At 61.8% G+C, this 56964-nt stretch carries 53 protein-coding genes (2 of these 53 only partly in view); 45 read left to right on the forward strand and 8 right to left on the reverse strand.

Going from position 1 to position 56964, the window contains the following annotated elements; translation table 11 throughout:
• The 3 genes from scpB to rluB form a co-directional block, all read left to right on the forward strand.
• Nucleotides 1-585: the 3' portion of an SMC-Scp complex subunit ScpB gene (gene scpB, locus ABCR88_RS08660; protein ID WP_350404426.1), read on the forward strand. Its footprint begins 429 nt before the window's first position; only the last 585 of its 1014 coding nucleotides appear in the window; its start codon lies beyond the left edge, outside the window; the stop codon is at nt 583-585.
• Nucleotides 586-662: 77 nt separating this feature from the next.
• Nucleotides 663-854, forward strand: a complete 192-nt coding sequence (locus ABCR88_RS08665) for a DUF1289 domain-containing protein (protein ID WP_011059938.1) — start codon at nt 663-665, stop codon at nt 852-854.
• 145 nt (nt 855-999) lie between these two features.
• Complete coding sequence (gene rluB / locus ABCR88_RS08670) at nt 1000-2190, forward strand: 23S rRNA pseudouridine(2605) synthase RluB (protein WP_236183589.1); 1191 nt, start codon at nt 1000-1002, stop codon at nt 2188-2190.
• 141 nt (nt 2191-2331) lie between these two features.
• Here rluB and ABCR88_RS08675 read toward each other — a convergent pair whose 3' ends face one another.
• Nucleotides 2332-3297 carry a leucyl aminopeptidase gene (locus ABCR88_RS08675; RefSeq protein WP_236183588.1) on the reverse strand — a complete coding sequence of 322 codons (966 nt, stop codon included), beginning with the start codon at nt 3295-3297 and terminating at the stop codon, nt 2332-2334.
• A 63-nt stretch (nt 3298-3360) separates the two neighbouring features.
• Nucleotides 3361-3498: a hypothetical protein gene (locus ABCR88_RS08680; protein ID WP_011059941.1), complete on the reverse strand. Its 138-nt coding sequence runs from the start codon at nt 3496-3498 to the stop codon at nt 3361-3363.
• Between the two features lie 49 nt (nt 3499-3547).
• Between ABCR88_RS08680 and ABCR88_RS08685 the strand changes: the two genes are divergently transcribed.
• From ABCR88_RS08685 to arfB, 3 genes are all read left to right on the forward strand, one after another.
• Nucleotides 3548-3868, forward strand: coding sequence for a hypothetical protein (locus ABCR88_RS08685; RefSeq protein WP_236183587.1), 321 nt, complete (start codon nt 3548-3550; stop codon nt 3866-3868).
• Nucleotides 3869-4519: 651 nt separating this feature from the next.
• A complete protein-coding gene (locus ABCR88_RS08690; protein WP_011059942.1) occupies nt 4520-5941 on the forward strand; it encodes an amino acid permease in 1422 nt (473 codons plus the stop codon).
• 204 nt (nt 5942-6145) lie between these two features.
• Nucleotides 6146-6559, forward strand: a complete 414-nt coding sequence (gene arfB, locus ABCR88_RS08695; RefSeq protein WP_011059943.1) for an alternative ribosome rescue aminoacyl-tRNA hydrolase ArfB — start codon at nt 6146-6148, stop codon at nt 6557-6559.
• Here arfB and ABCR88_RS08700 read toward each other — a convergent pair.
• The 6 genes from ABCR88_RS08700 to phhA form a co-directional block, all read right to left on the reverse strand.
• A complete protein-coding gene (locus ABCR88_RS08700; RefSeq protein WP_350404429.1) occupies nt 6556-7755 on the reverse strand; it encodes an MFS transporter in 1200 nt (399 codons plus the stop codon). The genes arfB and ABCR88_RS08700 overlap by 4 nt on opposite strands.
• A gap of 116 nt (nt 7756-7871) precedes the next feature.
• On the reverse strand, nt 7872-8054 hold the full coding sequence (locus ABCR88_RS08705) for a hypothetical protein (RefSeq protein ID WP_350404430.1): 183 nt from the start codon (nt 8052-8054) through the stop codon (nt 7872-7874).
• Between the two features lie 83 nt (nt 8055-8137).
• Nucleotides 8138-8269: a hypothetical protein gene (locus tag ABCR88_RS08710; RefSeq protein ID WP_015634613.1), complete on the reverse strand. Its 132-nt coding sequence runs from the start codon at nt 8267-8269 to the stop codon at nt 8138-8140.
• 194 nt (nt 8270-8463) lie between these two features.
• Entirely contained in the window at nt 8464-9654 is a 1191-nt protein-coding gene (locus tag ABCR88_RS08715) for an amino acid aminotransferase (RefSeq protein WP_337153742.1), read from the reverse strand.
• On the reverse strand, nt 9654-10010 hold the full coding sequence (locus tag ABCR88_RS08720) for a 4a-hydroxytetrahydrobiopterin dehydratase (protein WP_007930096.1): 357 nt from the start codon (nt 10008-10010) through the stop codon (nt 9654-9656). The genes ABCR88_RS08715 and ABCR88_RS08720 overlap by 1 nt, the downstream gene beginning before the upstream one ends.
• Nucleotides 10011-10080: 70 nt before the next feature.
• Complete coding sequence (gene phhA / locus ABCR88_RS08725; protein WP_011059947.1) at nt 10081-10872, reverse strand: phenylalanine 4-monooxygenase; 792 nt, start codon at nt 10870-10872, stop codon at nt 10081-10083.
• Nucleotides 10873-11179: 307 nt separating this feature from the next.
• Here phhA and ABCR88_RS08730 point away from each other — a divergent pair, with 307 nt between their 5' ends.
• The 39 genes from ABCR88_RS08730 to fliN all read left to right on the forward strand — a co-directional run.
• Nucleotides 11180-12748: a sigma-54-dependent phenylalanine hydroxylase transcriptional regulator PhhR gene (locus tag ABCR88_RS08730; RefSeq protein WP_041116644.1), complete on the forward strand. Its 1569-nt coding sequence runs from the start codon at nt 11180-11182 to the stop codon at nt 12746-12748.
• 205 nt (nt 12749-12953) lie between these two features.
• The gene (gene flgF, locus ABCR88_RS08735; protein ID WP_041116646.1) at nt 12954-13694 is read left to right on the forward strand and encodes a flagellar basal-body rod protein FlgF; all 741 of its coding nucleotides are present in this window, start codon (nt 12954-12956) and stop codon (nt 13692-13694) included.
• Nucleotides 13695-13739: 45 nt separating this feature from the next.
• Nucleotides 13740-14525 carry a flagellar basal-body rod protein FlgG gene (flgG, locus tag ABCR88_RS08740; RefSeq protein WP_011059950.1) on the forward strand — a complete coding sequence of 262 codons (786 nt, stop codon included), beginning with the start codon at nt 13740-13742 and terminating at the stop codon, nt 14523-14525.
• Nucleotides 14526-14586: 61 nt separating this feature from the next.
• The gene (gene flgH / locus ABCR88_RS08745; RefSeq protein ID WP_011059951.1) at nt 14587-15282 is read left to right on the forward strand and encodes a flagellar basal body L-ring protein FlgH; all 696 of its coding nucleotides are present in this window, start codon (nt 14587-14589) and stop codon (nt 15280-15282) included.
• A 15-nt stretch (nt 15283-15297) separates the two neighbouring features.
• Entirely contained in the window at nt 15298-16407 is a 1110-nt protein-coding gene (locus tag ABCR88_RS08750) for a flagellar basal body P-ring protein FlgI (protein WP_011059952.1), read from the forward strand.
• Nucleotides 16408-16417: 10 nt separating this feature from the next.
• Nucleotides 16418-17680 (forward strand): flagellar assembly peptidoglycan hydrolase FlgJ, encoded by a 1263-nt coding sequence (flgJ, locus tag ABCR88_RS08755; RefSeq protein WP_011059953.1) that lies wholly within the window; start codon nt 16418-16420, stop codon nt 17678-17680.
• 10 nt (nt 17681-17690) lie between these two features.
• Nucleotides 17691-19742, forward strand: a complete 2052-nt coding sequence (gene flgK / locus ABCR88_RS08760) for a flagellar hook-associated protein FlgK (protein WP_041116648.1) — start codon at nt 17691-17693, stop codon at nt 19740-19742.
• Between the two features lie 13 nt (nt 19743-19755).
• Entirely contained in the window at nt 19756-21324 is a 1569-nt protein-coding gene (locus tag ABCR88_RS08765; RefSeq protein WP_011059955.1) for a flagellar hook-associated protein 3, read from the forward strand.
• A gap of 121 nt (nt 21325-21445) precedes the next feature.
• Entirely contained in the window at nt 21446-25018 is a 3573-nt protein-coding gene (locus ABCR88_RS08770; protein ID WP_325985686.1) for a glycosyltransferase, read from the forward strand.
• A 416-nt stretch (nt 25019-25434) separates the two neighbouring features.
• Nucleotides 25435-28368, forward strand: a complete 2934-nt coding sequence (locus tag ABCR88_RS08775) for a TIGR00180 family glycosyltransferase (protein WP_041116653.1) — start codon at nt 25435-25437, stop codon at nt 28366-28368.
• A gap of 10 nt (nt 28369-28378) precedes the next feature.
• Complete coding sequence (pseB, locus tag ABCR88_RS08780; protein WP_041116655.1) at nt 28379-29380, forward strand: UDP-N-acetylglucosamine 4,6-dehydratase (inverting); 1002 nt, start codon at nt 28379-28381, stop codon at nt 29378-29380.
• The gene (pseC, locus tag ABCR88_RS08785) at nt 29377-30540 is read left to right on the forward strand and encodes a UDP-4-amino-4,6-dideoxy-N-acetyl-beta-L-altrosamine transaminase (protein WP_053149722.1); all 1164 of its coding nucleotides are present in this window, start codon (nt 29377-29379) and stop codon (nt 30538-30540) included. Before pseB ends, pseC begins: the two co-directional genes overlap by 4 nt.
• A 4-nt stretch (nt 30541-30544) precedes the next feature.
• Nucleotides 30545-31252 (forward strand): pseudaminic acid cytidylyltransferase, encoded by a 708-nt coding sequence (pseF, locus tag ABCR88_RS08790; protein ID WP_077933583.1) that lies wholly within the window; start codon nt 30545-30547, stop codon nt 31250-31252.
• Nucleotides 31249-32754, forward strand: a complete 1506-nt coding sequence (gene pseG / locus ABCR88_RS08795; RefSeq protein ID WP_325985687.1) for a UDP-2,4-diacetamido-2,4,6-trideoxy-beta-L-altropyranose hydrolase — start codon at nt 31249-31251, stop codon at nt 32752-32754. Before pseF ends, pseG begins: the two co-directional genes overlap by 4 nt.
• Complete coding sequence (pseI, locus tag ABCR88_RS08800; RefSeq protein WP_053149725.1) at nt 32747-33799, forward strand: pseudaminic acid synthase; 1053 nt, start codon at nt 32747-32749, stop codon at nt 33797-33799. The genes pseG and pseI overlap by 8 nt, the downstream gene beginning before the upstream one ends.
• Before the next feature lie 231 nt (nt 33800-34030).
• Nucleotides 34031-34957 carry a ketoacyl-ACP synthase III gene (locus tag ABCR88_RS08805; RefSeq protein ID WP_011059962.1) on the forward strand — a complete coding sequence of 309 codons (927 nt, stop codon included), beginning with the start codon at nt 34031-34033 and terminating at the stop codon, nt 34955-34957.
• Nucleotides 34958-35039: 82 nt separating this feature from the next.
• Nucleotides 35040-36329 (forward strand): 6-hydroxymethylpterin diphosphokinase MptE-like protein, encoded by a 1290-nt coding sequence (locus ABCR88_RS08810; protein ID WP_350023745.1) that lies wholly within the window; start codon nt 35040-35042, stop codon nt 36327-36329.
• On the forward strand, nt 36326-36595 hold the full coding sequence (locus ABCR88_RS08815; RefSeq protein WP_350023746.1) for a hypothetical protein: 270 nt from the start codon (nt 36326-36328) through the stop codon (nt 36593-36595). The genes ABCR88_RS08810 and ABCR88_RS08815 overlap by 4 nt, the downstream gene beginning before the upstream one ends.
• Before the next feature lie 235 nt (nt 36596-36830).
• Complete coding sequence (locus ABCR88_RS08820) at nt 36831-37682, forward strand: flagellin domain-containing protein (RefSeq protein ID WP_011059965.1); 852 nt, start codon at nt 36831-36833, stop codon at nt 37680-37682.
• 73 nt (nt 37683-37755) lie between these two features.
• Nucleotides 37756-38127: a flagellar protein FlaG gene (locus ABCR88_RS08825; RefSeq protein ID WP_015634628.1), complete on the forward strand. Its 372-nt coding sequence runs from the start codon at nt 37756-37758 to the stop codon at nt 38125-38127.
• Nucleotides 38128-38209: 82 nt separating this feature from the next.
• Nucleotides 38210-39664, forward strand: coding sequence for a flagellar filament capping protein FliD (gene fliD / locus ABCR88_RS08830; RefSeq protein ID WP_183000581.1), 1455 nt, complete (start codon nt 38210-38212; stop codon nt 39662-39664).
• A 128-nt stretch (nt 39665-39792) separates the two neighbouring features.
• Nucleotides 39793-40188, forward strand: a complete 396-nt coding sequence (fliS, locus tag ABCR88_RS08835) for a flagellar export chaperone FliS (protein WP_015634629.1) — start codon at nt 39793-39795, stop codon at nt 40186-40188.
• Between the two features lie 11 nt (nt 40189-40199).
• Entirely contained in the window at nt 40200-40496 is a 297-nt protein-coding gene (locus tag ABCR88_RS08840; RefSeq protein WP_011059969.1) for a hypothetical protein, read from the forward strand.
• Nucleotides 40497-40667: 171 nt separating this feature from the next.
• A complete protein-coding gene (locus ABCR88_RS08845; RefSeq protein ID WP_011059970.1) occupies nt 40668-42143 on the forward strand; it encodes a sigma-54 dependent transcriptional regulator in 1476 nt (491 codons plus the stop codon).
• A 128-nt stretch (nt 42144-42271) separates the two neighbouring features.
• Nucleotides 42272-43465, forward strand: coding sequence for an ATP-binding protein (locus ABCR88_RS08850; protein WP_171820690.1), 1194 nt, complete (start codon nt 42272-42274; stop codon nt 43463-43465).
• A gap of 5 nt (nt 43466-43470) precedes the next feature.
• Nucleotides 43471-44877 (forward strand): sigma-54 dependent transcriptional regulator, encoded by a 1407-nt coding sequence (locus tag ABCR88_RS08855; protein ID WP_325985689.1) that lies wholly within the window; start codon nt 43471-43473, stop codon nt 44875-44877.
• A gap of 128 nt (nt 44878-45005) precedes the next feature.
• Entirely contained in the window at nt 45006-45332 is a 327-nt protein-coding gene (fliE, locus tag ABCR88_RS08860; protein ID WP_011059973.1) for a flagellar hook-basal body complex protein FliE, read from the forward strand.
• Nucleotides 45333-45347: 15 nt separating this feature from the next.
• Nucleotides 45348-47135 (forward strand): flagellar basal-body MS-ring/collar protein FliF, encoded by a 1788-nt coding sequence (gene fliF, locus ABCR88_RS08865; protein WP_011059974.1) that lies wholly within the window; start codon nt 45348-45350, stop codon nt 47133-47135.
• Nucleotides 47128-48147 carry a flagellar motor switch protein FliG gene (gene fliG / locus ABCR88_RS08870; protein WP_011059975.1) on the forward strand — a complete coding sequence of 340 codons (1020 nt, stop codon included), beginning with the start codon at nt 47128-47130 and terminating at the stop codon, nt 48145-48147. Before fliF ends, fliG begins: the two co-directional genes overlap by 8 nt.
• A 9-nt stretch (nt 48148-48156) precedes the next feature.
• Nucleotides 48157-49002 carry a flagellar assembly protein FliH gene (gene fliH, locus ABCR88_RS08875; RefSeq protein WP_053149738.1) on the forward strand — a complete coding sequence of 282 codons (846 nt, stop codon included), beginning with the start codon at nt 48157-48159 and terminating at the stop codon, nt 49000-49002.
• Complete coding sequence (gene fliI, locus ABCR88_RS08880; protein WP_041116665.1) at nt 48992-50350, forward strand: flagellar protein export ATPase FliI; 1359 nt, start codon at nt 48992-48994, stop codon at nt 50348-50350. Before fliH ends, fliI begins: the two co-directional genes overlap by 11 nt.
• Before the next feature lie 6 nt (nt 50351-50356).
• Nucleotides 50357-50806, forward strand: coding sequence for a flagellar export protein FliJ (fliJ, locus tag ABCR88_RS08885; protein ID WP_011059978.1), 450 nt, complete (start codon nt 50357-50359; stop codon nt 50804-50806).
• Between the two features lie 87 nt (nt 50807-50893).
• Complete coding sequence (locus ABCR88_RS08890) at nt 50894-51199, forward strand: STAS domain-containing protein (RefSeq protein WP_011059979.1); 306 nt, start codon at nt 50894-50896, stop codon at nt 51197-51199.
• Between the two features lie 5 nt (nt 51200-51204).
• On the forward strand, nt 51205-52911 hold the full coding sequence (locus tag ABCR88_RS08895; protein WP_065363380.1) for a fused response regulator/phosphatase: 1707 nt from the start codon (nt 51205-51207) through the stop codon (nt 52909-52911).
• A gap of 30 nt (nt 52912-52941) precedes the next feature.
• On the forward strand, nt 52942-53286 hold the full coding sequence (locus ABCR88_RS08900; RefSeq protein WP_011059981.1) for an Hpt domain-containing protein: 345 nt from the start codon (nt 52942-52944) through the stop codon (nt 53284-53286).
• A 98-nt stretch (nt 53287-53384) separates the two neighbouring features.
• Entirely contained in the window at nt 53385-54788 is a 1404-nt protein-coding gene (locus tag ABCR88_RS08905) for a flagellar hook-length control protein FliK (protein ID WP_350404437.1), read from the forward strand.
• Between the two features lie 190 nt (nt 54789-54978).
• The gene (gene fliL / locus ABCR88_RS08910) at nt 54979-55479 is read left to right on the forward strand and encodes a flagellar basal body-associated protein FliL (RefSeq protein WP_011059983.1); all 501 of its coding nucleotides are present in this window, start codon (nt 54979-54981) and stop codon (nt 55477-55479) included.
• A 9-nt stretch (nt 55480-55488) separates the two neighbouring features.
• Nucleotides 55489-56457: a flagellar motor switch protein FliM gene (gene fliM, locus ABCR88_RS08915; RefSeq protein ID WP_011059984.1), complete on the forward strand. Its 969-nt coding sequence runs from the start codon at nt 55489-55491 to the stop codon at nt 56455-56457.
• A gap of 55 nt (nt 56458-56512) precedes the next feature.
• Nucleotides 56513-56964: the 5' portion of a flagellar motor switch protein FliN gene (gene fliN / locus ABCR88_RS08920; RefSeq protein ID WP_011059985.1), read on the forward strand. 10 nt of this gene lie beyond the right edge of the window; 452 of the gene's 462 nt are visible here — the first part of the coding sequence; it begins with the start codon at nt 56513-56515; the stop codon falls past the right edge of the window.

Here is a 56964-nt window from a genome sequence, read left to right on the forward strand (position 1 = left end):
GTACCGGGCAAGCCGGCGATGTTCGCCACCACCAAGGCGTTTCTCGATCACTTCAACCTGAAGAACCTCGACGACCTGCCGCCTTTGGCGGAACTGCGGGAGATCGAGGCCGAGCCGGTACTGGAATTCGACGACGCGCCGGTGCCCGAGCACCTGCAACAACTGGCCGATGCCAGCGCCGAGCCGGAGGAACCCAAGGAAGAAACCAGCTTCCATACCCTGCTGCTGGAGCTGGATTCCATGGAGGAGGGGATCAAGACCGACTTCGAAGACTTGCACCGTGATGGTGTGGTGGAGCCGGAGCAGGGAGGGATACAAGAGCCGGTGCCGGATCTCCCGCAGGACGAGGCCCGGACCGAATCTGAGGTCCTCGCCGATGAGCCCGATGAATTCCCGGTCGAACCCGAAGACCGGCCGCCGGTCGAAGCAGAGGATGATGTGCTGGGCGTGGCCGAGGCCCGGGCCAAGTTGCTCGCCGCAGTAGCCGCACTAGAGCCTGCTACGCCGCAGTTGAGCGAGGAAGAGGCCGAAGCCCTGGCCCTGGCCGAAGCCATCGAAAACGAACGCCGCCTGCTGGACGATTGACCTTGTAGTCGTTGGCCGGCTCGGCGCATGGCTGGCGGTTTTTTTCGCCGGCAAGCCGGCTCCTACAGAGGTGATGGATGAGTTCTGCCAAGGATCCCTGCATCAGCGTGTGCAAGTTCAGCGATGACATCTGCATCGGCTGCGGGCGCAGCAAGCGTGAGATCAAGGCCTGGAAGAAGCTCGACAAGGCCGAGCGCCGTCAAGTGCTGGCTGAAGCCGCCATGCGCCTGCTGCAATTGCGCGCCACCGGCCGGCGGAAAAAGTCCTGAGGGGCGACTTATCAACTAGTCTGTGATGCGCAACCGCCGCCATGAGCGTATGATTCGCGACCCTTTGGCGATCCCTTCGCCACAGACCCTGTTTTCCACCCTTCAGGCCGCTCAAGCCTGAAGCGACACACCGGGAGGTGCCCAGATGAGCGATACCGATCAGAACGACCAGGAAATCCGTCCAGCCGGCGAAAAACTGCAGAAAGTCCTCGCCCGCATCGGCGTCGGCTCGCGCCGCGATGTCGAGTCCTGGATCAGCCAGGGCCGGATCAAGGTCAACGGCAAAGAGGCCACCCTGGGTCTGCGCGTCGACCTGCATGACGCCATTTCCATCGATGGCAAGGTGATCAAGCGCGAAGAGGCCGCCGAATCGGTGCGCCGCGTGATCATGTACAACAAGCCCGACGGCGAGATCTGCACCCGCGACGACCCGGAAGGCCGCCCGACTGTGTTCGACAAGCTACCGCGTCCGCGCGAAGGCCGCTGGATCAACATTGGCCGCCTGGACATCAACACCACCGGTCTTTTGATGTTCACCACCGACGGTGAGCTGGCCAACCGCCTGATGCACCCTTCCTACGAGATGGACCGTGAGTACGCGGTGCGTGTGCGTGGCGAGGTCGACGACGAGATGATCGAGCGCCTCAAGGCCGGCGTCATGCTCGAAGACGGCCCGGCCAAGTTCACCGACATTCAGCAGGCGCCCGGTGGCGAAGGTTTCAACCACTGGTACCACTGCGTGGTGATGGAAGGTCGCAACCGTGAAGTGCGCCGCTTGTGGGAATCCCAGGGCCTGGTGGTCAGCCGCCTGAAGCGCGTGCGCTTCGGTCCGGTGTTCCTCAACTCCGACCTGCCCATGGGCCGCTGGCGCGAAATGAGCCAGTACGAAGTCGATGTGCTCAGCGCCGAAGTCGGCCTGACGCCGGTGGCCATGCCGCAGCTCAATGCCAAGTCCAAGGACAAGCTGGAGCGCATGCAGCGCAAATCCTCGCGTCCGGTGGGCAAGAGCGAGCGCGTGCGCACCCTGCGTCCGGCCAATGGCAGCGCGGCCACCCCGCGTGTTTCCCGCGAGCCGCAGATCGAAGGCGAGCGTCCTGGCCGCAAGCCGACTGCCCGTCCGGATGGCGAGCGTGGCTCCCGAGCTCCGCGTCCGGCTACTGGCCGCGGCACTCCGGTGGCCGAACGCCCGGCGGACACCAAGCGTCCGGCCAAGCCGGCGCCCAAGTCCAAGCGCCCAAGCCTGGTGCTGGACAAGGACGCACCGTCCGGCAAGCGCCGTGGCGCCCCGGCCGGTTCCGGCCAGCGTCCCGGTTTTGGTCGCCGCAAGCCGGAGTGATTCCCGGCCTGCCGACAAAAACGCCAACCTCCGGGTTGGCGTTTTTTTTGCCTGCAACTGCGCAGGAGCCGGCTTGCCGGCGAACCGGGCCGCCCGGCTTGCGCAGGCTGATAGCGGCCTTCTGGCCCGCCAGCTCCTACGCTAGAAGGCGAACTGGCCGTCGAACACAGGCTTGTCATCCACCGCCAGCACTCCGGAACTGAAGATCAGGTCCAGGTGATGGCTGCCTTTGGCGCCGCCCCCCAGGCCCAGGTGCAGGCCGCAATGGCGCTCTTCGAAGCCGGAGTTACGCCCGTAGAGGGACCTGATGCCCTCGTTGGTGCCGATTCCCAGTTCCTCTATGCGCCGGTTGGACGGGTTGGCATCCAGGTACTTGTTGAAGTCATTGGCCAGCCCCGGCACCTCGGTGGCCACCCGGCTGATGCTGGAGTTCTCGATCCACAGTTCCAGCGGTGCTTTCAGCACCCCGTACTTGCGGGCGAAAGGGATGGTGCTGAGGAAGGTGCCGAGAAACTTCACATGGCCGTTGATGGCATCGCTGTGGGTGGCGATTTCCCCCGGTGCCAGGTCGTAGTTGCCGACGCCGTTGATGTCGGTCCATTTCTTCACGCTGTTCAAGGGCGCTTCGAAATATGACCCCTGAGGGTCGCTGAAGCTCAGGGTGGTGGCCTGGGACAGGCGGCGGATCAGAGTGGCGTTGAGGTCGGCAATGCGTTGTGGCTCGACGCTGAAGGTGTCGTAGAAGTACTCGCCGTAATCCTTGAACAGCAGGGATTTCTTCCAGTGCTCGGCCATCAGCCCATGCAGCGGCCGCAGGAACTCCGGGCCGTCGGGGCGTGGCTGGGGCAGGGTCGAGGAGTCGTAGAAGAAGATGTACAGGTCACAGTCGATGATGGCCTGGGCAAGGGTCGCCGCCGGCTCCTGGTCCAGGCGCAGGGCGCTGACTGTCAGTGGGGTGGCCTGGCGCGACTGTTCGAGGATGGCGCTGACCATGGCCTGGTACTCGGCGGTGTGGCCGATCACCACCCTGGAGGGCTGGGCGCCGCTCAAGGCCGGATGCCGCTCGAGGTAGTACAGGAAATGGCGGATGGCGCGGGTCTGGTCCATAAAACCTCCCTGGAGGACAAAGGTGACCGGCGCAGGCACCAGGCCTGCACCGGTCCGGGCGCCTTACATCGGCCACATGGCGGTGCCGAATGGCACCACCGCGTCAGCCTGCATCATTTCCACTGCTGCTTCATGGGTGGCGGCTTCGAACCAGTCGTCCAGTTGCAGTTCGGTTTCCAGGTCTTGTTCCAGTGCTTGCATGGTGTCTCTCCTAGATACAGTGCGTGTAAGCAGTCCATTGGCGGAGCAGTTGAACAGCGGAGAACGGGAAGGTTGCTGGGCCGCTCATCCACTCCCGGAACTTGTCGGCTGGCTGAGCCGGCAAGTGGCTGGAAACCTAGTCCAGGGCATTTTGAAGTGCAAAAAAATAATTAGAATATTTTCTGCTGAACTTTATTTTCTATTTTTAGGTGAAATATTTATTCCCAGAAAACAAAAAGCTAAGGCTTTTCCGCTTGTCAGGCGACATGGGTGTCAATTTGCAGTCGGTTCGCCAGTTGATCTGGTTTGGCAATTTATCGTTACGCCTCGTAAAGAAAAAATTACGAAATGCGCCGTGATCCGCCTGTAATCCGCGGCGATGGATGTGCTGTAAGGAAAAGCTGCCGGCAGTTGTTCGGGAAAGCCACCGCCGAGGCTCTAGCCCGCTTGTTCCGGGGCGCCAAGGCAGGTGAGATGCACATCTGCCTGCGTACAGGTGCATAACAAGAAGGAGGCGCAATGAACGCCGTAACCGATTTTCACCCACACCCTTCGATGGGCGATGGCCTTCGCTCATTCATCGACGACCCCACTCGGTCCGTCCACTTTCGCGCCGCCGATGCCGAGCATCGGGCTGGCCCCGCAGGATTCCGGTTACCGGCACGCTGATAAAGCGGTGTCTGGCGGCAGGGAGTCAGGGGTGTACAATGCGCGGCGTTTTAACTGTGACCCAACTGCGTACCCGCGCATTTTGCGCCTGAAACGTGCTTTCCAGACCGCTTGCGAGGCGCTGAAGAGCTCGCTGCAAGGCCAATAAACTCAAGGTTATCCACCTTGTTCACTCCGCCGCGTCACGAGCGTGGTGGGTTCGATTTCGTCACAGATAAAAACAAACAGGTGACGCATGACCGTTAAAAGAACGCTGAACTTCTGGTGCCTGCGCTGGGGTTTGATCCGCGCCGCTTAAGCCTTTACCGGGCGGCAACGTCTGACACACATTACCTTGCGTGAGAGCCTTTTCATGAGTGGACAAAACTCGCATTCGGGCGAGCTGAAACGCGGCCTGAAGAATCGCCATATTCAACTGATCGCCCTGGGCGGCGCGATTGGTACCGGTTTGTTCCTGGGGTCGGCCGGGGTGCTCAAGTCCGCCGGCCCGTCGATGATCCTCGGTTATGCCATCTGCGGTTTCATCGCTTTCATGATCATGCGCCAGCTCGGCGAGATGATCGTCGAGGAGCCGGTGGCCGGCTCCTTCAGCCACTTTGCCCATAAATACTGGGGCGGCTTTGCCGGTTTCCTCTCGGGCTGGAACTGCTGGATCCTCTATATCCTGGTGGGCATGTCGGAGCTGACAGCGGTCGGCAAATATGTGCACTACTGGTGGCCGGACGTCCCGACCTGGGCCTCGGCAGCCGTGTTCTTCGTCATGATCAACGCCATCAACCTGGCCAACGTCAAGGTCTTCGGCGAGGCCGAGTTCTGGTTCGCCATCATCAAGGTGGTCGCCATCGTCGGCATGATCGCCCTGGGCAGCTACCTGCTGGTCAGCGGCCACGGCGGCCCGCAGGCCTCGGTGAGCAACCTGTGGTCCCACGGCGGCTTCTTCCCCAATGGGGTCAGCGGCCTGGTGATGGCCATGGCAATCATCATGTTCTCCTTCGGCGGCCTGGAAATGCTCGGTTTCACTGCAGCGGAAGCCGACAAGCCGAAGACCGTGATCCCCAAGGCGATCAACCAGGTGATCTATCGCATCCTGATTTTCTACATCGGCGCCCTGGTGGTGCTGCTGTCGCTGACGCCGTGGGACACCCTGCTGGTGACCCTGAACGCTTCCGGCGATGCCTACAGCGGCAGCCCGTTCGTCCAGGTGTTCTCGATGCTGGGCAGCAACACCGCGGCGCACATCCTCAACTTCGTGGTCCTGACCGCGGCGCTGTCGGTGTACAACAGCGGCACCTATTGCAACAGTCGCATGCTCCTGGGCATGGCCGAGCAGGGCGATGCGCCCAAGGCCCTGGCCAAGATCGACAAGCGCGGCGTGCCGGTGATGTCGATCCTCGCTTCGGCGCTGGTGACCTTCGTCGCCGTGGTGCTCAACTACCTGATTCCGCAGCACGCCCTGGAGCTGCTGATGTCCCTGGTGGTGGCGACCCTGGTGATCAACTGGGCGATGATCAGCTACTCGCACTTCAAGTTCCGCCAGCACATGGAGCGTACCGGCCAGACCTCGCTGTTCAAGGCGCTGTGGTACCCCTACGGCAACTACGTCTGCCTGGCGTTCGTGGTGTTCATCCTGGGCATCATGCTGATGATTCCGGGCATCCAGATCTCGGTGTACGCGATCCCGGTGTGGGTAGTGTTCATGTGGGTCTGCTACTGCATCAAGAACAAGCGCAGTGCCCAGCACGCGCTGCAGGCAGCCAGTGCTTCGCTGAAGTAAGCGCGGCCCTGGCAACGACTAACCCGGCTCCGGCCGGGTTTTTCATGGCCGTGATTTTTGTCGGGGGCTGAGATCGCTTTCGCCTGCAAGTCGGCTCCTGCGGTGTGCCTGCCCGCTGTAGGGGGCTGGCTTGCCGGCGAAGAGACCCGCAAGAGCGTGGGGAATGGGGGTATCCTATGCGCCCTGAAGACGGATTCCTGTTCCATGCTGGTGATTTCCAACAACGTGCATCTGCCGGATGCCGAGATCGAGCTGACCGCCATCCGTGCCCAGGGCGCCGGTGGGCAGAACGTCAACAAGGTGTCCAGCGCGGTGCACCTGCGCTTCGACATTCCGGCTTCGTCCCTGCCTCCTTTCTACAAGGAGCGCCTGCTGGCGTTGCGCGACAGCCGCATCACCAGTGACGGCGTGATCATCCTCAAGGCCCAGCAGTACCGCACCCAGGAGCAGAACCGCGCCGATGCCCTGGAGCGCCTCACCGAGCTGATTCTCAGCGCCATCAAGGTGGAGAAGAAGCGCCGCCCGACCAAGCCGACCCTGGGTTCGAAGAAGCGCCGCCTGGAGACCAAGGCCAAGCGCGGCAGCATCAAGGCCGGGCGCGGCAAAGTGGACTTCTAGCGCGCCTCGCGTTCCTGGCGCAGCTTGGGCGCCTGGTGGTACAGGTACAGGCTCAGCGCCAGGCCGGTGCAGGCAGCGATGGCGGCGAACAGGAAGATCGAGGCAAAGCCGAAACCGGCAGCAATCGCCCCCGCCAGCGGGCCGGTGATGCCCAGCGACAGGTCGATGAACAGCGAGTAGGCCCCCACTGCCGCGCCGCGGCTGGAGGCTGGCACCAGGTTCACCGCTTCCACCCCCAGGGCCGGGAATACCAGGGAGAAGCCGAAGCCGCTCAGGGCTGCGCCGGCCAGGGCCCAATTGGCATCCGGGGCCAGCCACAGCAGCAACAGGCCGAGGGTTTCCACCGACAGGCAGGCAATCGCCACGCGAAAGCCGCCGAGGCGGTTGATCAGGTTGCCGAACAGCAGTCGCGCGCCGATGAAGCTGGCGCCGAACAGGCTCAGGCACAGTACGGCGTTGTCCCAGTGCCGGGTGGCGTAGTACAGGGTGATGAAGGTGGCGATGGTGCCAAAGCCGATGGAGCCCAGGGCCAGGCCGCAGCCGTGGGGAAATACCTTGCCCAGCACGTGGATGAACGGCAAGCGTTCGCCGGCAACGATCGGCGCGGCGAGTTTCGGCCAGGCCAGCAGCAGGCCGAGCAGCGCCAGCAGGATAATGCTCGCTCCCATGCTCCACAGCCCCAGCCGGCTTACCAGCCACACCCCCAGCGGCGCGCCGATGGCCAGGGCGCCGTAGCTGGCGATGCCGTTCCAGGAAATCACCTTGGCGGTATTCTGCGCCCCGACCCGGCCGATGCCCCAGCCGATGGAGCCCGAGCCCACCAGGCTTTCCGCGCTGCCCAGGACCAGGCGGCCGATCAGCAGGCTGATCAGGCTCAGGGTCGGCAGGTTGTGCAGCCAGGCCGAAAGCAGCATGAACACCCCGCTCAAGCCACAGCCGGCCAGGCCGTACATCACCGCGCGCTTGCTGCCCAGATTGTCGATGATGCGCCCGGCATAGGGCCGGCTGAGCAGGGTGGCCAGGTATTGCACGCTGATCACCAGGCCGGCGATCACCGCGCCAAAGCCCAGCTCGCTGTGCACGTAGCCCGGCAATACTGCCAGCGGAATGCCGATATTCAGGTAGCCGATAAAGGTGAACAGGACGATGGAGACGACGTGCAGCGTGACCGTCAAGGGGCGCTGGGTATCTGGCATGGGAAGGGGACCACTGCGACAGCTCAATAGATAGGCTGCTTATGATACCGATGTGCAGGGAGGGGTTGTGGGGGAAATCGATGTGTTGTTCAGATTTTTACCTGGCCGGAGTCGGTTCAGGCGTCATTGTTGCCCAGCAACCGGGTGGTGACCATGGCGGCCAAGGCGTTTTCCTGGGTGCCGAAGCGGGCCAGCAGAGCGGCCTGTTTTTCTTCGCTGAGGCGATTCCACACGTCGATCATCTGTTCGGCAGTGCCGATCAGCACGCTGGCTTGGGTTTCGCTGAAGGATTCGGTCATGGTGCGGCGGGGCTCGGGAGGAGGGTTTCAGGCGGTGTGGAAAGCGCTTGAGTAGCGCTTTCCACACGGTCTGGTTACAGCTTTCAGTCTTCGCTGTCGGCCTTGCGGCTGTCGGCGGCTTCTTGCACTACAGGCTTGTCGGCACTGGCTTGTGGCGGAGTTGTCTGCTCAGTTTCGTGCAGGCTTGGGAAGGGGAGATTCGGGATCTCATGCATGTCGTTGCTCCTCGCAAAGTCTGTTTTTTAAATCGCTGGGTAGATCCGCGCTTTTAAAAAGCTTGGGCAGGATACAGCACTGGAAATGACAAAAAGATTTTTATCGCGCTTTTTGGGATGAAAGGGATTTCATCGAGTGGTGCGGCTTGCCGTCACAGGCAGCCAGAGGGCTGCCTGTGACGGTGCGCAAGTTGCTATACGACCCGGGCGATGGCTTCAGCCAGCAAGTCCAGGCGGCTGGCGTCGATCCCGGCCACGTTGGCGCGGCCGGAGCTGACCATGTACACGCTGTGGTGGTCACGCAGCTCCTGGACCTGGGCAGGGCTCAGGCCGGTGTAGGAGAACATTCCCCGTTGCACGCCAATATGCGCGAAACGTTCGGCCAGGCCGTAAGGCTGCAAGGCCTCCAGCAGGCCGGCGCGCAGTTGCGCGATCCGCAGGCGCATGGCTTCCACTTCGTCGGCCCAGAGGCTTTTCAGCTCCGGGTCGCCGAGGATGGTGGCGACCACCGCCGCGCCATGATCCGGTGGCGTGGACCACAGGTTACGGGCGATATGGGCCAGTTGGCTGCGCACATCGAGTAGTTTCTCGGCGTCCTGGGTGCAGACGATCAAAGCGCCGGTCCGGTCGCGGTACAGGCCGAAGTTCTTCGAGCAGGAACTGGTGATCAGCACTTCCGGCAGTTCGGCGGCGAACAGCCGCACGGCCCAGGCGTCCTGCTCCAGGCCGTCGCCGAAGCCCTGGTAGGCGAAGTCGATCAGCGGCAGCAGCTTGCGGCTACGTACCACGTCCAGCACGCGTTGCCAGTCGGCGTGGCCGAGGTCGAAGCCGGTGGGGTTGTGGCAGCAGGCGTGCAGCAGCACCACGTCGCCCTTGGGCACCTGGTTCAGGGTCGCCAGCATGGCCTCGACGTCCAGGCGGTTGTCGCTGCCCACATAGGGGTAGTGACTGACCTTGACCCCGGCCGCGGCAAAGATAGTCTCGTGGATCGGCCAGGTCGGGTTGCTCAGCCACACGCCACGGCCCGGCAGGCAGTGGGCGATGAAGTCGGCACTCAGGCGCAGGGCGCCAGTGCCGCCCGGGGTTTGCGTGGCGCCCGCACGCTGGCTGGCGATCAGTTTCGAATCGCTGCCCAGTACCAGTTCATTGATCACCTTGCCGAAGGCCGCGTCGCCATGGCCGCCGATGTAGATCTTGGTGTCCTGGCTGTCCACCAGGCGCTGTTCGGCCAGCTTCACCGAGCGCGGGATCGGCGTCAGGCCCTGGGAGTCCTTGTAGACCCCCACGCCGAGGTCGAACTTGCGCGGGTTGGGATCGTTGGCGTAGGCCCCCATCAGGCCGAGAATCGGGTCGCCGGGAACCCGGCCGATGGCGTCGAAGTGCATTACTTGCGTCCTTCTGCGGTCTTGGCCACTTCATCGGTGCGGGCTGCCATGATGAAGTCGTTGCGGTGCAGGCCCTTGATCGAGTGGCTCCACCAGGTCACGGTGACCTTGCCCCACTCGGTGAGCAGGCCCGGGTGGTGGCCTTCGGCCTCGGAGATCTCGCCCATGGCGTTGGTGAAGGCCAGGGCAAATTTGAAGTTCTTGAACAGGAAGACTTTCTCCAGCTGCATCACGCCATCGCGAACTTCGATGTTCCAGTCAGGGATCTGCTTGATCAGTACCGGCAGTTCTTCGTCGCTGACTTGAGGAGCATCGGCACGGCAGGCTTCGCAATGGGCTTGGTTCAGAGCGGTCATGGTGGGTTCCCAGGATTCAATTCTTGTTGGAAGTTACTATCTTTCGCAGCGGCTCGCGAGTGCGGGCCGCTCAGGCCGCCTTGGGTTTTGGCGGAAACTTGGGGGCGTGCAGGCCCAGCTGCATGCCTTGGTGGACCAGGGCCATGATGTCTTCGTGGGCCAGGTCGAACAGGCGCTTGAGGTTGGGCAGGGTGAAATAGATCGGCTGCAGGATGTCGATGCGATACGGCGTGCGCATGGCTTCCAGCGGGTCGAAGGCCTGGTGTTCCGGCTCTTCGGACAGGCTGTACACGGTCTCCTTGGGCGAGGACAGGATGCCGCCGCCATAGATGCGCCGTCCGGCCGGGGTGTCCACCAGGCCGAACTCGATGGTCATCCAGTACAGGCGCGCCAGGTACACCCGCTCTTCCTTGGTGGCTTGCAGGCCGAGCTTGCCGTAGGTGTGGGTGAACTCGGCGAACCAGGGGTTGGTCAGCAGCGGGCAGTGGCCAAAGATCTCGTGGAAGATGTCCGGCTCTTGCAGGTAGTCGAGTTCTTCGCGGGTGCGAATGAAGGTCGCCACGGGAAAGCGCTTGCTGGCCAGCAGTTCGAAGAAAGTCTGGAAGGGGATCAGCGCTGGTACCCGGGCCACTTGCCAGCCGGTGGTTTCACCCAGGACCTTGTTGATTTCGCCCAGTTGCGGAATACGGTCGTGGGGCAATCCGAGCTTGTCGATGCCGTCCAGGTATTCCTGGCACGCACGACCCTCGATCACTTTCAACTGGCGTGTGATCAGGGTGTTCCACACCGCGTGTTCTTCGGGTGGATAGTCGATAAAACCTTGCGCGTCGGGCTCGCGGGCCACGTACTGCGTCTGCTTCATGCTGCTCTCCTGCCAGGGGATGCGTTCTTGTTATGTGTGACTCCAGTGATACCTGAGGGTGCGACGCTTTGCAGCAGGTGGCCGGTGCGGGTAGAGGGCTGTCGTGCACCCATTTGTAAAGTAAACGTTACGAATCTGGCGGGGTCTCCACCCTGTGGTGGGTTTTCAGGTTTGAGAAAGCGCTTTGCTGTCACATAATCTTGACGATTATCTGCGCCATCCTGCAGAAAGTTTGTAAAGCCCGATGCCATAAGCGTCGGTTTTCGGCGCTTATGCCTTTCACTGTCAGTCCCAGGGCCTTCCTTCTATGCGTATCAAAGTTCACTGCCAGAATCGCATCGGCATCCTGCGCGACATTCTCAACCTGCTGGTGGAATACGGGATCAACGTGGCCCGTGGCGAGGTGGGGGGCGAGCATGGCAATGCCATCTATCTGCACTGCCCGAACCTGATCAACCTGCAATTCCAGGCGCTGCGCCCCAAGTTCGAGTCCATCGCCGGGGTGTTTGGCGTCAAGCGAGTCGGGTTGATGCCTAGCGAGCGCCGGCACATGGAGCTCAATGCGCTGTTGGGGGCCCTGGAGTTCCCGGTGCTGTCCATCGACATGGGCGGCTCCATCGTGGCGGCGAACCGGGCCGCAGCGCAGTTGCTGGGGGTGCGGGTGGACGAGGTGCCGGGCATTCCCCTGTCGCGCTACGCCGAAGACTTCGACTTGCCGGAACTGGTGCGGGCCAACCAGTCGCGGATCAACGGGTTGCGGGTCAAGGTCAGGGGTGATGTGTTCCTGGCGGACATCGCGCCGCTGCAATCGGAACATGACGACAGCGAAGCCATGGCCGGCGCGGTATTGACCTTGCACCGGGCGGATCGCGTTGGCGAGCGCATCTACAACGTGCGCAAGCAGGAGCTGCGGGGCTTCGACAGCATCTTCCAGAGTTCGAAAGTCATGGCGGCGGTGGTGCGTGAGGCGCGGCGCATGGCGCCGCTGGATGCGCCGCTTTTGATCGAGGGCGAGACCGGGACCGGCAAGGAGCTGCTGGCCCGTGCCTGTCACCTGGCCAGCCCGCGCGGGCAGTCGCCGCTGATGGCCCTGAACTGCGCCGGGTTGCCGGAGTCCATGGCCGAGACCGAACTGTTCGGCTACGGCCCCGGCGCCTTCGAGGGGGCTCGGGCAGAGGGCAAGCTGGGGCTGCTGGAGCTGACCGCCGGTGGCACCCTGTTTCTCGACGGGGTAGGGGAGATGAGCCCGCGCTTGCAGGTCAAGCTGCTGCGCTTCCTGCAGGATGGCTGCTTCCGCCGGGTCGGCAGCGATGAAGAGGTGTACCTGGATGTGCGGGTGATCTGCGCGACCCAGGTGGATCTTTCCGAGCTGTGCGCCAGGGGCGAGTTCCGTCAGGACCTCTATCACCGGTTGAATGTGCTGTCCCTGCACATTCCGCCATTGCGCGAATGCCTCGACGGTCTGACCCCCCTGGTGGAGCACTTTCTCGACCAGGCCAGCCGGCAGATCGGTTGCCCGTTGCCGCGTCTGGCGCCGGCGGCCATGGAACGCCTCAGTCACTACCACTGGCCGGGCAATGTGCGGCAACTGGAGAACGTGCTGTTTCAGGCGGTTTCCCTGTGTGATGGCGGTACGGTCAAGACCGAGCACATCCGGCTGCCGGACTATGGTGCGCGCCAGCCGCTTGGCGATTTCTCCCTGGAGGGTGGCCTGGAACAGATTGTCGGGCGCTTTGAAAAGGCCGTGCTCGAGAGTCTGTACGCCGAGCACCCCAGTAGCCGTCAGCTGGGCAAGCGGTTGGGGGTTTCCCACACCACCATCGCCAACAAGCTGCGCGAATACGAGGTCGGCAAGAATGCCGCTGACAATCCCTAGGCTTGTATCCGGGCCGTTACTTGCCGGTAGCGGCATAAGACCGCCGTTTTTCCGTCTTCTGTCAGCGCTGTTTTTTCCTCTGTAATCAGGCAAAGCCTTGCCCCGCCTGGGGATCACCACTGCGTGAAGAAGTTGGTGCGCTTATTGCTTATGGCTTCGCAGTACAGCGGTGGGCGGCAAACGTCCGGCAGACAGAGGAAAGACTGTGGACAAGTACCTTTATGTGGCAATGACCGGCGCCAGCCAGAATGCACTGGCGCAAAAGGCTCATGCCAACAATCTGGCGAACATCTCTACCAATGGTTTTCAGCGCGACCTGGAGCAGGCCCGTGCGATGCCGGTATTTGGTGACAGCTTTCCGGCGCGCGCCTTTGCCATGAGCGAGCGCCCGGCAACGGATTTCAGTGCCGGCTCGATGGTGGAGACCGGTCGTGACCTGGACGTGGCCGTCAGCGGCAACGGCTGGATCGCCGTGCAGAGCCCCGACGGCAGCGAAAGCTATGTGCGTACCGGCAGTTTGAATGTCGACGCCCTGGGTGTGCTGCGCGCCGGCAACGGCATGCCGGTGATGGGCAATGGCGGCCCGATCGCCGTGCCACCCGAGCAGAAGATCGAAGTTGGCCAGGACGGCACCATCAGTATCCGTGCCATGGGCGAGGGCCCGCGAGTCATGGCCGAGGTCGACCGCATCAAGCTGGTCAACCCGGACATCAAGAACCTCACCAAAGGCCTGGATGGCTCGATCAAGACCAAGGACGGCCAGCCGGCACCCGCCGACGCCAACGTCCAGCTGGTCTCGGGTTTCCTTGAGTCGAGCAACGTCAACGCCGTGCAGGAAATGACCGCGGTGCTGGCCCTGTCCCGGCAGTTCGAATTGCACGTGAAGATGATGAACAGCGCCAAAGAAGACGACCAGGCCATGGCTCGGGTCTTGCAGATCAGCTAATTACCAGTATCTAGCGCCGTAAAACAGGCGCGAGAGGAGAAATCAATGCTTCCGGCTCTATGGGTTGCCAAAACCGGTCTGTCCGCCCAGGACACCAACCTGACCGTCATTTCCAACAACCTGGCGAACGTCTCGACCACGGGCTTCAAACGTGATCGCGCCGAGTTCCAGGACCTGCTGTACCAGATCAAGCGTCAGCCGGGGGCCCAGTCCACCCAGGACAGCGAGTTGCCAACCGGCCTGCAGGTCGGTACCGGTGTGCGCATTGTCGGCACCCAGAAGAACTTCACCGCCGGCAGCCTGCAGACCACCGAGCAACCTCTGGACCTGGCCATCAACGGCCGCGGTTTCTTCCAGATCCTGCAGCCCGATGGCACCACGGCCTACACCCGTGACGGTACTTTCCACCTGAACTCCGACGGCCAGATCGTCACCGCCAGCGGTTTTGCCCTGGAGCCTGCGGTTGTCGTGCCCAACGATGCGCAGACCTTCACCGTAGGCCAGGACGGCACCGTGTCCATCACCATTGCCGGCAACCCGGCTTCCCAGGTGATCGGCAACCTGCAAACCGCCGACTTCATCAACCCGGCAGGCCTGCAGGCCCAGGGCAACAACCTGTTCCTGGAAACCGCCGCCAGTGGCGCGCCGCAGATCGGTACCCCGGGCCTCAACGGTTTCGGCACCACGCTGCAGAACACCCTGGAAGCCTCCAACGTCAGCACCGTTGAGGAGATGGTCAATATGATCACCACTCAGCGCGCTTACGAGATGAACTCCAAGGTGATCTCCACCGCGGACCAGATGCTCTCGTTCATTACGCAGAAGCTGTAATCAAGTCTTGAGGTCGCCACGGGTCTGAAGTGGCGCGCCGGCAACATCGTGAGGAAGGGTCATGAATCGGTTTATTTGTGTTCTAGCGCTGAGTGGGAGTGCCGTGCTCGCGGGCTGTGTCGCCCCGCCGCCCAAGCCCAATGACCCTTACTACGCGCCGGTGCTGCCGCGTACGCCGCTGCCTTCCGCGTCCAACAACGGTTCGATCTACCAGGCCGGCTTCGAGCAGAACCTGTACAGCGACCGCAAGGCGTTCCGGGTCGGTGACATCATCACCATCACCCTGAACGAGCGGACCAACGCCAGCAAGGGTGCCAACTCGGCGCTGACCAAGACCAGTTCCAACAGCATTGGCCTGACCTCGCTGTTCGGTGCCGTGCCCAACACCAACAACCCGCTGGGCGACGGCGACCTGACCCTGAATGCCGGCTACAGCGGCAATCGCGCCACCAAGGGCGACAGCAAGGCGGCCCAGAGCAATAGCCTGACCGGTTCGATCACCGTGACCGTGGCCGACGTACTGCCCAACGGCATCATCGCGGTGCGCGGCGAGAAGTGGATGACTCTCAATACCGGCGATGAGCTGGTGCGGATTGCAGGCCTGGTACGGGCGGACGACATCGCCACCGACAACACCGTGTCCTCGACCCGGGTCGCGGATGCACGCATTACCTATTCGGGCACCGGCTCGTTTGCCGATGCCAACCAGCCTGGCTGGTTCGACCGTTTCTTCCTCAGCCCGCTGTTCCCTTTCTAGGTGATGAAAAGACTCATGCTCAATTTCAAGCACCTGATGGCGGCGGCGTTGTTGCTGTCCACTTCCCTTGGCGTCCAGGCCGAGCGGTTGAAGGACATCGCCAGCATTTCCGGCGTGCGTTCCAACCAATTGATCGGCTATGGCCTGGTGGTCGGGCTTAACGGTACCGGCGACCAGACTACCCAGACGCCTTTCACCTTGCAGACCTTCAACAACATGCTGTCGCAGTTCGGCATCAAGGTGCCGGCCGGCTCCGGCAACGTGCAGTTGAAGAACGTCGCGGCGGTGTCGGTGAGTGCCGATCTGCCAGCGTTCGCCAAGCCGGGCCAGCAGGTGGATATCACCGTGTCCTCCATTGGTAACTCCAAGAGCCTGCGCGGCGGCACCTTGCTGCTGACGCCGCTCAAGGGTATCGACGGCAATGTCTACGCCATCGCCCAGGGCAACCTGGTGGTGGGTGGTTTCGATGCCGAAGGACGCGACGGTTCGAAGATCACCGTCAACGTACCGTCGGCCGGGCGGATTCCTGGTGGCGCCTCGGTCGAGCGTGCCGTGCCCAGTGGTTTCAACCAGGGCAACAGCCTGACCCTGAACCTCAACCGTTCGGATTTCACCACCGCCAAGCGCATCGTCGACAAGATCAACGACATGCTCGGCCCAGGCGTGGCCCAAGCCATCGACGGTGGCTCGATCCGGGTGACCGCGCCCCTGGACCCAAGCCAGCGTGTGGACTACCTGTCGATCCTGGAGAACCTGGAGATCGATCCGGGGCAGGCGGTGGCCAAGGTCATCATCAACTCCCGTACCGGCACCATCGTGATTGGCCAGAACGTCAAGGTCTCGCCGGCGGCGGTGACCCATGGCAGCCTGACCGTGACCATTACCGAAGACCCGATCGTCAGCCAGCCCGGCCCTCTGTCCAATGGCCAGACCGCGGTGGTGCCCCGCTCGCGGGTCAATGCTCAGCAGGAAGCCAAGCCGATGTTCAAGTTCGGCCCGGGCACCACTCTGGATGAGATCGTCCGGGCGGTGAACCAGGTGGGCGCGGCGCCAGGCGACTTGATGGCCATCCTTGAAGCCTTGAAACAGGCCGGCGCCTTGCAGGCCGACCTGATCGTGATTTGAGGTGAGCGCCATGGATATTCGTAAGAGCGGACTGATTGGCAGCGGCGATTCCGGGTCTTACTCCGACCTCAACCGCCTGCAGCAACTGAAGGTCGGCGACAAGGACGGCGAAGCCAACGTGCGCAAAGTGGCGCAGGAGTTCGAGTCGCTGTTTCTCAATGAAATGCTCAAGTCCATGCGCAAGGCCACTGACGTCATAGGCCAGGACAACCCGCTCAATACCCCGGCCGCCAAGCAGTACCAGGACATGTATGACCAGCAGTTGGCGGTGTCCCTGTCTCGCGAGGGTGGCGGTATCGGCCTGGCCAATGTGCTGATGCGCCAGATGATGAAGAACAAGCCGGCTCATCCGAATGCGGCCACCACGACTTTGCCGGCCGCGGCGCCGGTGGCGACTCCGACGCCGATCGCTGCCGGTACCACGGCCCAGGATGGTCCGTTGAGCCGGGTCAACGGCCAGCGCCCGATGTGGGCTTCGCGGGCCCACGATCCTTTGCGCACGAGCGTGGCACATAACGACATGGTGCTGCTCAACCAGCGTCGTCTGTCCCTGCCCAGCAAGCTCACCGATCGCCTGTTGACCGGCATCGTGCCGTCGGCCGGTGCCGTCGAGGGCGGCGCACAGAACGCCGCGCCGACCCGCAACAGCCCGGCCGCCGATGCCGTGCTGCGGGGCGAGTGGCGGGTCAATCAGGGCTACGCCGCGTCCCAGGGCAAGATGCGGGTCTATGGCCGGGCCATGGCCCAGCCGCCGCTGGCACCGGCCAAGCGTGCCTTCAGTTCCGCCGACGACTTCGTCGCCACCATGCTGCCGATGGCGCAGCAGGCGGCCCAGCGTATCGGGATCGATCCGCGCTACCTGGTGGCCCAGGCCGCCCTGGAAACCGGCTGGGGCAAATCGGTGATGCGCCAGCAGGATGGCAGCAGCAGCCACAACCTGTTCGGCATCAAGGCCGGCAGCAGTTGGCAGGGTGCACAGGCCCGGGCGATCACCAGCGAGTTCCGCAACGGGCAGATGGTCAAGGAGACGGCGGCGTTCCGTTCCTACGATTCCTATCAGGACAGCTTCCACGATCTGGTGACCTTGTTGCAGAGCAACAATCGCTATCAAGAAGTGCTGAAGGTGGCCGATAAACCAGAACAGTTTGTTCGCGAGTTGCAAAAAGCCGGGTATGCAACGGACCCGGATTACGCAAGCAAGATTTCGCAGATAGCCAAGCAGATGAAGAATTACCAGAACTACGCTGCGGCTGGCGTTTCCACGAATTTATAAGGTCTGAATCATGAGTTTGCTCAATATCGGGATGTCGGGGCTGGCCGCCAGCCAAACGTCGTTGATGACCACGGGTAACAACATTGCCAACGCCGACACCGCCGGGTACTCGCGTCAGCAGACCGTGCAGGGCACCAAGGCCTCCAGCCAGAATGGCAACGTCTTCATCGGCACCGGCACCACCCTGGCGGACGTGCGCCGGGTCTATAACAGCTTCCTCGATGCCCAGTTGCGCACCGCCACCTCGCTCAACAGCGATGCCGCGGCGTTCCAGGGGCAGATCAGCCCGATCGACCAATTGCTGTCGGATAGCGGCACCGGCATGACCGGCGCCCTGACCAAGTTTTTCGCCTCGGTGCAGAACCTCAACGCCAAGCCTACCGACGAGGCTTCCCGGCAGTTGCTGCTCAGCGACACCCAGGCCCTGAGCAACCGTTTCAACTCCGTATCCAGCCAGCTCAACCAGCAGAACACCAATATCAACGGCAACCTGGCGAACATGGCGGACCAGGTCAACAAGCTGGCCAACACCGTGGCCCAGCTCAACCAGAAGATTTCCGAGCTGTCGACCAACGGCAACGGCATGCCCAACGATCTGCTCGATGCGCGTAATGAAACCGTGCGCCAGCTTTCGACCTTCATCGGCGTGCAGGTCTCGGAGCGTGGCTCCAGCGTCGACCTGTACCTGGGCAGCGGCCAGCCGCTGGTCATGGGTAACTCGGCCAATACCCTGGAAGTGGTGCAGGGCAAGAACGACCCGAGCCGCTCCGCGCTGCAGTTGAACCGGGGCTCGAGCAGCATCGATATCACCAACCTCACCACCGGTGGCGAGATCGGCGGCCTGCTGCGCTACCGCAGCGAAGTGCTGGATCCGGCGATGAACGAGCTGGGCCGCGTAGCCCTCGTGGTCGCCGACCAGATGAACAGCCTGATGGCTCAGGGCATCGACAAGAACGGTGATTTCGGCGGCAACCTGTTCAACGACATCAACAGTGCCCGGATGATCAGCCAGCGCAGCATTGGCAGTGCCAGCAACAGCGCAGGCTCGGGCAACTTCGATGTCACCATCAAGGACACCGGCAAGCTGAGCACCAGCGACTACACCGTGACCTTCAGCAGTGCCACCGACTACAGCGTCAAGCGCTCCGATGGCACCGACATGGGCAGCTTCAGCACTACCACCAGCCCGGCACCGGTGATCGATGGCTTCTCGCTGAAACTCAATGGTACGGTCGGTGCCGGTGACAGCTTCAAGATCACCCCGACCCGCAATGCCGCTACCACCATCCAGACCGAAATGACCGACCCCAAGCGCCTGGCCCTCGCGGCTCCGCTGAAGGCCGAGCTGGCTGCCGGGCTCAAGAGCTCCCTGAGCATTTCCGCGCAGCCTTCCTTGAGTGTGCCGATCGACAACTACGACGCCGCAGCCAAGCTTGAGATGCAGACCGCAATCAAGAATTCAGGCCCGGTCAAAGTGGTGTTCAATGCGCCGGCAGGCGGCAGCCAGAGCTACGACTATTTCGATGCCAAGGGCAACAAGATGGGCAGCGGCTCCATCGTTCCCGGGCAGACCAACACCCTCAACCTGCAGATCAACATGCTGGATGCCAGCGGTGCGCCGATCACCGACGGCGGCACGCCACCGGTGACCAAGACGTTCGGCGTGCAGATGACCGTGGCCGGCGCTCCCGCTGCCGGCGACAGCATGAACATCTCGGTGAACGGCGCCGGCTCTTCGGACAACCGCAACGGCCTGGCGCTGGCCGGTTTGCAGAGTAAGCAGACAGTCGATACAGGTTCTGCCAGCAAAGGCATCACCCTGGTGGACGCCTACGGCAAGCTGATCGAGAACGTCGGCGCCAAGGCCAGTCAGGGCAGCCTCGACAGCGCCGCTACCGGCACCATCCTGGCTAACGCCAAGGGCGCCCGGGACTCGCTGTCCGGGGTCAACCTGGATGATGAGACCGGCAACCTGGTCAAGTTCCAGCAGTACTACACAGCGTCGTCGCAGATCATCAAGGCTGCGCAGGAAACCTTCAGCACGCTGATCAACAGCCTTTAAGGAGTCGTAGCCCATGCGCATTTCCACCTCCCAGTTTTACGAGTCCTCGGCTACCAACTACCAGAAGAACTTTTCCAAAGTGGTCCAGAGCAGCGAAGAGGCCAGCAGCCTGGTTCGCGTCAAGACCGCTGCCGACGATCCGGTAGGTGCCGCGCGCCTGCTGCAACTGGGCCAACAGGCTTCGTTGCTGGACCAGTACAAGACCAACACCAACTCGATCAAGGCTTCCCTGGGCCAGACCGAATCGGTGATGACCAGCATCAACAACGTGCTGGCCCGCGCCAAGGAACTGGCCTCCGGTGCCGGTAACGCCGGTTACACCGACGCCGACCGCCAGGCCAATGCTTCGGAACTGGGGCAGATTGAAGAGCAGTTGCTGAGCCTGATGAACTCCCAGGACGAAAACGGCAAGTACATCTTCGGTGGCTCCAAGGATGATGTTCCGCCGTTCAGCCGCAACTCCGATGGCACCTACAGCTACAACGGTGACCAGAGCAGCCTGCAACTGCCGGTCGGCGACACCATGATGATGGCCGCCAACAGCACCGGTTGGGACGTGTTCCAGCAGGCACTGAACACCAGCCGCAGCCAGGTCACCATGACCGCGCCAGCCGTGGATGACGGGCGGATTTCCCTGTCCAACGGCCAAGTGGCCAACAACGGTGCTTACAACAGCCAATTCCGCAGCGGCGAGCCTTACACCGTGTCCTTCGTGTCGGGCACCCAGCTGAAGATCGTCGACGGCAGTGGCAACGATGTGACGGCCGAGGCCAGCAAAGGCGGTGTTTTCGGCACTGCGCCGAACCAGACCGTGAGCTTCCGTGGGGTCGACCTGAGCCTGAACGTCAACCTCAAGTCCGGTGACGACGCCAACGCCGTGCTGCCGGGGCATACCTTCACCCTGGGCTCCAAGCCGGACACCTTCAACGTGGCGCGCTCTCCGGGCAACCCGAGCATGACTCAGGTCTCGAACACCAGCATTACCGATCCGGTGGCCTACAACTCCACCTTCCCCAGTGGTTCGGCGATCCTTAAGTTCACCAGCGCTACCAATTTCGATCTGTACGCTGCGCCACTGACCGCTGATAGCAAGCCGGTGTCCTCGGGCGTGGTCGGGCCGGGCAACGTCGCCACCGCGGCGGGCGTGAGCTTCACCCTGACCGGCGCGCCTTCTCCGGCGGCCAACGATCAGTTCAGTGTGTCGGTCAACACCCACGAGACCCAGAACATACTGGATACCGTGAGCCAGCTGAAAAACGCCTTGAACACGCCAACCGCCGGCAACACCCTGGCGACCCAGAAGCAACTGGCCGACCTCGCCTCGGGGATGGCCAACCTGGCCAGTGGCATCGACCAGCTGTCCATCGGTATCAGTTCGGTGGGTGGTCGTGGTTCGGCCCTGGACACCCAGACCGAAATCAACGAAAGCCTGGCAGCTGCCAACACCAAGACCCGCTCGGCCATCAGCGACTCCGATCCGGCCGAAGTGATGACTCGCCTGACCCTGCAGCAGACCATGCTGCAAGCCTCGCAGCTGGCCTTCAGCAAGATTGCCCAACTGGGTCTGTTCAACAAGGTCTGAGTGCGTGGCGTTCGGGCTGGCGCCCGGACGCCGCGATCTTCGAGCAGCCAGCCGTCTTTTTTAAGCGGTCTTGCAGCCCTGGCATCACTGGCCAGGGCTCGCCGCTCGAGAGTTTCCCGCCGTGAGCCAAGCCCCTCTAGTCAGCATCGTCATTCCCGCCTTCAACCCACGCTTCTTCAGCCAGGCTCTGGAAAGTGCCTTGGCGCAGACCTATCAGCCACTGGAGATCGTTGTTTGCGACGACAGTCCCGGCGATGAAATCCAGCAGGTTGTACAAGGGCTGAGCGAACCCGCGCACCCGGTGCGTTACGTGCGCAACCCGCAACCTCTGGGGTTGCAGAAAAACCTGTTGCGCTGCGTGAAAGAGGCCCGGGGCGAGCTGATCAAGGTGCTTTGCGACGATGACCGGCTGTTTGCGCCGAGCATCGCCCTGCAGGCGCAAGTGCTGATCGAGCACCCTGAGGTCAATCTGGTGTTCGCACTACGGGTGTTCAACGACGAAGGCAACTCCATTCTTCCGCCGCGGATTGAAAACTGCCGCTTTGCGCCGCTCGACGTGCTGCTCAAAGGCGATGACATGCTGGCGATCTTCGAGGGTACGCGGAAAAACTTCCTCGGCAACTTCAGTGCGGCACTGATGCGTCGAGCCGACGTGCTGGAGGTACTGCCAGCCCTGATCCACAAGGGCGCCGGTTTTGTCGCCTTGCTGGACCTGGCGCTGTTCATCTGCCTGATGCGCCGCGGCAATCTGGCGGCCCTGTCCACCGTGTTGAGTTGCGAGCGCCTGTATCAGGGGCGTTTCAGCCGCACGCCGCAAGTGCTCAAGGCCGTTGCCACCGAATGGGAATGGCTATTGCGGATGCTCTCCGAGCGTTCTGGCGAGTCGGCGCCCGCTGCGGGCTGGGTGCGTTACGTTGAACTGGCGCGAGCCGCCGAGCAGCCACGGCCATGGCGTGAGCTGGGGGTGCTCCATGTGCTGGGCAATCGCAGCGCCGTGGTCAACGGTCGGGTAGGGGGCGAGAGTCAAAGCTACGAGGAGTTCTACCAGCAATGGCTGGCGGCACGTTGCCTGTCGGCGGCGGAACAGCGGTTGCTGCCGCAGCGCATCGAAAGCTGGCCGCGGCGGGTGCGGATCGTGCCGATCGTCATGGACCTGGCAGGTGATGGCGCCGCTCTCGAGCGGACTCTGGGCAGCCTGGCCGGCCAGTTGTACCCAGCTGAAACGATCGTGGTGTTGTCCACCGCTGCCGGTACAGCCGGGGAGGCTGTGCTGCGTCAACCCTTGCGGGCCGACTGGGCCGGGCAACTCAACGAACTGATCCCTCGCCTGGATACCTGTGACTGGTTCTATCTGTTGCAGTCGGGTGACCAACTGCGTGACACGGCACTGCTGGTGCTGGCCGAGCGGATCGCCAACACCCCGGCCATGCTCTGCGCCTACAGTGACGAAGGCGCATTGCTTGATGGTCAGTCAACCGAACCGGTGTTCAAGCCCGACTTCAACCTCGATTTGATGCGTGCCTACCCTTATGTCGGGCGCTCGCTGGCCTTTTCCCGCGAGCGTTTCCTGAGCGAGGGAGGCTTCGATTGCGCACGTGGCGAGCTGGCGCCCCAGGATCTGTTGTGGCGGCTGGTGGAAAATGTGGGCCCGCAAACCATCGAGCATATTGCCGATATCCAGATCGAGTCCGAGTTCCCGTTCGCAAAGTGGCTGTCCCGGCCCCAGGTCATCGAAGCCAGTGAGGGGCTGGTCGCTGCGCACTTGCAGCGCATCGGCGTGCAGTACCGGATCCGCCATGATGATTTGCCCTTGCTCAATCGCATCGACTATCAGCACGGTGCGCGGCCGCTGGTGTCGATCATCATCACCTGCGGGGATTCGCTGCCGGCCTTGCAGCGTTGCGTCGAAGGCCTGATCGAGCAGACCGCCTACAACCATTACGAGATCCTGCTGGTGGCTGCCGGCAGTCGCGACCCGGACATGGCTGACTGGCTGGCGGCCATGGGACAGTTGGGGGGCAACATGCTGCGGGTCCTGCCTTATGCCGGCCCCGCCAACCAGGCGGCCTTGACCAACAGCATTGCGGCCCAGGCTCGCGGCGACTACCTGCTGTTGCTCAGCCACGACATACGGATCTGTACCAGCGACTGGCTGGACGAGCTGCTCAACCAGGCCCAGCGTCCGGAGGTGGCTGTCGTGGGGGCGCGCATCCTTGCTACCGATGGCTCCATCCTGCATGCCGGGCAGGTACTGGGCATGTCTGGGCCCGTGGGGTCGCCGTTCATCGGCGAGGCACTGGGTGCCCGTGGTTATATGCAGCGTCTGCAGGTGGTGCAGAACTGGAGTGCGGTCAGCCGCGACTGCCTGATGATCCGCAAGGACGTGTTCGACAGTCTGGGCGGGCTGGATGAACAGAGTTTCGGCGCTGACCTGGGTGAAGCCGACCTGTGCCTGCGCGTCGATCGCGATGGCTACCTGGTTGTCTGGACCCCCCACGCCACCCTGATGCTGGCCCCGGCGGTGGCGCCACCGCAGGCGCCTGAGCAGCAGCAGATGCAGGCGGCTGAACAGGAGCGCTTCTACCGTCAGTGGCTGCCGAAGATCGCTCGCGATCCAGCCTACAATCCGGCCTTGAGCCTCGGGTTCTCCAGTTTCAGCCTGGAACCCAGCCTGCGCAACAACTGGAACCCGTTCTGCTCACGAGCCTTGCCGCTGGTGCTCGGCTTGCCGGTCAACAGCAGCGCGGTCGGGCATTACCGGGTCACCGGGCCACTGCGCGAGCTGGAAGCTGCAGGCAGGGTCATCGCCCGGGTGGCATACGAATCTCCGACCACCGTGGAAATCGAGCGTTTGTCGCCCGATACCATCGTGCTCCAGGGGCGCTACAGCGACGGCGCGGCCAGCGACATTCTGCGAATGAAGAAGTACTCCAGTGCGTTGCGGGTCTTCGAGCTCGATGATTACGTGGTCAGCGCGCCAAAGAAAAACAGCCATGCTCGCAACAAGCCGGCGAACATCGAGCAGATGCTGCGCGACGGCATTGCCCTGTGCGATCGGCTGGTGGTCACCACTCAGCCGCTGGCGGATGTCCTGTCGGACATGCACAGCGATATCAGGGTAGTACCCAATATGCTCGCCCCTGAACCCTGGGCGGGGCTGAGCAGCCGTCGCGGTACATCCAGCAAGCCGCGGGTCGGCTGGGGTGGTGGCACCAGTCACACCGGGGACCTGGAGGTCATAGCCGATGTCGTGCGTGAACTGGCCTCTGAGGTGGAATGGGTGTTCTTCGGCATGTGCCCCGATGCCTTGCGCCCTTATGTGCACGAGTTCCATCCGGCGATTGGCTTGCAGGGTTACCCGCTCAAGCTCGCCAGCCTGAACCTCGACCTGGCTCTGGCACCTCTGGAGTTCCATATTTTCAATGACTGCAAGAGCAACCTGCGGTTGCTGGAGTACGGAGCCTGCGGCTACCCGGTCATTTGCACCGACACTGAGGCCTATCGTGGCTTCCTGCCGTGCACCAGGGTTCGCAGCAACACGACCGAGGAGTGGCTGCAGGCGATCCGCATGCACCTCAGTGACCCTGTTGCCAGCTACCGCATGGGAGATGAATTGCGCGAGGCGGTACGGCGCGACTTCATGCTGGGCCCCGACAACCTGCAGCACTGGATGTGGGGCTGGTTGGCAGACTGAAGAAGCCGCTGCAAAAAAAAGCCACGCCTGCCAAGCGTGGCTTTTTTGTTTCTTGCGTGGCCTCTCGCAGTGGCGGGTGCTGCGCTCTACGCACCGATGGAACTGGCGCGTTTCCTGCAGCCTTGCTGGCAATTGTCATAAAACGAACGCTGTCGATGATCGGGTGTGTCTTCCGGCGCTCATGGGTGTAGCGCACGCGTGCGGGTAGCTTCCGGCTCGCCTGTTGTGGCTGGTGCCTGGAGTCAGGCGTAGCGTTGGCCAGGTGTTGAGCAGTTCTCAAGCCAATTCTTTGGCGCATCCAGGGGCGCAGTTGCGCTCGCGGGATGGATGAGCCGAGAGGGACATGCCGGGATCGGGTTCGTACAACATTAATGATTTGAGGTTCCAGGCGATCAGCCGGATGAGGGAATGGACAGATGTGGGTTCAAACAAAAGCAAACGAGGATGCAGCCCCAATGAGTGAGCGTTTCACTCTGGTGCTATTGACCCATGAGGCCAAGGCGCTGGCACAGCGAGCGCTGCGCTACTACAGCAGCTTTGCCTGTTCCATCCTGGTTCTGGACTCCTCGGAAAAGGCGGACGAGTCTCTGGCTCGCCAATTCCCGAAGGTGGATTACCGCCACGTGCCACAGTTTTCCCGGCAGGACCAGCAGGGCAAGCTGACTTACGGTGTGGGCCTGGTCGACACGCCTTACCTGGCGATTGCCAGCGACACCGACTTTTTGATCGCCGATGGGATTAGCGCCGCGCTTGCTTTCCTTGATGCCCACCCCGATTACGCAGTCTGCCATGGCTATGGCCTGATGTATTCGGCGCGGGTCCTGGAAACCAGCTATTACCTGCGCGATCGCAAGGGGCCCGAAGACTTCGCCGCCGCGAACGGGCGTGAGCGGATCATGAGTTTCATGGGGCATTACCTGAGCCCCTTCAATGCCGTGACCCGCACCGATGTGCTGCGCCAGTGGTACAGCCAGTTGCCACCTGCGGTGAGCGCCGAGTGGCTGGATATCGGTTACGCCTTCTTCCTGTTGGCCACTGCCAAGGCGCGGATCCTGCCGGTTCCGTTCATTGTTCGTGAGGCCAATAGGGAGGCCCTGGAGCGCACCGCCCGCATTCAGGCGTTGCTGAGCAGCAAGGATGCCGGCTCGTTGGCCCAGCATCAGCAATTTGCCGAGTTTCTTGCGACCCTGCCGCACAACTGCGAAGGCCCGGATGCGCAGCAGATGAAGCAGCTGGCGCTGGACAGCTTTGCCGCCTTGGCCGAGTGCCTTGAAAGTGGCCGTTCGCTCAAGGGTGTGATGATCTTTCGCTCCACCTGGAGCGAGGTCGGCAAGGACCCGGTGCGTGCTTTCGGCTCGGAGCAGTTTGTCGAAATGCCGTTCTACAACCAGCCGATGTTCGATCTGTTGACGCAGATCGAGTTTCTTGTGCATGCGATGCCTGCGGGGCGCCTGCAGCTCAATGAGCTGGAGGGGGTGCTGCTCAAGCAGGAGGAATTGCTGCGGGTGCACTCGAATGACACGGCGCGAACCCTTCGCAGCCGGCTGTGGGAAGCCATGGCGCTGAACCTGTTCAACTTCACCGTGGTCAAGCGCCTTGCCGAGTCGATGCGCGATACCGACGAAGTGGAGGTGTTCCGCGAACTGCAGGAGTGGGCGGCCCGCCTCAAGGCGCTGCCGGCCACCGATAGCAGCGCGTTGTTTGCCAATACCCAGTCCGGGCAGTTGTTCAGCTGGCTGGAAGGTCGTGGCCCGAAACCGGGTCAGTTCAAGTCGATCGCCCATCTGCTGGGAAGGCGCGCCGGCGGGCCGCAGTTTCAGATTCTGCTGCTCGACCTCGACGCCGACATGATCAAGTTGCAAGCCACTTTCGATTCCCTGATGGCCAACCACTGCAAGGCATTCAAGCTGGTGGTGCTGACCACCGGCGATCTGCCGGCGATGACCACGGCACAGGACACTGTGCACTTCGTCAAGGTCAGCCAGGGCAACTATATCGAGCGCCTGAATCAGCTGGTGGCGCAGTCCACAGCGCACTGGGTAGTCCTGATGGAGGCGGGTGACCAGCTCACCGCAAGCGGGCTGCTGCGGGCAAGCCTGGAGTTGCTGGGCGCCGAAGGCATCAGGGCCGTGGCGATGGATGAGGTGCAGCGGCAAGCCGATGGCACCTTGCGTCACGTGTTCCGTCCCGGAGTCAATCTGGACCTGCTGCAAAGCGCCCCCAATCTGATGGCGCGCCATTGGCTGTTGCACCGTGAAGTGCTGGTGCAGGCAGGTGGGTTCAACCGCGAGTTTGCTCGGGCCGTCGAGCTGGATCTGGTTCTGCGCCTGATCGAAGACGGCGGTCTGGCCGGCCTGGCTCATCTCGCCGAGCCGCTGCTGATCTGCCAGGCTGCGCCAGCCGGGGAAAATGCCGAGGAGCGCCAGGTACTGAGCCGTCATCTGGCCAATCGTGGGTATCGGGCTCAGGTCAGTTCTGCCCAGCCAGGGACCTACCAGATCGACTATCAACATGCCGAGCGGCCGCTGGTTTCGATCATTCTGCCGAGCCAGGACAACTTCGCCGAGCTGCAACGCTGTCTGGTGAGTGTGCTGCAACGTACCCGCTACCAGCGTTACGAGGTGCTGATTGCCGAGAACCACAGCCAGAACGCCGAACTCGATAGCTGGCTGGCCAGCCTGGAACGCCAGGGGGAGCGGATCCGGGTGTTGCGCAGCGGCCAGCGGGTGAGCACTTCGGCACTGCACAATGCAGCCTGCGCTGAAGCCAAGGGGGAGTACCTGCTGCTGCTTTCGGCCGATGCCGAAGTGGTCAATGCCAACTGGATCGACAGCCTGCTCAACCAGGTACAGCGGCCGGAGATCGGGATTGTCGGCGCCAAGCTGGTGAATGAGCGCGGCATGACCACCCAGGCGGGCCTGATCCTCGGCCTCAATGGCCAGCTGGGCGCAGCCTTCGCCGGAGAGGCCAAGGATGCTCCGGGCTACATGAACAGCCTCTGGGTGGAGAAGAACTACTCGGCGGTTTCCGGCGTCTGCCTGATGATCGCCAAGGCGTTGTTCGAGGCCGTAGGTGGTTTGGACGAGGAGCATTTCGACCAGGCCTTCGCCGATGTCGATCTGTGCCTGAAGGTGGCCGATGCCGGTTATCTCACCGTCCTGACTCCGCAAGCGCAGGTCATGCATCCCGGCACCCTGGCGCAAGATCCACAGGCCTTGGCAGCCCTGAAAGACAAATGGGCGGCGCGCTTTGCGCAGGATACGGCCTACAACCAGAACCTGGCGTTGACTGGCAAGGGCTTTGCCCTGGGGGCCGCGAGCGCGGTGAACTGGAACCAGTTGCTGGGATAAGGAATCAATGATGTTCAATGGCAAATCCATTTTCATTTCCGGTGGCACCGGCTCCTTCGGGCGCAACTTCATTCGACGCCTGCTGGAGCAGTATCAGCCCAAGCGGGTCGTGGTGTTCTCTCGCGATGAGCTCAAGCAGTACGAGATGCAGCAGACCTTCAATGCGCCCTGCATGCGTTACTTCCTCGGCGATGTTCGCGATGCCGAGCGCTTGCGCCAGGCGATGCGGGGTATCGACTATGTGGTGCATGCCGCGGCGCTGAAACAGGTGCCGGCGGCCGAATACAACCCCACGGAGTGCATTCGCACCAACGTCAATGGCGCTGAAAACATCATTGCTGCGGCCATCGACAACGGGGTACAGAAGGTCGTTGCCTTGTCCACCGACAAGGCTGCGAGCCCGATCAACCTGTATGGCGCCACCAAGCTGCTGTCGGACAAGCTGTTCGTGGCGGCGAACAACATCGCGGGTGAGCAGGCCACTCGATTTGCCGTGGTGCGCTATGGCAACGTTGCAGGCTCCCGAGGCTCAGTGGTGCCGTTCTTCAGCCAGCTGATTGCCCAGGGCGCAACGGAGCTGCCCATTACCGATGAGCGCATGACCCGCTTCTGGATCACCCTGGACCACGGGGTGCAATTTGTTCTGGACAGCTTCGCGCGGATGCACGGCGGGGAGATTTTCGTGCCGAAGATTCCGTCGATCCGCATCGTCGATCTGGCCTTGGGGATGGCCGCGCACTTGCCACACAAGCAGGTGGGGATTCGTCCGGGAGAGAAGCTCCATGAGTTGATGGTGCCTCTGGATGATGCGCGCATGACCCTGGAGTTCGACGATCACTACACGATCCAGCCCTCCATCCGCTTTACCAGCGTCAACGTTGATTTTGCCGTGGACGGCAAGGGCGAGCGGGGCGTTTCTGTGGCCGAGGATTTCGAGTATCGCTCCGATACCAATCCGGACTTTCTGTCGGTCGGGCAGATAGCCGAACTGCACACCAGGATCGCACCATGATTCCCTATGGTCGCCAAAGCCTTGACCAGGAAGATATCGACGCCGTGCTGGGGGTCTTGCACTCCGACTGGTTGACCCAGGGGCCAGCAATCGAGTCTTTCGAGCAGGCAATGGCGACCGTCTGCAAGGCGGCCTATGGCGTAGCGGTGTGCAACGCCACTGCCGCCTTGCATATTGCTTGCCTGGCGGCGGGCCTGGGGCCGGGTGATAGGTTATGGACCACTCCTAACACATTCCTCGCGTCGGCCAACTGTGGTCGTTACTGTGGTGCGGATGTGGACTTTGTCGATATCGATCCGCGGACCTGGAACCTCGACGCCGAGGCATTGGCCCTCAAGCTGCAAGCGGCCGAGGCCAACGGGGCACTGCCCAAGGTGGTGATCGCGGTGGCGTTCTCGGGGCAGAGCTGTGATATGCGACGCCTGGCGGAACTGGCCGAGCGTTATGCCTTCACCTTGATCGAGGATGCCTCCCACGCGGTGGGCGCCAGCTATGCGGGGCGTCCGGTTGGCTGTGGAGAATTCGCGGCGATGACGGTGTTCAGCTTTCATCCGGTGAAGATCATCACCAGTGCCGAAGGTGGAATGGTCATGACCAATAGCCCGGAGCTGGCGGATCATCTGCGTCGTCTGCGTAGCCATGGCATGACCCGCGACCCGGCGCAGATGGTGGGCCAGAGCCATGGCCCATGGTATTACCAGCAGGTCGAACTGGGCTTCAACTACCGCATGACCGATCTTCAGGCGGCGCTCGGGCGTTCGCAGTTGAATAAGCTACCGGGCTTTTTACAACGCCGGCGTTATCTTGCAGAGCGTTATCAGCATCTGTTGCAGAGCCTGCCGTTGAGCCTGCCCCAGGCTCAACCTGATGCTCACTCGGCCTGGCACCTGTATGTCGTGCGCTTGCAACTCCAGCACATCAAGCACTCGCACCGTGAGGTCTTCGAGGGGCTGCGCAAGGCTGGGATCGGAGTCAACCTGCATTACATCCCAGTGCACCTGCAACCCTACTACCGGGATCTGGGTTTTGCTGAGGGTGATTTCCCCGAGGCGGAGCGTTATTACGCCCAGGCCGTCAGCTTGCCGATGTATCCCGGGCTGACGGATGACCAGCAGGACTACGTTGTACAGCAATTGCGACATTGGATTCAGGAACTGTAGCGCCATGAGCTCGATCGCGATTATCCCCGCCCGAGGTGGAAGCAAGCGAATTGCGAGGAAGAACCTCAAGCCCTTCGATGGCGTGCCGATGCTCGCCCGTTCTATCGATAAGGCGCTGGGTTCGGGGTTGTTCCAGCGCGTGGTGGTCAGCACCGACGATCCCGAGATCGCCGAGCTGGCCATTGCCTGTGGCGCAGAGGTGCCTTTTGTCCGACCGCAGGCTCTGGCGGATGACTTCACCGGCACTGCGGCGGTGATCGTGCATGCCTTGCAAGCGTTGCGGGAGCTGGGGCAGCAATTCGAATATGCCTGTTGCATCTATGCCACCGCCCCCCTGTTGCAACTGCGTTTTTTGCGCCAGGGGCTGGCGTTGCTGGAGCAGCATCAGGACAGGTCGTTTGCCTTTTCGGTGTGCAGTTTTGGTTTTCCGGTGCAACGGGCGCTGACGCTCGACGAGCAGGGCGCTCTGGGCGCGCTGTATCCGGAGTTCAGTCAGGCCCGTTCCCAGGATTTGCCCGTGGCCTATCAGGATGCGGCGCAGTTCTACTGGGGTAGAAGCCAGGCCTGGCTGGAGGGGGAGGCGTTGTTCTCTTCTCGCAGCTTGCCGGTGATCCTGCCGCGTCACCTGGTGCAGGATATCGACACCGACGAGGATTGGCGGCGGGCGCAATACCTGTACGCCGCGCTCAAGGCCGCAGGAGAGCTGGAGTGAGGGTGCTGATCCGGGCTGACGCCTCGCCGGCGATCGGCAGCGGCCACGTGGCCCGCTGCCTGACCCTGGCTCAGGTGTTGCGCCAGCAGGGGGCCGAAGTTGCATTCGCCTGCCGTCGCCTGCCCGGCAATCGCTTGGCGGCCTTGCAAGCTGAAGGTTTTCCGACCTTTGCACTGCCTGAGTTCTATACCGATGAGAATCCTCGGTTGGGTATCGAAGCACCCTTGCCCTGGCAGGCCGATATCGCGGCACTGCAGGAAGCCCTGGTAGATCAGCCGGCCTTCGACTGGGTGCTGGTGGATCACTACGGCCTTGATCATCAGTGGCAAAGCGCCGCTCGCCGATGGGCGCCGCGGATCGCCGCGATCGATGATCTGGCCAACCGCCGGCATGCCGCAGATCTGTTGCTGGACCAGAACTTCAGTGGTTCGGCCGAGGCGTATGCCGGGTTGTACGGCGCACAGTGCCGGACCTTGTTCGGGCCGCACTTTGCCTTGCTGCGTGAGGAGTTCCGGCGCCCTCCGATCCTGATTCGGCCGCAGGCCCGGCGGCTGCTGGTGAACTTTGGAGGTTTCGATGCTGCCGGCCAGACCCACAAGGCCATGCTGGCGCTGGCGGACCTGCATGAACTGCAGGTGGATTTTGTTGCTGGCAGTGGCAACCCGGATTGGCAGGCCATGCAGATGCTGGCAGCAGACCGGCCGAACTGGCACTTGCACAGTTATGTGAACGACTTCGCCGGGTTGCTGGCCGAAGCAGACCTGTGCCTGGGGGCCGGGGGCGGTACCAGTTGGGAGCGTGCGGTGCTGGGCGTGCCTACGTTGTGCATCACCGTGGCCGGCAATCAGCAGGCCAATGCCCGGCTGTTGGCTGAAGCGGGTGCCCACTTGTACCTGGGACCTTGTGAACAGGTGGAAGTCGGACAACTGCGCGATGCCGTGAAGCTCATGCTGGGCAACCCTGGGCTGCGCCATAGCCTGGCTGCTCGTGCCCGGAAACTGGTCGATGGCCTGGGCTCGCAGCGGGTGGCCGCGGCGCTGTTCGCGGCGGCAGTTCGTCTGCGACCGGCGACCCTTGACGATGCCCGGCTGCTATTTGACGGGCGCAATAGTGATCTGGTCAGGCGCTGGTCGCAGCAGCCCGAGGCCATCGACTGGTGGAACCATGTGCAGTGGCTGGAGGCCTGTCTGAGCGACCCACAGTGTTTGCTGCTGATCGCCGAGTTGCCAGATGGCCCTCTGGGAATGCTGCGTTATGACCGGGAGGGAGGGCTGGCCGAGGTGTCGATCTACCTGTTTGCCGGACGCTTCGGCCTAGGCTGGGGGCAGGTTCTACTGGAGCAGGGGGAGGCCTGCCTGCTGCGCCATTGGCCCGATGTGCAGCGCCTGCGGGCACAGGTCCTGTCGAATAACCAAGTGTCGCTGAGTTTGTTTCGCCGGGCTGGCTATCGCCAAGGCGCCTGCGAATTCACCCGTATGTTGAAGGAACATCTGGATGACTAGTTTCAAGATTGGCTCGCGCTTCGTGGGCGCCGGCCATGGGCCGTTGATCATTGCGGAGATGAGCGGCAACCATAACCAGTCGCTGGATGTGGCCTTGCAGATTGTCGAGGCAGCGGCCAGGGCCGGTGCCCATGCACTGAAGTTGCAGACCTATACCGCCGACACCATGACGCTGGACCTCGCTCAGGGCGAGTTCTTCATCAAGGACCCGGACAGCCTCTGGGCTGGATCATCGCTCTACCAGCTGTACCAACAGGCCCACACACCCTGGGAATGGCATCAGCCGATCTTTGCCCGGGCCAAGGCCCTGGGCATGCTGGCCTTCTCCACGCCATTCGATGAGAGCGCCGTGGATTTCCTGGAAAGCCTCGACGTTCCGGCCTACAAGATCGCCAGTTTTGAAAACACCGACCTGCCGTTGATTCGCCGGGTGGCCGCTACCGGCAAGCCGCTGATCATCTCCACTGGCATGGCCAGCATTGCCGAGCTGGACGAAAGTGTCCGGGCTGCACGACAGGCGGGTTGCCGCGATCTGGTGCTGCTCAAGTGCACCAGCACCTATCCTGCATCACCGACCAACAGCAATCTGCTGACCATTCCTCATCTGCGGGAGTTGTTCGGCTGTGAGGTGGGCTTGTCCGATCACAGCATGGGTGTTGGTGTGTCCGTGGCGGCGGTGGCGTTAGGTGCCACAGTGATCGAGAAACATTTCACCCTGGATCGAGCTGCCGGTGGGGTCGACGCCAGCTTCTCTCTGGAGCCTGCAGAGATGGCCAGCCTGGTGCTGGAAACCGAGCGGGCCTGGCAGGCCATGGGGCGGGTCAGCTATGGCGCCACCCAGGCCGAGAGCAAATCGCTGGTTTACCGCCGGTCGCTGTATGTCACCCAAGACATGCAGGCCGGAGAGCTGTTCAGCGCCGACAACGTGCGGGCCATCCGTCCCGGGCTGGGGCTCGCTCCCAAGCACTATGACGCCCTGCTTGGCCGTCGCGCGCGCCAGGCCCTGAAGCGCGGCACCGCGCTGGACTGGGCATTCGTCGAGTAGCCCTTTGTATGGCAGTTTCGGCAAAATAGCGTGACCTGTGAGTCATAACGTGCATCTTCACTGTATTGTATCGCCCGGGAAGATGGCGCCAGCCCTGTGTGACAGGTCCAGTGATAGCCCTTGGTTCTTCCCGATACCGCCGTGTTTCGGCGCAAGTATCTGTGTTTTTTCGGCAGCCCCTGCTCGGTCATCGCGCGGGGGTATTGAGCTGTTTATTATTGGGAAGCCGTAATGATTGGCATAAAAAGCATTGCGAGCTACGTGCCTGTAGCCGGCGTGGACAATTACGCACAAGGTGCAAAATTCGCCAAGGATGAAGAGTTCATCCTGGGCAAGATCGGTTCGGCCTTCCTGCCGCGCAAAGACGCCGGGCAAGAAACCTCCGATCTGTGTGTCGAAGCAGTCAATGCATTGTTTGCCGCTAACCCGGAACTCAAGCGCGAAGCCATCGATGTGTTGATCGTGGTTACCCAGAACGGTGACGAAGAAGGTTTGCCTCACACTGCGGCGATCGTACAGGACAAGCTGGGCCTGCCCACCACCGTCGCGGCCTTTGATATTTCCCTGGGTTGCTCCGGGTACGTCTACGGCATCTATGCCATCAAGGGGTTCATGGAAGCTGCTGGCCTGAAGAATGGCCTGCTGGTCACCGCTGACCCTTACTCGAAGATTGTCGATCCCGAAGATCGCAATACCACCATGCTGTTCGGTGACGCCGCCACGGCCACCTGGCTGGGCGAGGACGCCACCTGGCAGCTGGGCAAGGCCAAGTTCGGTACCGATGGCTCGGGGGCTCCGCACCTGAAGGTCACCGATGGTGTGTTCTTCATGAACGGCCGCCAGGTGTTCAACTTCGCTCTGCTGAAAGTGCCGGCACACCTGCACGAGTTGCTGGATGAGTCGGGGCTGAAGTCTGACGATATCGATGCCTTCTGCATTCACCAGGGCAGCGCGGCGATCGTCGATGCGGTGGCCCGGCGTTTCGAAGGCAACCCCGACAAGTTCATCAAGGACATGGTGGAGACCGGCAATACCGTGTCCTCCAGCATTCCGCTACTGCTGGAAAAGCACATGTTCGATTCCAGTTGGAAGCGCGTTGCCCTCAGTGGCTTCGGCGTTGGTCTGTCCTGGGGATCGGCCATCATCTACCGCTCCTGAGTTTCAGCTCGCAGCGGCACAGATAGCGCTCAAGGTGTAATCTTGAGCGCTATTTTTTTGCACGAGTGATAAGCGAGGCGGCATGAGCGACAGCTTTGAACACAACGCCCGGGTGATTGGCGAGCGCTGGCCGGCGCTGCTGGCACGGGTGCAGGCTGAGGATGCTGCTGTGCTGCAGGCGGATCTGGTGGAAGGCCTTGGCTCGACACTGAGCATTGGCGGGGTCCAGCTGACCAGTCGCCATGATCGCAGTCGCGAGGCTCAGGTCCAGGCCGCCAGCCTGCCTGAGGCGGCGGTATTGCACCTTTACGGCTGTGGCTTGGGTGACCTGCAAATGGCGTTGCTGCAGCGGCCGGGGCTGGAGCGTCTGTATGTGCACATTCTCAATGGCGCACTGTTCAAGCTGGTGCTGCAAGTGCTGGAACAGCAGGCCTGGCTGGCTGATCCACGGGTCGAGTTGTTGTATGCCGGCGACCTGCCGGAGATTGCATTGCCGTTTTTCGCCCTGCCGGCCGAGCTGGTGCTGGCCGATGACTACAACGCGAAGATCCGCGATCGGTTGATCAGCGAGACTCATCTGTCCTTCAATAATCGTTTGTTTGCCGCAGATACAGCGGATATCGCCGAGCGCCTGGCTGCCATTGAGCCTTGGGTTGGGATGGATCGCGATATTGCCGAGCTGTTTGATCGCCATCCCGGGAGTGAAGTCTTTGTTATCGCTACGGGGCCGAGCCTGGAGCATCACTACGCGGCATTGCGCGCCGTGTCCGGCCAGGCGCAGCGGCCGCTGCTGATCTGTGTCGACACGGCATACCAGCCGCTGCTCAAAGAGGGCATCCGGGTGGACCTGGTGGTGAGTGTCGACCAGCGAATTTCCACCCGGCACCTGCCTGCTCAAGGCAGTGACGGCACCGCTCTGGTGTATATGCCGCTGGCGGACCCGCAGGTACTCGAGGGCTGGCTCGGGCCGCGGTATGTGGCCTATTCCTCCAGCCCGGTGTTCCAGGCATTGCGCCAGCGCATACCCCGGGCAAAGCTGCATGCCGGTGGCAGCGTGATTCATCCGGCCGTGGATCTGGCGGTGAAGATGGGAGGGCGACGGATCACCCTGTTTGGTGCGGACTTCGCGTTCCCCATGAACCGTACCCATGCCGGTTGGCATGACGGCGATCTTGGCCCGCAACTCGGCGCGGCCCGACACTGGGTGCTGGATGGGCATGGGCAGCGAGTCAAGACCCAGCTTAATTTCCGCAGCTACCTGTGCGAACTGGAGCGCTATATCAGCAGTCAGCCTGAGGTGGCGTTTTTCAATACCAGCCGTGATGGCGCGATGATCCTCGGTACCACCTTTCACCCGGATTTTGCTCAATGAATCAGCTAGAGCCTGTGTTTTCCCGAGCCAGAGAAGTCGCCGATCTGTTTCGTCTGGGGCGTGATGTCGAGGCGGTGGGTGTCATGGTTGAGCTGTTCGATCCCATCCAGTCGTTGGTGGATGGAGCTGCGCTGCCTGTCCAGCAGGATTGGGCGAAATTGCTGACCCTGATGCTGGCATGCCAGGAAGGGCAGGACTGGTTGGGATTGGCCGACTATCTGGAGTACGAGCTGCTGGACTGGTTGCAGGTCGAGTTTGGTGGATGAGGGGGCGGCAGGCTGGGCGAGTGTTTTGGATGGGGATTTTCTGGCGTCAGTTTTTCGTTCGGTGTCGGCTTAACCCCTTGTTTTTCAAGGGATGGCCGGGTGATGGCAAATATTTTTGAAAAAGCCCTAAAGCAACTTGCATTACCGACGATAACTATTACGAAGGTTCTCTAGGCCATTACCCGGCGGTTGCCAGGGCCGGAAGCCGCAGTACCCAACCAACGAGGAATTCGTCATGGCTTTAACAGTAAACACTAACGTCACGTCGTTGAACGTTCAGAAAAACCTGAACCGCGCTTCCGACGCTCTGTCGACTTCGATGACTCGCCTGTCTTCCGGCCTGAAGATCAACAGCGCAAAAGACGACGCCGCCGGCCTGCAGATCGCTACCCGCATGACTTCGCAGATCCGTGGTCAGACCATGGCGATCAAAAACGCCAACGACGGTATCTCCATCGCCCAGACCGCTGAAGGCGCGATGCAAGAATCCACCAACATCCTGCAGCGTATGCGTGAACTGGCTGTTCAGTCGCGAAACGACTCCAACGGTACTCAAGACCGCGTTGCTCTGAACAAAGAATTTGCTCAGATGTCGGACGAGCTGACTCGTATCGCCAAGTCGACCAACCTGAACGGCAAGAACCTGATCGACGGTTCCGCTGGCACCATGACCTTCCAGGTTGGTTCCAACACCGGTTCCACCAACCAGATCACCATCACCCTGGACAGCGGCTTCGACGCTGCCACCCTGGGCGTTGACTCCGGTACCATCAACATCACCGGTAACGACAGCACCACTGCCGAGACCAACACCAAGGCCGCGATGGACGCCATCGACAAGGCTCTGGCTACCATCAACTCCAGCCGTGCGGACCTCGGTGCTGCCCAGAACCGTCTGACCAGCACCATCTCCAACCTGCAGAACATCAACGAAAACGCCAGTGCTGCACTGGGTCGCGTACAAGATACCGACTTCGCTGCTGAAACTGCCCAGCTGACCAAGCAGCAAACTCTGCAACAAGCTTCGACCGCAGTTCTGGCCCAGGCCAACCAACTGCCATCCGCTGTACTGAAACTGCTTCAGTAATAGCTGGCTAAGCTTTGGCGGGGGAGTGCGCTGGTCGTGCTCTCTCGCTTTTTTACTTTAAGAGGTGATGGACATGGATATGAGCGTGAAGCTGAACTTGTCTTATCCAGCGGCCAAGCCGGTGACGCCTGTCGCTGACAAGCCCGTGGAGAAGCCTCGAGAGGTCGTTCCTGCAGTTGCCAAAACCGCAGCTCAGGACAGTAAGAAAGAAGCTCGGACCGAGCAGGAAAAGTTGAAAATGGCCGTTCAGGAAATTGAAAAGTTCGTCCAGTCGGTCAAGCGCAATCTAGAGTTCTCGATCGACGAGCCTTCCGGAAAGGTCGTGGTCAAAGTCATTGCCAGTGATTCGGGTGAAGTGGTTCGCCAGATCCCCAATGAAGAAGTGCTGAAACTGGCCAATAGCTTGAATGATGCGAGTAGTCTGTTGTTCAGTGCCAAGGCCTGACAGCTGGCATGAAAATTGTTGCTGGTTACGTTTGAGCGCTGTTGTGGTCAAAAGACTGGCGGCACACTGAAGGGAGAGACACATGGCAAGTCCAATTCTACCGGGTACCGGCTTGGGTTCCGGCCTCGACACCGGTGCTATCGTCAAGGCGTTGGTAGCTGCTGACAAGGCGGCCAAGCAAGGTCAGATCGATCGCGCGACCACCACCAATAGCGCCAGCATTTCTGGTATCGGGACATTGCAGTCGTTGTTGTCGACCTTCCAGAGCACGCTGTCGGTTGCTGGGCTGGGAAGCTCTGTGAATCCCGCCTTTGCCGGTTTCGCTGCGACCTCCAGCGACAGCAAGACCGTAGACGCCACCGCAGACAACTATGCGGTTGCCGGCAAATACTCGGTTACCGTCAAAAATCTTGCAACTTCGTCAAAAGTGGCCAGTGCGGCTTTTAGCGGAGGAAATACCAGTGCCATTCCGAGTGGTACGTTAAACATCACTCAAAATGGCATTAACTACCCGTTGACCGTCGGCGCCAATGCGACGCTGCAATCGGTGCGTGACTCGATCAACGCCGATTCGAAGATGAACATGGCCGGGCTCAGCGCGAACATCGTGACCGACTCGTTCGGATCGCGACTGGTGATCGGCTCCGAAAAGACCGGTGCGGGCACCGACATTTCTGTCAGCGGTATTGCCGGTTTGGAGATCGATGGCACTCAGTCGATGTCGAGTGATACCAATCCGGCTTCCGCCGCCTCATCCGGCAATATCGGTGGGCTGGCCAAGGACGCGGTTTTCAGCGTCGACGGCATGCAACTGACCAGCAAGACCAATACAGTCACGCAGGCCATTTCCGGTCTTAAGCTCAATCTGGTTGCGCCAACCACCACGCCGATCACCGTGACAGTTGCCACAAACACTGAGGGTCTTAAGACCTCGATCCAGAAGTTTGTCGACGCCTATAATGCCGTGGCCAACGGCATTACTACGCTGACCAAGCCTTCCCTGGATGACAGTGGCAACCCGACCATCCCGGCACAGCTCACTGGTGACTCGCTGCCTCGTTCGATTCTGGCGGCTATTCGTGCACCACTGTCCGAAACGGGCGCCGGCGACAAGTTGACAGTGCTGGCGCAGTTGGGGATCACCACCAACCAGAAGACCGGTGCACTGGATTTCGACGACAAGAAATTCACGGCTGCCATGACCGACAAGAAGCTCGGTGGTGAAGTGCAGAAGCTGTTTACCGGTGATGGTACCAACCCGGGTCTGCTGGAACGCATGACTAACGCGATCAAGCCGTTTACCCAGGGTGTGGGTAGCATGACCGAAGGGATCCTGACCACTCGTACCAAGACCCTGGATATCACCAAGAAAAAGCTCAGTGATCAACAGGATGCCCTGGATCGCCGGGTGGCTACCCTGACAGCGGTGCTGACCAAGAAGTACAACGACATGGACACCCTGGTGGGCAAGCTGAAGGCCACTGCCAGCAATATCACGTCGATGTTTGAAGCCTTGACCGCACAGCAAAAAGGCTGATATTCACTCAGCGCCAAAAGCCCGGCAGTGTTTTTCAGCGCTCCGGGCTTTTGTATTTGGCCTAAAGTTTTTTGACGTTGCGTCGATATATTGCTTATACGAACCCTTGAGTTTTGAAGAGGTATTACATGAATCCGATGTTAGCCCTTCGGCAGTACCAGAAGATCGGTGCGCAGGCGCAGACCTCCGAAGCCAGTCCCCATCGTCTGGTGCAGATGCTGATGGAAGGCGGCCTGGATCGTATCGCTCAGGCCAAGGGGGCGATCGAGCGCAAGGATATCGCCAACAAAGGCATATTCATCAGCAAGGCCATCGGCATCATTGGTGGTCTGCGTGAAGGTCTGGACCTGGAAAACTCCCTGGATACCCTGGGGGATCTGGACAGTCTGTATACCTACATGATGAAGCGCCTGGCTGAAGCCAATATCAAGACCGATCCGAAGATTCTCGATGAGGTCGCCGGTCTGCTGCGTACGGTCAAGGATGGCTGGGATGCCATTGCCGCACCGGGTCCGCAGTTTTAAGGAGGAACACCATGAGTGCTGTCCTGCAACGCATTGAAGAAACCCGTGAGGCGCTGGTCGGCGCCCTGGCCGAACGCAACTGGCAAGCCATTGGCGAGCTGGATCTGGCGTGCCGTTCATGCATGGAGGACGTGCTCAGCGAGGCTGAGGTTGACGAGGCGGCACTGCGCGACAATCTGGAGGAGTTGTTGGGGGTCTACCGGCAGCTGCTTGAGGTAGCAACAGGGGAGCGCCAGGCGATAGTCGACGAGATGTCGCAGATCCAGCAAGCACAGAACGCGGCAAAGGTTTACCATTTGTTCGGTTGATGTTGAGTTAATCCCGAACACTGCGCGCCATAAATTTGACTGTGCACGCTTTTTTGACTTAACTAGTGGCTGTTTTCAGATTTCAGGCGTCTATAAGGCAGAAAATGCCTACAAGCGCGTCTAGCTTGCCCCTTATCTGGGCATTGAGTTGACTAGGGAAGTTGCTATTGCATGTGGCGTGAAACCAAAATTCTGCTGATCGATGACGATAGCGTGCGCCGCCGCGACCTGGCGGTGATTTTAAATTTTCTTGGCGAAGAAAATTTACCCTGCGGTAGCCATGACTGGCAGCAGGCTGTCGGCTCTTTGTCGTCAAGTCGCGAAGTAATTTGCGTCCTCATCGGGACCGTAAATGCTCCTGGTGCACTTCTGGGCCTGTTAAAGACACTCTCAACCTGGGATGAGTTCCTTCCAGTGCTGTTGATGGGCGAAAATTCTTCCATTGATCTGCCTGAAGACCAGCGTCGTCGTGTGCTTTCCACCCTGGAAATGCCTCCCAGCTACAGCAAGTTGCTGGACTCCCTGCACCGGGCTCAGGTCTATCGTGAAATGTACGATCAGGCCCGTGAGCGCGGTCGTCACCGTGAACCCAATCTTTTCCGCAGCCTGGTAGGCACCAGTCGCGCCATCCAGCATGTGCGGCAGATGATGCAGCAGGTGGCGGATACCGACGCCAGCGTGCTGATCCTTGGCGAGTCGGGAACAGGCAAGGAAGTGGTAGCGCGCAACCTGCACTATCACTCCAAGCGGCGCGACGCGCCTTTCGTGCCGGTCAATTGCGGCGCCATTCCGGCAGAGCTGCTGGAAAGTGAGCTGTTTGGCCATGAAAAGGGTGCGTTCACCGGTGCTATCACCAGTCGTGCCGGGCGTTTCGAGCTGGCCAATGGCGGCACCCTGTTCCTCGACGAAATTGGCGATATGCCACTGCCGATGCAGGTCAAGTTGTTGCGGGTGCTGCAGGAGCGCACGTTCGAGCGCGTGGGCAGCAACAAGACCCAGGGTGTTGATGTGCGAATCATCGCTGCCACCCATAAGAACCTGGAAAGCATGATCGAGGTAGGCAGTTTCAGGGAGGATCTGTACTACCGCCTCAACGTGTTCCCCATTGAAATGGCGCCGCTGCGTGAGCGAGTGGAAGACATTCCGCTGCTGATGAATGAGCTGATTTCGCGAATGGAGCACGAGAAGCGCGGTTCTATACGCTTCAACTCTGCCGCCATCATGTCGCTGTGCCGGCATGGCTGGCCGGGTAACGTTCGTGAGCTGGCCAACCTGGTGGAGCGCATGGCGATCATGCATCCCTATGGTGTGATTGGCGTCGTCGAGTTGCCGAAGAAGTTCCGCTATGTGGATGACGAAGACGAGCAGTTGGTGGACAGCCTGCGCAGCGATCTGGAAGAGCGCGTAGCGATCAACGGTCACGCGCCAGACTTCGCCGCCACGGCCATGCTGCCGCCGGAAGGCCTGGACCTGAAGGACTACCTCGGCAGCCTGGAGCAAGGGCTGATCCAGCAGGCGCTGGACGACGCCAATGGCATCGTGGCGCGGGCCGCAGAGCGTTTGCGCATCCGTCGCACCACCCTGGTGGAGAAGATGCGCAAGTACGGTATGAGTCGTCGTGAAGGTGATGAACAGGCGGATGATTGACGCCGATTTTTCAAGTCTTTGAAAACTGGGTGGTTTTTTTTAGGCACGGGTATTGCTAAGTCTCTTGCAACGTTCCGTTTAACTGACGGTCAGCCACGCGAGAGTGCACGATGCCCCAAGCCGCCCAGATGTCTCCTGCCCCTGATGCACAGGGGCAATCGTCGTCCGTAGAGCAGGCAAGCCGGCTAGGTCTTGAGCAGGCCTTCGCCTTGTTCAACCAGATGTCGAGCCAACTTACTGACTCCTACAGCATGCTTGAGGCCCGGGTGACCGAGCTCAAGGGCGAGTTGGCGGTGGTCAGCGCCCAGCGCATGCAGGAGCTGGCGGAAAAGGAGCGTTTGGCCAACCGTCTGCAGAACCTGCTGGACCTGTTGCCGGGCGGGGTCATCGTGATTGATGGTCATGGCATCGTCACCGAGGCCAACCCGGCAGCCTGCGAGCTGCTGGGGCTGCCGCTGGAAGGGCAGTTGTGGCGCAACATCATCGCCCGCAGCTTTGCCCCTCGCGAAGACGATGGCCATGAAATTTCCCTGCGCGACGGTCGACGCCTGTCGATTGCCACGCGCTCGCTGGATGCCGAGCCCGGGCAGTTGGTGCTGCTCAATGACTTGACTGAAACCCGTCATCTGCAAGACCAGTTGGCCCGTCATGAGCGTCTGTCCTCCCTGGGCAAGATGGTTGCCTCCCTGGCTCACCAGATCCGCACGCCGTTGTCGGCGGCCCTGCTGTACGCCAGCCATCTCACTGAGCAGGAACTGCCGGTCGCTACCCATCAGCGCTTTGCCGGGCGGCTCAAGGAACGTTTGCACGAGCTGGAACATCAAGTGCGCGACATGCTGGTGTTCGCCCGTGGCGAATTGCCCTTGACCGATCGCCTGACGCCCAAGTCGCTGTTGCAGTCGTTGCAGGCCGCGGCCCTGACCCATGTGCAGGACGTTGCCGTGCGCTGGCAGTGCGATAGCCACCACGGTGAGTTGCTGTGCAATCGCGACACTCTGGTGGGCGCCTTGCTCAATCTGATCGAGAACGCGGTGCAGGCCAGTGCCGGCGCGGCGCGACTCAAGGTGCACCTGTACAGCCGCGGCGACACCTTGCGGCTGTGCATCAGTGACAGTGGCAGTGGTATCGACGCCGCGGTCCTGGAGCGCCTGGGAGAGCCGTTCTTCACCACCAAGCCCAATGGAACCGGGCTGGGCCTGACGGTGGTCAAGGCGGTAGCCCGTGCTCATCAGGGAGAATTGTCGCTGCGCTCGCGTCCTGGGCGCGGTACTTGTGCGCTGGTGACACTGCCTCTGTTCTCCAGCGTGCATGGAGTGGAGTGAAGGTAATGGCAATCAAGGTTCTACTGGTTGAAGACGACCGCTCATTGCGCGAGGCCCTGGCGGATACCCTGCTGCTGGCCGGTCATGACTACAAGGCTGTCGGCAGTGCTGAGGAAGCATTGGAGGCTGTGGCCGCGGAGCCCTTCAGCCTGGTGGTCAGCGACGTCAACATGCCGGGCATGGACGGTCATCAATTGCTTGGCCTGCTGCGAGTCCGCCAGCCACAACTGCCGGTGTTGCTGATGACTGCCCATGGCGCCGTCGAGCGTGCCGTGGACGCCATGCGCCAGGGGGCGGCCGATTATCTGGTCAAGCCTTTCGAACCGCGGGCCCTGCTGGACCTGGTGGCGCGCCATGCCTTGGGCGGCCTGGGTGTTGGCGAGGATGAGGGGCCTGTGGCCTTCGAACCGGCCAGCGCTCAGTTGCTGGAGCTGGCGGCGCGGGTGGCCCGCAGTGATTCCACGGTGCTGATTTCCGGTGAATCCGGCACTGGCAAGGAGGTACTGGCACGCTATATCCATCAGCATTCCCATCGAGTCAATCAGCCGTTTATCGCCATCAACTGCGCGGCCATCCCGGACAACATGCTCGAAGCCACTTTGTTCGGGCACGAAAAGGGCTCTTTCACAGGGGCCATCTCTGCCCAGCCCGGCAAGTTCGAGCAGGCCGATGGCGGCACCATCCTGCTGGACGAGATTTCCGAAATGCCTCTGGGCTTGCAGGCCAAGCTGCTGCGGGTCTTGCAGGAGCGCGAAGTGGAGCGGGTGGGTGCGCGCAAGCCGATCACCCTGGATATCCGCGTGGTCGCCACCACCAACCGCGATCTGGCGGGGGAGGTAGCGGCCGGTCGTTTCCGCGAGGACTTGTATTACCGTTTGTCGGTATTTCCTCTAGCCTGGAAGCCGTTGCGCGAGCGTACCGCCGATATCCTGCCGCTGGCCGAGCGCCTGCTGGCCAAGCACGTCAATAAAATGAAGCACGCGGCGGCCAGGCTATCGGCCAAGGCCCAGGAGTGCCTGCTGGCCTATCCATGGCCAGGCAACGTTAGAGAGCTGGACAACGCATTGCAGCGCGCATTGATCCTGCAGCAGGGGGGCTTGATCCAGCCGGAAGATTTCTGTCTTGCCGGCCCTGTGGCTTGTGCTCCGCTGCCGGCGCTGGCGCCCGTGGTGCAGATGGCGGCGCGTGGCACGGCTGCCGAGGTGGAGGCGCCGGCTCAAGAATCCGGCGGCCTGGGCGATGACCTGCGGCGCCGGGAGTTTCAGATGATCATCGATACCCTGCGCTCCGAGCGCGGGCGACGCAAGGAGGCCGCGGAACGCCTGGGTATCAGCCCGCGGACCTTGCGCTACAAGTTGGCGCAGATGCGCGATGCTGGAATGGACGTCGAGGCCTATTTGTTCGCGACCTGATCTGTGAGAGGCAAGCCCGGGATGGGCTTTTGTCGATAAGGGCCATGGAGCTGGCACCCTTGTTGCTAACACCTCACTAACCGCTGAGTGAGCGTCAAAAAATTGCGGGTCGTCAGAGAGAGTAGACCATGAGCCAAGGTGTTGAATTTAATCGGTTGATGCTGGATATGCGTGCCATGCAGATGGACGCAATGTCGCAGCCTAAATCCGCCGCGGTGGCAGAAGTCAGCGGCAGCAGCTTTGCTGACATGCTTGGCCAGGCCGTGAACAAGGTCAATGACACTCAGCAGGCGTCCAATCAGCTGTCCAGTGCCTTTGAAATTGGCAAGAGCGGTGTCGATCTGACGGACGTGATGATTTCCTCGCAAAAGGCCAGCGTGTCTTTTCAAGCCTTGACCCAGGTTCGCAACAAGCTGGTTCAAGCGTATCAAGACATCATGCAGATGCCGGTTTAAGGACGAGATTGAGTCATGGCAGAAGCAGTCGCCGATAACGTTCCGGCCAAGGCCGCCCCGATCGACGGTAAACCGCCGCTGTTCGGTTTGTCCTTCCTGGAAAACCTGTCCCAGATGACCATGCTGCGTCAGGTCGGCCTGTTGGTGGGCCTGGCCGCCAGCGTGGCGATTGGTTTTGCTGTGGTGCTGTGGTCCCAGCAACCCGATTACCGGCCGCTGTACGGCAGCCTGGCGGGTATGGACGCCAAGCAGGTCATGGATACCCTGGCCTCTGCCGACATTCCTTACACCGTAGAGCCCAATTCCGGCGCCTTGCTGGTCAAGGCCGATGACCTGTCCCGAGCCCGCCTGAAGCTGGCCGCGGCTGGCGTAGCGCCGGGTGACGGCAACGTCGGTTTCGAGATCCTCGATAAAGAGCAGGGCCTGGGTACCAGTCAGTTCATGGAAGCGACCCGTTACCGTCGCGGCCTGGAAGGCGAGCTGGCTCGCACCATCTCCAGCCTGAACAACGTCAAGGGCGCCCGGGTACACCTGGCGATTCCCAAAAGCTCAGTGTTCGTGCGTGATGAACGCAAGCCCAGCGCCTCGGTCCTGGTAGAACTCTACTCCGGCCGTTCCCTGGAGCCCGGCCAGGTCATGGCCATTGTCAACCTGGTGGCGACCAGTGTTCCCGAGCTGAACAAGTCCCAGGTCACCGTGGTCGATCAGAAGGGCAACCTGTTGTCCGACCAGGCGGAAAACTCCGCACTGACCATGGCTGGCAAGCAGTTCGACTACAGCCGCCGCCTGGAAGGCATGCTGACCCAGCGGGTGCACAACATCCTGCAGCCGGTGCTGGGCAACGATCGCTACAAGGCTGAAGTCTCGGCGGACGTCGATTTCAGTGCCGTGGAATCCACCTCCGAACAGTTCAACCCCGACCAGCCGGCCCTGCGCAGCGAGCAGTCGGTGAATGAGCAGCGCTCCAGCAGCAACGGCCCGCAAGGCGTGCCGGGTGCTCTGAGCAACCAGCCGCCAGCGCCGGCCTCTGCGCCACAAACCACCGGTGGCGCCACTGCCGCCGCCGGCATGGTGCAACCGGGCCAGCCACTGCTGGACGCCAACGGCCAACAGATCATGGACCCGGCCACCGGCCAGCCGATGCTGGCGCCGTACCCGTCGGACAAGCGTCAACAATCCACCAAGAACTTCGAGCTCGATCGCTCCATCAGCCATACCAAGCAGCAGCAGGGTCGCCTGAATCGTCTGTCGGTAGCGGTAGTGGTGGACGACCAGGTCAAGGTCAACCCGGCCAATGGCGAAACCAGCCGAGCGCCGTGGAGCGCCGACGAATTGGCGCGCTTCACCCGTCTGGTGCAGGACGCCGTGGGCTTCGATGCCAGCCGTGGCGACAGCGTCAGCGTGATCAACGTGCCGTTCTCCGCCGAACGCGGGGAAGTGATCGCCGATATTCCGTTCTACTCGCAGCCCTGGTTCTGGGACATCGTCAAGCAAGTGCTCGGCGTGCTGTTCATCCTGGTGCTGGTGTTCGGCGTGTTGCGTCCGGTGCTCAACAACATCACTGGCGGCGGCAAGAACAAAGAACTGGCAGGCCTGGGCAGTGACGTCGAACTGGGCGGCATGGGCGGCCTGGACGGTGAGTTGGGCAACGACCGCGTGAGCCTCGGCGGCCCGCAGAGCATTCTGCTGCCGAGCCCGAGCGAGGGTTATGACGCTCAGTTGAACGCAATCAAGAGTCTGGTGGCTGAAGACCCGGGTCGAGTGGCTCAGGTCGTGAAAGAGTGGATTAACGCAGATGAGTGATAACCGAGCCGCTACCGCCAAACTGACCCGGGTCGACAAAGCCGCGATCCTGCTGCTGTCCCTGGGTTCTACCGATGCTGCGCAAGTGTTGCGCCACATGGGCCCCAAAGAGGTCCAGCGGGTGGGCGTGGCCATGGCGCAGATGGGTAACGTGCACCGCGAGCAGGTCGAACAGGTGATGAGCGAGTTCGTCGATATTGTCGGCGACCAGACCAGCCTGGGCGTCGGTTCCGATGACTACGTGCGCAAGATGCTCACCCAGGCCCTGGGCGAAGACAAGGCCAACGGCCTGATCGACCGCATTCTGCTGGGTGGCAACACCAGCGGCCTGGACAGCCTGAAGTGGATGGAGCCGCGGGCCGTTGCCGACGTGATCCGCTACGAGCACCCGCAGATCCAGGCCATCGTGGTGGCCTACCTCGATCCTGACCAGGCCGGCGAAGTGCTCGGCAACTTCGACCACAAGGCGCGCCTGGACATCATCTTGCGGGTTTCCTCGCTCAACACCGTGCAACCCGCGGCGCTCAAGGAACTCAACCAGATTCTCGAGAAGCAGTTCTCCGGCAACTCCAACGCATCGCGGACCACCCTGGGTGGTATCAAGCGTGCAGCCGACATCATGAACTTCCTCGACAGCTCGATCGAAGGCCAGCTGATGGATTCGATCCGCGAAGTGGACGAAGACCTGTCGGGCCAGATCGAAGACCTGATGTTCGTCTTCAACAACCTCGCCGATGTCGACGATCGCGGCATCCAGGCGCTGCTGCGCGAAGTCTCTTCCGACGTGCTGGTGCTGGCCCTCAAGGGCTCGGACGAAGGGGTCAAGGAAAAGATCTTCAAGAACATGTCCAAGCGTGCGGCGGAACTGCTGCGCGACGACCTGGAAGCCAAGGGTCCGGTTCGCGTCAGCGATGTGGAAACCGCGCAGAAGGAAATCCTCACCATTGCCCGCCGTATGGCCGAAGCCGGAGAAATCGTTCTCGGCGGGAAGGGCGGCGAAGAAATGATCTAAGGTCGCTTTATGTCGTCCAGCAGTGATGAGTCCCAAAGCGAGCTGATTCGCGCCCGGGACGTCGAGGGTTTTGACGTCTGGGCGCTGCCCAGTTTCGATCCCGAGCCGCCCGAGCCTGAACCCGAGCCGGAAGAGGTGCAGGAGGAGATCGAGGAAGTGCCGCTGGAGGAAGTCCAGCCGCTGACCCTTGAAGAGCTCGAGAGCATCCGCCAGGAAGCCTATAACGAAGGGTTCGCCACCGGCGAGAAAGAGGGCTTTCACAGCACCACCCTCAAAGTGCGCCAGGAAGCCGAAGTGGCACTGAGCGCCAAGTTGCAGGCGCTGGAGCAACTGATGGCCAACCTGTTCGAGCCCATTGCCGAGCAGGACACCCAGATTGAAAAGACCCTGGTGGAGCTGGTGCGGCATATCACCCGCCAAGTGATCCAGCGCGAGCTGGCGATGGACTCCACGCAGATCGAACATGTCATGCGCGAAGCGCTCAAGCTGCTGCCCCTGGGCGTCGGTAATGTGCGCCTGTACGTCAATCCGCAGGATTTCGAGCAGGTCAAAAGCCTGCGCGAGCGCCATGAGGAAAGCTGGCGCATCGTCGAGGACGAAGCGCTGCTGCCCGGCGGTTGCCGGGTCGAGACCGAGTACAGCCGTATCGACGCCAGCATGGAAACCCGGATCGCCCAGGCCATGGACCAGCTGTCCGACCAGTTGCACGAACAATCGCTGCATCCGGCAGCGGCGGACCTTGGCCTGGACCTGGGGCCGTTGACGCCGTCGGCGCCGCAGAGCGACATCGCCGACCCCGCTATTGACCCTGACGCCGCCGCGCACGAGCCAGCGGACCCTAGCAATGCGCCTTGAACGCACCAGCTTCGGCAAGCGCCTGGGGGGCTATGCCCAGGCTATCAGCCTGCCGGGCCAGCCAATCCTTGAGGGCCGCTTGCTGCGCATGGTCGGCCTGACACTGGAAGCCGAAGGCTTGCGCGCGGCCATGGGCACCCGGTGCATGGTGATCAACGATGACAGCTACCACCCGGTCAAGGTCGAAGCCGAGGTCATGGGGTTCTCCGGGACCAAGGTATTCCTGATGCCAGTGGGCAGCGTGGCCGGGATCGCTCCGGGCGCGCGTGTGGTGCCCCTGGCCGACACCGGCCGTTTGCCCATGGGCATGAGCATGCTCGGGCGTGTGCTGGACGGCGCCGGCAGGGCGCTGGATGGCAAGGGCGCGATGCGTGCCGAAGACTGGGTGCCGATGGACGGCCCCACCATCAACCCGCTCAAGCGCGACCCCATCAGCCAGCCGCTGGATGTGGGTATTCGCAGTATCAACGGTTTATTGACGGTAGGTCGTGGTCAGCGTCTCGGCCTGTTCGCCGGTACCGGCGTGGGCAAGAGTGTGCTGCTTGGCATGATGACCCGCTTCACCGAGGCCGACATCATTGTGGTCGGGCTGATCGGCGAGCGGGGACGTGAGGTCAAGGAGTTCATCGAGCACATCCTGGGTGAGGAAGGCCTCAAGCGTTCGGTGGTGGTAGCCTCGCCAGCGGATGATGCTCCGCTGATGCGTCTGCGGGCTGCGATGTACTGCACGCGGATCGCCGAATATTTTCGCGACAAGGGCAAGAACGTCCTGTTGCTGATGGATTCCCTGACACGTTTCGCCCAGGCCCAGCGGGAAATCGCCCTGGCCATCGGCGAGCCGCCGGCCACCAAGGGCTATCCGCCTTCGGTGTTCGCCAAGCTGCCCAAGCTGGTGGAGCGTGCCGGCAATGCCGAGGCTGGCGGCGGTTCGATCACCGCCTTCTACACGGTATTGTCCGAAGGCGATGACCAGCAGGACCCGATCGCCGACTCGGCGCGGGGCGTGCTCGACGGGCATATCGTGCTGTCCAGGCGCCTGGCGGAAGAGGGGCACTACCCGGCCATCGACATCGAGGCCTCCATCAGCCGGGTCATGCCGGCGGTGATCAGCCCTGACAACATGGCGCGGGCGCAGTACTTCAAACAGCTGTGGTCGCGTTACCAGCAGGCCCGGGACCTGATCAGCGTCGGTGCCTATGTGGCCGGCGGCGACCGGGATACCGATACGGCCATCTCCCTCCATCCGGCCATGGTTGCGTACCTGCGCCAGGGGCTCAATGACAACATCAGCCTGGGCCATAGCCAGACCCACCTGGAAATGCTTTTCGCTCCGGCAGCGGGCGGGTAACCGGCCATGGCCGATAGCCGTGCGGCGCGCCTGGCGCCGGTGGTGGACATGGCAGAGAGTGCCGAGCGCACGGCCGCCCAGCGCCTGGAGTACTTTCACGGCCAGGTGCGTGTGGCCGAGAGCAAGCTGGGGGACCTGGAGCGTTTTCGTGGCGACTACCAGGAACAGTGGGTCGAGCGCGGCAAGTTGGGGGTCAGTGGCCACTGGCTGATGAACTACCAGTACTTTCTCAGCCAGCTGGATACCGCCGTCGGTCAGCAGCGACAGAGCCTGGCCTGGCACCAGAACAACCTCGATCGCGCCCGGGAGGCCTGGCAGCAGGCATACGCCCGGGTCGAGGGGCTGCGCAAGCTGGTGCAGCGCTATATCGACGAGGCGCGGGCGCTTGAGGACAAGCGTGAGCAGAAGTTGCTGGATGAACTTTCCCAGCGCTTGCCTCGTCAGAGCCCATACTGATGGTGCTCATTTGCACCGTGCGGGTTGTCCCCCCGGCGAGTGGGTGCTAAACCTTTTAGACGTCGCCAATGACAAGGAAGCAGTCACATGTCGGTCGTTACAGAAATATCCCCGGACGGGCAAAAACTCACGATCTCCATCAGAGGCCGTTTCGATTTCGGACGCCACCAGGAGTTTCGCGAATCCTACGAGCGACTCAACCGGACACCGGAGTCCATCGTGGTGGACCTCAAGGAAGCCACCTATCTCGACAGTTCGGCCCTGGGCATGCTGCTGTTGCTGCGTGACCACGCCGGCGGCGACAACGCCGATGTCCGGGTAATCAACAGCAACTCGGATGTGCGCAAGATCCTCGCCATCTCCAACTTCGACAAGCTTTTCGACATCAGTTGACCGGTATGCGGTCGATGCTCGAGCCCCTGTGTGTGCTGATCGCCGAAGATGGCGCAGCGGACCGCATGCTGCTGTCCAGCATCATCCGGCGCCAGGGGCATCAGGTGCTGGCGGCAAGCAACGGCGCCGAGGCGGTGCAGCTGTTTCAGCAACAGCGCCCGCACATCGTGCTGATGGATGCATTGATGCCGGTGATGGACGGTTTCGAGGCTGCCCGGCAGATCAAGGCCCTGGCTGGCGAGACCCTGGTGCCGATCATCTTTCTCACCTCCTTGAGCGGCGGCGAGGCCCTGGCTCGCTGCCTGGAAGCGGGTGGCGACGACTTTCTGGCCAAGCCTTACAACCCGGTGGTGCTGGGTGCCAAGATCAACGCCATGGACCGCCTGCGCCGTCTGCAAGAGACCGTGCTGCACCAGCGTGACCAGATCACTCGCCACCACGACTATCTGCTCAACGAGCAGCGGGTGGCCAAGGCGGTGTTCGACAAGGTCGCCCATGCCGGCTGCCTGGATGCGCCGAATATCCGTTACCTGCAATCGCCCTATGCCCTGTTCAACGGCGACCTGTTGTTGGCGGCCTACACCCCGGCCGGAGACATGCACGTACTGCTGGGGGATTTCACCGGCCATGGGCTGCCTGCGGCGGTAGGCGCCATGCCGCTGGCAGAGGTGTTCTACGGCATGACCGCCAAGGGCTACGGCCTGCCGGAAACCCTGCGGGAGATGAATGCCAAGCTCAAGCGCATCCTGCCCGTGGACATGTTCTGCTGTGCCACCCTGCTGTGCCTGAGTTCCCAGCGGCGGGCGGTGGAGGTGTGGAACGGCGGCATGCCCGAAGGGTATCTGTATCGGCACGCCAGCGGCGCACGCACGCCGCTGGTGGCACGCCACTTGCCCTTGGGTGTGTTGAGCGCCGAGGCCTTCGAGGACAGCACCGAAGTGTTTTCCATGGCGCCGGGAGACCGCGTCTTCCTGTTGTCGGATGGGGTGATCGATACCTGTAACACCGAGGAGCAACTGTTTGGCGTCGAGCGATTGCACCAGGTGTTTGCCGCCAATCGCCAGGAAGATCAGCTGTTCGAAGAGATCCGGCAGGCCCTGGAGCGCTTTGGCGGCAGTGCCCGGGATGATGTGAGCATGGTCGAGGTGGGGTTGCCGGAGTTTCCCCGGTTGGCGCCGCCGGCTCTGGTGTACTCCGACAGTGGCCAGTCCTGCCCGCTGGACTGGTCGGTGAGTTTCGAGTTTCGGGCTGCCACCCTCAAGCGTTTCAATCCCTTGCCCTATCTGCTGCAACTGTTGCTTGAGGTGCATGGCCTGCGCTCCCAGAGCGGGGCGCTGTACAGCGTTTTGGCAGAGCTCTACTCCAATGCCCTGGAACATGGCGTGCTCAAGCTCGACTCGCGGCTCAAGCGCGATGCCGAGGGGTTTACCCGCTATTACCGCGAACGCTCGACCCGGCTTGCGCAGTTGCAGGAGGGTTTTGTCCGGGTGCATCTGCAAGTGCAGCCCCTGGAAGCGGGAGGGCGCCTGGTGGTGCGCGTCGAGGACAGTGGCGAGGGCTTCGATGTGGCTGCGGTCCTGGCGCGGCCCAATGATATGGAGCGTCTGTCGGGGCGTGGCGTCAGTCTGATCCGGCAGATGAGCCGGCAGGCCGTGTGGGCGGATGATGGGCGCAGTGTCTGCGTGGAGTTTTCTTGGGAGGCTCTGGCATAATTCCCGGGTTCTTGATCAAGGAGTGAACAAGTGGCTGAGATTCATCTGGACCACACGGTGCTCAATGCTTTGCAAGAGGTCATGGAGGATGAATATCCCGTCCTGCTGGATACCTTCGTCTGCGATTCCGAGGAGCGTGTGCGGCTGCTGCATAAGTCCGAGGATACGATTTTGTTGGTAGCCACCGCCCACAGCCTCAAGGGCAGCAGCAGCAACATGGGCGCCACCCGCCTGGCCGAACTCTGTCATCAGCTGGAACTGCGGGCCGGGCAGTCGGCCGCAGATGGCATTCGACAATTGGTGGGGGAGATCGACGGCGAGTTCGCGATCGTTCGGCGCTTGTGCGAGCAGGAGCTGCAGCGCTTTCATTGTTGAGAAACAGCTTTTTATCTGCGGATTGATAAAGCTGGCCCGGCCTTTGCAGTCAAGTCTTCCAACTGTACCTATGATCCCCGTGCAGCGGAGACTGTCCCATGGCTGTTACCCCTAATTCGCTTCTTCAGGCCACTGCCCAGGCCAGCGCTAAGTCCAAGACTCAAGCGGCACCTGTCAGCCCCCTGGCGAGCATTGCCGAGCCTGGGGACAAGGCTTCCAGCTTCGCGCAGCTCTACGCCAAGGAATCCCAGAACCAGCCGCAGGCCAAGCCTCCAAGCTTTGCCGACAACTCGCCCAAGCCGGTGCGCGACAAGGGAGCTGACAGTAGCCCGAAGAAGGATGTCAGCAAGGACTCTTCTGCCGTGCCGCAGCCAGCCGTTGCCGATAGCGGCAAATCCTTGCCTGCCGACAAGCCGGCCAGCAGCGACAGCAGCGACAGCAAAACAGCGCCCACTGATGCTGCCAAGCCGGCTGATACCGCACAAACCGACACCCCGCCCCCCAGCGATCCGATGCTGGATCCAAGCCTGGTACAGGTCGCGCCGCCACAGCCTGTGGTGCCGGCTGAACCGGCCCCGGCGACACCTGCGCCGCCTCAGGTCGAGGCGGCTCCCGTCGCCCCTGCGCCGGCCCTCGTTGCCGCAGTGGTGGCGCCACCCGTCGAACCGGCCAAGCCTGAATTCGACCCCGAGGCTGATCCTCTGGATGCCTTGCCTGCGGTGCGCCTGGCCATGGAGCAGGGCGGCCATGTGTCGGCGTCCAGCCAGAGCCAGCCGAAGGCCGCGCCAGGCAATGCCGGCAATGAAGGGCAGCTGGCCTCGGTGCAGAACTTCGCCAATGGCATGGCCGGCATGCTCGAGCAGCAGGCGGGCAAGAGCGGCACCGAGCAGGGCGGCGAAAAGGCCTTTAGCGGGTTGATCGCCGATGGCTTGAAGGACCTCAAGGGGGCTTCCAGTGATACCCGGGTGGATGATTTCGCCAATCGCCTGGCGGCCTTGACCCAGGCCGCGACGCCCAAGACGGCCAACGCGGTGCCGGTCAACCAGCCGCTGGCCATGCACCAGAATGGCTGGACCGAAGAGGTGGTCAACCGGGTGATGTACCTGTCCAGCACCAGCCTCAAGTCGGCAGACATCCAGTTGCAGCCGGCCGAGCTGGGGCGCCTGGACATTCGCGTGCACATGATTCCGGACCAGCAGACCCAGGTCACCTTCATGAGTGCCCATGCTGGCGTTCGCGAAGCCCTGGAAGGGCAGATGCACCGCATGCGCGACATGTTCAACCAGCAGGGCCTGGGGCAGGTGGACGTCAACGTCTCCGATCAGTCCCGTGGCTGGCAGGGCCAGGAGCAGGCGCAGCAGGAGCAGAATCGCCGCAGCGGTTCCAGCACCAGCGGCGGGCGCCTGGACAATGGCGATGATGAGTCGTCCCCGGCCGTGGCAGAAGTGCAGGCTCCGGTACAGACCGTGATCGGCAGCAGCGCCGTCGACTACTACGCCTGACCTGTGGCAGGGGCCGCTACCGGCCCCTGCATTGATCCTCGCGGTGTAACTGCAACAGCTTGCACCCCAGGTTTCCCTTCGCAGCGTTGCCCTTCGCTGTTGATCCCTGCCTTTCTGACAAATCTGGCATAACACTTGCTCTTGCCTTGCCGTGCGACTGTGAACCCCCGATTAGTGACGGATTATTGGCATGGCGAAGAGCGAAGCAGCAGAAAAACCCACCGCAGGGAAAAGCAAACTCAAGCTTATCCTCTTGATTGTCCTGGCGTTGTTGCTGGCCATCGGCCTGTCGGTCGGCGCCACCTGGTACTTCATGCACAGTGCTCAGAGCAAGCCGGCCCCGGCTGCAGAGACCGCCAGCAACGTCAAGCCTGCGGCGATCTATGAGCCCATGGCCCCAGCCTTTGTTGCCAACTTCACGCAGAACGGCCGGCAGCGCTACATGCAGGTGAGCATTACCCTGCTGGCGCGCAATCAGGCCGACCTGGATGCGCTGAAAGTGCACATGCCAGTGATCCGCAACAACCTGGTCATGCTCTTCTCCGGGCAGAGTTTCGACACCCTGGCCACTCCGGTCGGCCAGGAAATGCTCCGCCAGAAGGCCACCGCCAGCGTTCAGGAAGTGGCGCAGAAAGAGGTGGGCAAAGTGGTGGTCGAGCAGTTGCTCTTTACTAACTTCGTACTGCAGTAGGAACACGACATGGCCGTGCAGGACCTGCTGTCCCAGGATGAGATCGATGCGCTGTTGCATGGCGTCGACGACGGTCTGGTACAGACCGAACACGCTGCCGAGCCCGGCAGTGTCAAAAGCTACGACCTGACCAGCCAGGATCGCATCGTCCGTGGACGCATGCCGACCCTGGAAATGATCAACGAGCGTTTCGCTCGCTATACCCGTATCAGCATGTTCAACATGCTGCGCCGTTCGGCTGACGTGGCAGTGGGTGGCGTGCAGGTAATGAAGTTCGGCGAGTATGTGCACTCGCTGTACGTACCCACCAGTCTGAACCTGGTGAAGATCAAGCCGCTGCGCGGCACCGCGCTGTTCATTCTTGACGCCAAGCTGGTATTCAAACTGGTGGACAACTTCTTCGGCGGCGATGGCCGCCACGCAAAGATCGAAGGGCGTGAATTCACCCCGACCGAACTGCGGGTGGTGCGCATGGTGCTGGAGCAGGCCTTCGTCGATCTCAAGGAAGCGTGGCAGGCGATCATGCCGGTCAACTTCGAGTACATAAACTCGGAAGTGAACCCGGCCATGGCCAACATCGTCGGTCCCAGCGAAGCCATCGTGGTGTCGACCTTCCACATCGAGCTCGATGGCGGTGGCGGCGACCTGCACGTGACCATGCCGTATTCGATGATCGAGCCGATCCGCGAAATGCTCGACGCCGGCTTCCAGTCCGACCTGGACGATCAGGACGAACGCTGGAGCAAGGCTCTGCGCGAGGACGTGCTGGATGTGGCCGTGCCGCTGAGTGCCACTGTCGCCCGTCGTCAGTTGCGCCTGCGGGACATCCTGCACATGCAGCCTGGCGATGTAATCCCGGTGGAGCTGCCCGAAGACATGATCATGCGCGCCAATGGCGTGCCGTCGTTCAAGGTCAAGCTGGGTTCCCACAAGGGCAACCTGGCGCTGCAAGTGATCGAGCCGATCGAGCGCCGTTGAGCGGCGCTCCAACCTGTTTGCTGTTCAATGAATTTTTGCCCGTCGAGGACCCATGATGGCTGACGAAATTAACTCCCAGGACGACCAGGCGCTGGCCGACGAGTGGGCTGCTGCGCTGGAAGAAACCGGTGATGCCGGTCAGGCGGATATCGATGCCCTGCTGGCGGCGGACGCCGGCGCTGCGTCAAGTTCCGGGCGCTTGCAGATGGAAGAGTTCGGCAGCGTGCCGAAGAACCATGAGCCGGTCACCCTGGACGGCCCTAACCTGGACGTGATTCTGGATATCCCGGTATCGATCTCCATGGAAGTGGGCAGCACCGATATCAACATTCGCAACCTGCTGCAGCTCAACCAGGGCTCGGTGATCGAGCTCGATCGCCTGGCCGGCGAGCCGCTGGACGTGCTGGTCAACGGCACCCTGATCGCCCATGGCGAGGTGGTTGTGGTCAACGAAAAGTTCGGCATTCGCCTGACTGACGTGATCAGCCCCAGCGAACGCATCAAGAA

Origin of the sequence: Pseudomonas sp. W17 (assembly GCF_040268305.1) — a bacterium.
Lineage (GTDB): Bacteria > Pseudomonadota > Gammaproteobacteria > Pseudomonadales > Pseudomonadaceae > Aquipseudomonas > Aquipseudomonas protegens.

Bases quoted from the DNA above. Each gene is read 5' to 3' on its own strand.
- ABCR88_RS08665 (WP_011059938.1), top strand. From the start codon at position 663: ATGAGTTCTGCCAAGGATCCCTGCATCAGCGTGTGCAAGTTCAGCGAT.
- rluB (WP_236183589.1), top strand. From the start codon at position 1,000: ATGAGCGATACCGATCAGAACGACCAGGAAATCCGTCCAGCCGGCGAA.
- ABCR88_RS08675 (WP_236183588.1), bottom strand. From the start codon at position 3,297: ATGGACCAGACCCGCGCCATCCGCCATTTCCTGTACTACCTCGAGCGG.
- ABCR88_RS08680 (WP_011059941.1), bottom strand. From the start codon at position 3,498: ATGCAAGCACTGGAACAAGACCTGGAAACCGAACTGCAACTGGACGAC.
- ABCR88_RS08690 (WP_011059942.1), top strand. From the start codon at position 4,520: ATGAGTGGACAAAACTCGCATTCGGGCGAGCTGAAACGCGGCCTGAAG.
- arfB (WP_011059943.1), top strand. From the start codon at position 6,146: ATGCTGGTGATTTCCAACAACGTGCATCTGCCGGATGCCGAGATCGAG.
- ABCR88_RS08700 (WP_350404429.1), bottom strand. From the start codon at position 7,755: ATGCCAGATACCCAGCGCCCCTTGACGGTCACGCTGCACGTCGTCTCC.
- ABCR88_RS08705 (WP_350404430.1), bottom strand. From the start codon at position 8,054: ATGACCGAATCCTTCAGCGAAACCCAAGCCAGCGTGCTGATCGGCACT.
- ABCR88_RS08710 (WP_015634613.1), bottom strand. From the start codon at position 8,269: ATGCATGAGATCCCGAATCTCCCCTTCCCAAGCCTGCACGAAACTGAG.
- ABCR88_RS08715 (WP_337153742.1), bottom strand. From the start codon at position 9,654: ATGCACTTCGACGCCATCGGCCGGGTTCCCGGCGACCCGATTCTCGGC.
- ABCR88_RS08720 (WP_007930096.1), bottom strand. From the start codon at position 10,010: ATGACCGCTCTGAACCAAGCCCATTGCGAAGCCTGCCGTGCCGATGCT.
- phhA (WP_011059947.1), bottom strand. From the start codon at position 10,872: ATGAAGCAGACGCAGTACGTGGCCCGCGAGCCCGACGCGCAAGGTTTT.
- ABCR88_RS08730 (WP_041116644.1), top strand. From the start codon at position 11,180: ATGCGTATCAAAGTTCACTGCCAGAATCGCATCGGCATCCTGCGCGAC.
- flgG (WP_011059950.1), top strand. From the start codon at position 13,740: ATGCTTCCGGCTCTATGGGTTGCCAAAACCGGTCTGTCCGCCCAGGAC.
- flgH (WP_011059951.1), top strand. From the start codon at position 14,587: ATGAATCGGTTTATTTGTGTTCTAGCGCTGAGTGGGAGTGCCGTGCTC.
- ABCR88_RS08750 (WP_011059952.1), top strand. From the start codon at position 15,298: ATGCTCAATTTCAAGCACCTGATGGCGGCGGCGTTGTTGCTGTCCACT.
- flgJ (WP_011059953.1), top strand. From the start codon at position 16,418: ATGGATATTCGTAAGAGCGGACTGATTGGCAGCGGCGATTCCGGGTCT.
- flgK (WP_041116648.1), top strand. From the start codon at position 17,691: ATGAGTTTGCTCAATATCGGGATGTCGGGGCTGGCCGCCAGCCAAACG.
- ABCR88_RS08765 (WP_011059955.1), top strand. From the start codon at position 19,756: ATGCGCATTTCCACCTCCCAGTTTTACGAGTCCTCGGCTACCAACTAC.
- ABCR88_RS08775 (WP_041116653.1), top strand. From the start codon at position 25,435: ATGTGGGTTCAAACAAAAGCAAACGAGGATGCAGCCCCAATGAGTGAG.
- pseB (WP_041116655.1), top strand. From the start codon at position 28,379: ATGTTCAATGGCAAATCCATTTTCATTTCCGGTGGCACCGGCTCCTTC.
- pseC (WP_053149722.1), top strand. From the start codon at position 29,377: ATGATTCCCTATGGTCGCCAAAGCCTTGACCAGGAAGATATCGACGCC.
- pseF (WP_077933583.1), top strand. From the start codon at position 30,545: ATGAGCTCGATCGCGATTATCCCCGCCCGAGGTGGAAGCAAGCGAATT.
- pseI (WP_053149725.1), top strand. From the start codon at position 32,747: ATGACTAGTTTCAAGATTGGCTCGCGCTTCGTGGGCGCCGGCCATGGG.
- ABCR88_RS08805 (WP_011059962.1), top strand. From the start codon at position 34,031: ATGATTGGCATAAAAAGCATTGCGAGCTACGTGCCTGTAGCCGGCGTG.
- ABCR88_RS08810 (WP_350023745.1), top strand. From the start codon at position 35,040: ATGAGCGACAGCTTTGAACACAACGCCCGGGTGATTGGCGAGCGCTGG.
- ABCR88_RS08815 (WP_350023746.1), top strand. From the start codon at position 36,326: ATGAATCAGCTAGAGCCTGTGTTTTCCCGAGCCAGAGAAGTCGCCGAT.
- ABCR88_RS08820 (WP_011059965.1), top strand. From the start codon at position 36,831: ATGGCTTTAACAGTAAACACTAACGTCACGTCGTTGAACGTTCAGAAA.
- ABCR88_RS08825 (WP_015634628.1), top strand. From the start codon at position 37,756: ATGGATATGAGCGTGAAGCTGAACTTGTCTTATCCAGCGGCCAAGCCG.
- fliD (WP_183000581.1), top strand. From the start codon at position 38,210: ATGGCAAGTCCAATTCTACCGGGTACCGGCTTGGGTTCCGGCCTCGAC.
- fliS (WP_015634629.1), top strand. From the start codon at position 39,793: ATGAATCCGATGTTAGCCCTTCGGCAGTACCAGAAGATCGGTGCGCAG.
- ABCR88_RS08840 (WP_011059969.1), top strand. From the start codon at position 40,200: ATGAGTGCTGTCCTGCAACGCATTGAAGAAACCCGTGAGGCGCTGGTC.
- ABCR88_RS08845 (WP_011059970.1), top strand. From the start codon at position 40,668: ATGTGGCGTGAAACCAAAATTCTGCTGATCGATGACGATAGCGTGCGC.
- ABCR88_RS08850 (WP_171820690.1), top strand. From the start codon at position 42,272: ATGTCTCCTGCCCCTGATGCACAGGGGCAATCGTCGTCCGTAGAGCAG.
- ABCR88_RS08855 (WP_325985689.1), top strand. From the start codon at position 43,471: ATGGCAATCAAGGTTCTACTGGTTGAAGACGACCGCTCATTGCGCGAG.
- fliE (WP_011059973.1), top strand. From the start codon at position 45,006: ATGAGCCAAGGTGTTGAATTTAATCGGTTGATGCTGGATATGCGTGCC.
- fliF (WP_011059974.1), top strand. From the start codon at position 45,348: ATGGCAGAAGCAGTCGCCGATAACGTTCCGGCCAAGGCCGCCCCGATC.
- fliG (WP_011059975.1), top strand. From the start codon at position 47,128: ATGAGTGATAACCGAGCCGCTACCGCCAAACTGACCCGGGTCGACAAA.
- fliH (WP_053149738.1), top strand. From the start codon at position 48,157: ATGTCGTCCAGCAGTGATGAGTCCCAAAGCGAGCTGATTCGCGCCCGG.
- fliI (WP_041116665.1), top strand. From the start codon at position 48,992: ATGCGCCTTGAACGCACCAGCTTCGGCAAGCGCCTGGGGGGCTATGCC.
- fliJ (WP_011059978.1), top strand. From the start codon at position 50,357: ATGGCCGATAGCCGTGCGGCGCGCCTGGCGCCGGTGGTGGACATGGCA.
- ABCR88_RS08890 (WP_011059979.1), top strand. From the start codon at position 50,894: ATGTCGGTCGTTACAGAAATATCCCCGGACGGGCAAAAACTCACGATC.
- ABCR88_RS08895 (WP_065363380.1), top strand. From the start codon at position 51,205: ATGCGGTCGATGCTCGAGCCCCTGTGTGTGCTGATCGCCGAAGATGGC.
- ABCR88_RS08905 (WP_350404437.1), top strand. From the start codon at position 53,385: ATGGCTGTTACCCCTAATTCGCTTCTTCAGGCCACTGCCCAGGCCAGC.
- fliL (WP_011059983.1), top strand. From the start codon at position 54,979: ATGGCGAAGAGCGAAGCAGCAGAAAAACCCACCGCAGGGAAAAGCAAA.
- fliM (WP_011059984.1), top strand. From the start codon at position 55,489: ATGGCCGTGCAGGACCTGCTGTCCCAGGATGAGATCGATGCGCTGTTG.